We start from the raw sequence: 55145 nt of genomic DNA, 5'->3' as shown, positions 1-55145 counted from the left end.
TCCCGTCCTCCTGCGAGCTCAGCGTTGACTGCAGGCTCCTGCCCGGCTACGGGGAGGATTGGGTCCGAGGATACATAGCGGAGCTGCTGAGGGGCATCAGCTACGAGCTGAAGTTCATCCACACCGACGGCGCCACGGAGTCGCCCGTCGGGACACGCCTGTACAAGGCCATAGAAGAGGCTGTGGCGGCTGAGTCGCCGGGCTCTCGAATAGCGCCCTACATGTCGACAGGCGGCACAGACTCCAGGTTCTTTCGCAGCGCCTTCGGATCAAAGGCCTACGGCTTCGTCCCCCTCAGGTCCGACCTCCCTCTTAAAGAGCTCTTCAAGATGGTTCACGGCGTGGATGAGCGCGTGTCCCTCAGGAACGTGGAGTTCAGCTACAAGACGACCCGCAAGGTTCTCGAGGCTTTCTACTCGCAGTAGGAAGAGTTGCCCTTGATCGAACGGCCTCGTTGTATATCGCAGAGTGTTGCATGAGTTAAAAGGGACTAGATATCGCAAGCCGGAGCACCAGCTAATCCTCAGTTCAAGCTCCTTAACTCTTAAAGAGTGAATAATATAAACCTTGCTGTATAATCATATATAGAGTGTTATTGCACGAGAAGGTTGTATGAGCCAGCAACAAAAAAGCAAGCTGACGACGATAGCCGTCTACCTTGTAATCGGCCTAATCATAGGCGCAGTGGTCGGCTACGGATTTGCCGCCGCGACGATGGTGCCCTACTCCAAGTACGCCGAGCTGGAGAAGCAGCTGGAGCAGTACAAGGCAGGCGCCCCGGCAGGGGCTCCCGAGTACACCTTCTACTACGTCTCCCACGGCGGCCCCGCCGACCCGTGGTGGGCTCCTGTCATCAAGGGCTCTCAGCTAGCCGGGCAGCTTCTCAACGTTAAGGTCGTCTACAGCGGGCCTGAGAAGTTCAGCATCCAGGCCCTCGTCGACCTCCTCAACAGCGCGATAGCGGCTAAGCCCAACGGGATCATCCTTACGATAACGGACTACAAGGCCCTCGACGAGCCTGCGCGCAGGGCGATAAGCCAGGGTATCCCGATAATCGCGGTGAACGTTCCAGACCCTAGGCCCGAGAACCAGAGGATCCCCTACCTCAGCTACGTTGGTCAGAACGAGTATGATGCTGGCTACTACCTCGCGAAGTACCTGGTCGACAAGGGATACAAACCCAAGCGCGTCGTCATAGGCATACACGAGGTAGGGCACGTAGGCCTCGAAACCAGGGCTAAGGGCATCACGGACGCTATCACACAGGCGTACCCCGGAACCCCCGTTGAGAAGCTAGATATCACCACCGACCCGACCAAGGCGGCGCAGGCCTTCCGGGACTACCTCACAGCCCACCCCGACACAGACGTGATCTTCACCCTAGGGCCCCTCGGCGCACACCCCGCGCTGCAGGTTCTCAGGGAGATGAACCTCGTAGGCAAAGTCCACCTGCTCACAGTCGACATCGATGACACCATACTGAAGGCCATCGAGGCGGGAGAGCTCGACGCCGCCGTCAGCCAGCAGCCCTTCGCCCAGGGCTTCCTGCCGGTGGTCTTCATGTACCTCTACGTCAAGTACGGCATTATACCTCCAGCCCACGTGCCGACAGGGCCCACAGTCATCGACAAGGCTAAGCTAGACACCGTCAGGAAGCAGATCGCTACCACAGGTGGTGCCTGAAAATTACACCTTTTTTTTATTTTCTCGTGGGTGATCGCTGATGGGGTCAGGCTATAAAGGGAAGATGTCTTTGCCTGTTTTCCTCCTTCAGCACCCCGAGCTGGGCGTTGTAGCGAGCTTCTTCTCGATAGCCATAGCCTTCACCGCCCTCGCGCCTGACCGTTTCCCCACACTGACTACGCTTTATAGCATCCTCACCCTGGCGGGCGAGCTAGGCGTAGCCTCCATAGGCGTGGCTTTCCTCATGATCACGGGCGAGTTCAACCTGTCCGTCGGCTCGGTTTACGCGTTGGTCCCGATGGGAGTAGCCCTGATGGCCAACAGCGGTGTAGACCTCCTGCTGGCTAGCATAGTCATGCTCGCTTTGGCCTTCGCTCTAGGCGTTCTAACGGGCTACATCACAGTGAGGACGGGGATCCCGAGCTTCATAACGTCGCTGGGCATGATGATGTTCCTCAGGGGGATCCTCCTAGCGGTAACAGGGGGGTTCCCGGTTCGGCTCGAGGTCGCTCACTGGCTCACGGACGTGCTGAACGGCCCTATAGGGACGGAGGGCCTTCGCACGAGCGCGATGTGGCTCGTACTCCTGACGGTGCTGTACGCGGTGATCCTCGACTACACACCCTACGGCAACTGGACCTACGCTGTGGGCGCGAGCGCCGCGACTGCTAGAGAGCTTGGAGTGAGGGTCCAGAGGGTGAAGCTCGTAAACTTCGGCCTCTCCTCGCTAATGGCCGGGCTCGCGGGGCTGATGGCTTTCTCGCGCTTCAAGGTCGTCGACCCCACGCTGGGGCAGGGGCTCGAGCTCGAGACTATCACGAGCGCGGTGCTCGGCGGCTGCCTACTGACGGGGGGCTATGGGAGCATCGCGGGAACCTTCCTCGGAGCCCTCCTCGTAGCCATGACACGCGTCGGGCTCGTGCTGGCGAAAGCCCCGGCGTACTGGTACAGCGCCTTCATAGGAGTGATACTCATAGTCGCCACTGTGATAAACACCTTCATCGTCAAGAAGTTCGTGACAGCGGGGTGATCCGCCTATGGAGAGGCTCCTAGAGATGAGGAAGATCGTCAAGAGGTTCGGCCGCGTAGAGGCCCTCCGGGGCGTGGACTTCCACGTCGGGAGAGGCGAGGTAGTGGGGCTTGTGGGGGACAACGGCGCGGGTAAGAGCACGCTGGTGAAGATAATCGCTGGCGTCTACCAGCCGGACGAGGGTGAGATCTACTGGGAGGGGCAGCCGAGGATATTCCGCGACCCCGCGGAGGCCAGGGCGGCCGGCGTGGAGATAGTTTACCAGCACCTAGCCCTCATAGACCTCCTCAGCATCAGCAGGAACATCTTCCTGGGAAGGGAGCCGACCAAGAAGATAGGGCCGTTCACCTTCCTCGACAGGAGGGCGATGGACGAGCAGGCCTGGAGCATCATCCAGAGCATAGGCCTCAAGAGGCTCAGGAGCCCAAGCGAGAGGGTCGCGAAGCTCAGCGGAGGTGAGAGGCAGTCGGTGGCGATCGGGAGGGCTATGCACTTCAAGGCCAAGCTCCTGATCCTAGACGAGCCTACAGCGGCGCTGTCGGTGAGGGAGACCAGGAGGGTGCTAGACCACGTGCTCGAGGTTAAGAACCAGGGTGTGAGCGTCATCATAATCTCGCACAACATCTACCACGTCTACGAGGTCGCGGACAGGATCGTGGTCCTCGACCACGGCAGGAAGATAGCCGACACTCCAAAGGAGGAGGTGACCCCCGAGGAAGTCATCGAGATAATCAGGAAGGGCCAACCCCTCCAGGAGGCTTCCTAAGCATCATTCGCGCCTCTAGACGCATTTGCCCCGCTTATCGCGTATATGTGGCTCCAACCCAGCAACGGGAAGGCGTGAGCGCGATGCCTAATCGTTTTCCCCACCCCCTAAGGTTTCCGCTACAGCTCTTTCACATGACCACTTAGGTAGAGTAAGCCGGTAGAACTGGGATACTTTTCGGGAGAACAACTCCGCACGCCACGCTTGGGTTTAGCGGCGGCTGAGCCGGAAGAGGAGCGTTTTCACCTCGAAGGGTGAGAGGTTCACCTTGAAGGAGCTCGCGCCCGAGCCGAGCTCTTTAAGGTCAAGCTCTGGGATATCCGACTCGAGTAGCGACACCTCTCTCGGGAGCCTCACCTCGACGACCGCACCCTGGCCTGTGATGTCGTAGACCCTCGCGACGATGCCGCTCAGGTCCTCAGAGACCTTCAGGGACTCCAAAATGCCCCCGCGCACCTCCAGGAACGATCCCTCCGGCGGGAGGTCGCCCCCAGTCTGCGCCTTGGAGGCGGCCTTAAGGCCTGAGAACAGCGCGTAGGCGACCTTGTACACCTCACCCGTGACGTAGTCTCCGAGGTGGGGGTATAGGTAGAACTTCGTGGTCATGCTGCCGAGGTCGGACCAGGGGTTAGGCATCGAGGGGGACTTCAGGATGCTCAGGCCAACCCTGCCGCCGCTGAAGCTGTAGCCGTGCCTGTCCGTCGCTATCAGGCTCAGACCTCGCGTGCCGTCGCTGAGGTCCACCCAGTGGAGCGCTGGGACCTCGAACATGGCCTCAGACCTCCTGTCCGAAGGCCTCGTGGGACGCCTCACGACCCCGAAGGGCACGTGGCAGTACGCGTGGTCGACGTCGAGCGCGGTGTCCACCCAGGCTTTCAGGAGGCGGGACTTCTCGCTCCACTCAAGCCCCACTTCAACCTCAACGAGGTCCAGGCCAGAGTAGACGCTGACCCGGAGCTTCACCGTGGAGCCGCGGTACCTGTACACCACCTCGGCCCTAGCAGCGCAAGGCCCGCCGGAGACCACCCTCGGACCCTCAGAGGCCACGAGGAGCTCGGAGGGGAGCTGCAGCGCCGACCTGTCGATATCCCAGGCGTCGAAGTTCCCAGGCTTGTCCACGTGAACTCTGAACTCCACCTGCTTGACTGCCTCGAACCCATGCCTCTTGCTGAAAACGGAGGAGATCCTCCCATCCTTCTCGATGACAACGCGCACCCCCTCGTTCTCGAGAACAACCCTCCCTTCTTCCTCGTAGGCTCTAGCCTCCCCCGCCACCCTCGGCTCATCAGCTGGCTCGAGTGCCGTGTAGCCGAGCGCCGGCACCGAAACTACGGCCACAGCCCCCTCGCCCTCCTCCTGGCAGGCGTGGATCGAGCGTGAAGCGTATCGGCAAGAGGGCAGCGTAACGGGGAGCTTCACGGGCCACGAGAGCCTGTTAAACAGGATTATGCTCCCCTTAGGAGACGAGATCCTCTCGGCGACGCTCCTGAGCATCTCGCCAGAGGCAGTGCCCAGCGACCGCAGAACCTCCTCCAGCTCCCTGTACGACTCGAGGTAGGCCTCGTAGCAGGAGGAGCCGGGGAGGACGTCGTGGAACTGGTTCCTGAGTATGGTCTTCCACTCCTCGCTGAAAGTCCTCGGCCCGCTGATTCCGTGTAGTAGCGAAACGGCCGCCAGGAAGTCAGCCCACATCGCCTCGCTCTCAGCCTTCGCCATAAGCTGCTTGACTCTCAGGTTGGTGGTGTACACTCCCCGGTGGAACTCGTTGTAAATCTCCCCGGCCCAGACGGGCAACTTGTCCCTGCTGGCCCGGAGCTGAGCCAGGTACTCCTCCTCGCTCGGGGCCTCGACCAGCCGGGGGGTGATGGATAGTTCCTTCAGGAGCTTTAGGCGCTCGAGCATCGTTATAGTTGGCCCCCCGCCGCCGTCGCCGAAGCCGTACGCGTGGACGGCCACCGGGAACACGTCCTTCTGCTTGTACCTCTCCCACAGGGACCGGAGCTCCTCGGCCGTGAGGACGCCGTTGTACGTCTGGACCAGGATGTGGGACACCACCTCCGAGCCGTCGAGCCCCCTCCACACGAAGGCGTGGTACGGGAACTCGTTCGTGTCGTTCCACATGACCTTGTGCGTCACGAACACCTCAAGCCCGGACTTCCTCAGGAGCTGGGGTAGCTGGGCCGAGAAGCCGAAGCTGTCGGGGAGCCAGCCGATCCTGCACCTCCTGCCGAGCTTCTCCGCGAAGTACCTCTGGCCGTAGAGGAACTGCCTCGCAAGGGACTCACCCGTGACGAGCTGGGTGTCCGACTCCACCCACATCCCACCAACCGGCAGCCACAAGCCCCTCGCGAGGAGCCCCTTCAGCTTCTCGAAGAGGCGTGGGTCCAGCTCCTCAAGCCAAGCGTAGTTCTGCGCCCCGCTCTGCGCGTAGGTGAACCTGTAGCCCAGCTCCGCGAGTCTCACAACCGTACTGAATGTCCTCCTGACCTTGCGCTTCGTCTCGCTGAATGGCCAGAGCCACGCCGTGTCTATGTGCGCGTGGCCGAAGAGGTAGATCTCGCCGCCGGGCCTCTCACCCCCCAGAAGCCGACGCACCTCCACAACGGCCTCCTCCACCTCCCTCTTGACCTCCTCGGGGCTGGGCCGCGGTGTGTCGGCGATGAGCCCTCTCGCCACAGCTGACCCGTACACGGACGAGTTGTACGCGTAGTCCCACCTTAGTCCGCGGAACTCCGGGCTCCTGTCCTGGAGCGTGAAGCCGTAGAGCAGGACGGTGGCCGCGTAGACCTGCAGCTGGGAGGGTGTCACCGTGATCTTCGACGCGGCGCCTGCGAGAGCCTCCCTAACTCGCGCGTCGGACCTAGCTAGCGGAACGAGGTCCATGAGCGAGAGAGCCTTCACGAACTCGTCCCACAGCACCGAGGCGGCTCCCGCACCGAGGAAGCCAAAAACCCAGGGGCTCTCGCCGAACAGCCTCCTGGGGGTGGCCGACAAGCGCAGCGCGTGGGAGCCAGGCTGGAGCACGGCCACTCTGTGGTACTCGTCCAGCGCCTGGTAGAGCTCCCCGTCAACGTACAGCTCACCGTTTCCCGTGATGTCGAGCCTGAGGAGCCACGAGCCCGCATCCGCGGGCAGGCTGACCTCTCGCTCGAGCGTAATCTCCTCGTCGGCCCTAGCCTTGCGCATGAAGGGTAGCTCCACCTCCCGGTCTCCGAGCCTCCACTCGTTGAGCTCGGAGAAGCCGAGCACCGTCGATGCGAGAAGGTCGAACAGCCTTCTCTCGATCTCGGAGAGGCTTAGGCTTGACACGTGTTCTACGGCATTCGCAGGGATTAAAACCATAACGTGTAATTTCTTCGATCACCTCCTACTTGCGTTCCTGCTGAACGAGCCGCAAGCTTGAGCGTTATCCGCTTGCATGTAGTGTATAAGGCTTATTAGCGCCATAGACATACAGCGTAGTTGTCATGATGCTGGGTGAGCGCTATTCGCCTGTTTTGAGCAAGGCCAGGGAGGTCCTGCTTGGGAACGTGAAGGTGTTTAACGGCTACAGGGTGGTTGTGCCTCACCTTAAGGCGTACCCCGTCCCGTACTGCTGGGACACGGCATTTCACGTGCTTGGGTTGGTCCACGTTGATCCCGCGCTGGCGAAAGAAAACATCGAATCGCTTTTACTGCTGATGAGGGATGACGGGCTTATCCCGAACGCGCCGCTGAGCGCTGGCAACCAGGATCTGAGAAGCCAGCCCCCGATCATACACTTCGCGGTCGAGTACTACTTGCGCCGCACAGGCGACAGGGAGAGCGTTAGGAGGTGGTTCCCGAGGCTGAAGCAGTACTACCGCTGGTGGAGCCGGAACGGTAACCTGCACGGCAGAGCGAAGAGGACTCTAAGCCCGTTCACGGGCGCCCGCGAGGGGGACCCCGAGAAGGAGTTTAAGCTCGCGTACTGGGCTGTCTGCTCGACTGGGATGGACAACCACCCCACCTACGACGTCGCCGAGGGCAGGACCGTGAAGGTCGGGGACTACTACTTCATAGAGGTGCTTGACCCCTTCCTCACGGCCTCTTTAGCCGCGAGCGCCCGGTCGATGTCAATAGTAGCCGAGGAGCTCGGCCTGGGGGATGAAAAGAGCTTCTTCGAGTCTGAGCACGAGGAGCTATCTAACGTGATCAACGAGCTGTTCTGGGATAGCGAAGACGGCTTCTACTACCCGCTAACGTGGTCTCTCCAGCCCGTCAGGGTGAAGTCGGTTCAGGCCTTCACAATGCTCTATGCTGAAGCCGCCGATAAAGGCCAGGCCGCGAAGCTGGTAAGCCACTTGACATCCGAGAAGGAGTTCTGGGGCCAGCACGGCGTCCCGACCGTGGCCTTCGATGACCCTAAGTACATGTCTGAGGAGCCGGACTGGCTGTACTCGTTTGACCCATGTTACTGGAGGGGCCCCATATGGCCGCCCACTACTGCTCTAGTGGTGATAGGTCTTACCAACTACTCTTACCGCGACCTAGCCATCAGTGTTGCGCGAAAGTGGCTCGACCTAATGGCGAGCTCGCTTAACTTCGCTGAATACTACTACGCAGACGGTAAACCTGGCATCACGAACCGCTTCAACTTCGGGTGGACTGCAGCAGTCACAGTTTTCCTAGGACACTTCTTAGCGGAGTAGCTCCCAGCGCTCACGTGAGTAGAAAGATGCCTTCTTCCAAGGGAACGTAAAAATCTAAAAGGCTGAAATAGAAATTCTTAGGCCCCTCGCTTCTCTAGCTTCTCAACCCTCTCTGCGAGCCTGCGCTCCTCCTCCGCTAGTTTGTCGAGTTCCTCCCGCAGCTTCCTGTACTCCTCTCCTCTCTCCATGCTCTTCTTGATCTGCTCGATCGCGTCCCTAGCGCGCCTCGCGACTGAGCCCGATACATCCCCTCTCAGCGCCTCGAGTATACCCAGATACCTCGGGCTGAGCGACCGCGTAGCAGCAACCACCACTGCTGTTCTGATGTGGGGGTGCTGGCTCCTGGAGGCCTGCTCGAGGACATCGAGCACGCGAGGGCTGGGAGCGAAGTAGCCAAGCGCCCTCAGAGCCGCCGTGCGTAGCTGCAGTGGTTTCTCAGGCTCGGTGTAGGGGAGGATTACCTCGAGCGCCTCCTCGGTGCCGAGTAGCCCTAGGCCCTCGAGGGCGCTTGCTGCTATAACGTGGTTGTGGGAAGGGTACTCTAAGGCCTTTTTGAGCTCCTCGAACGCCTGGGAGTAGCGGGTTTTCGCGACCGCGATCGCGGCCTCCGCGCGCACGTAGTAGCTTTCTTCGGGGTTCCTGAGCACCTCGGCTAGGGCTTTCCCGAAGCGGTCCCCCCTGAAGCCCGAGAGGGCCCTCACGACGGCTCTCCGGACGCGAGGGTGCTTGACTGTGGCGAGAGAGTCCAGGAGGAGCCTCGCGGCGCTGTCCCCGCCTATCCGCCTGAGCGCGTCCGCGGCCTCGGCTCTCAGGCCCCAGAACTCGGCCTCATCGAGGAGCACTTTGCCCAGTTCGTCGACGTGCCTTGCCCCGCCCTTCTTCCCGAGCTCGCGGACGGCGACGACGCGCGGGTAGAGCTTCCCGCAGTTCCTGATTATATTGACGAGCTCCTCCGGGCCGACGTCTAGGCTAAGGGCTTTGAAGAGCTTGAAGTCAGGGTCGACGCAGACCGCCTTGGGCTGCGAGGGGAGCTTCACCGGGAAGTAGTGGCTCTTCTCCGAGATCTCGAAGGCCCTGCGGATCTTCCACCCGTCCCCGACGAACTCGACCTCCAGCGTCAGCATGTACCTTGGTAGCGAGTCCTCTCCCTGGCTCTGCGAGACGCGGAGCTCGAGGAGCCCCTCCTTTTCGCTCCACTTCCAGGAGACGGTCAGAGACGGGTGACCGGAGTTCTGGACGAACTGCTCGAAGAACCAGTCGAGCCTCCTCCCCGAAGCCTCCTCCATGGCCTTGCGGAGGTCGTCTGTGTCCGCGTTATCCTCCCTGCGCCTCGTGAGGTACAGGTTCACCCCTCTGCGGAAGACCTGCTCCCCCACGAGGTTCATGAGGGTCCAGAGGACGAGCGCCCCCTTCGGGTAGCTGTGGGCGTCGAAGAGCTCCTCCGCGTACCTGTAGGTGCGGGTGACGATGGGTCGGGAGTACCTCTCGTACTCGCCTAAGTACGAGTCGAGCATCCCGATGAGGTCGTAGACGAACTCGTCTTCCCCGAGCTCCCTCCTCCTCCACAGCGCCTCCATCAGGGTGGCGAAGCTCTCGTTCAGCCAGAGGTGCGACCAGTCCCTGCAGGTGACCAGGTCCCCGAACCACTGGTGAGCCAGCTCGTGGCTCACGAGGGGCTCGCTCCTGTAGTCCACGTGCGCCTTCTCGTCGTGCAGGGTTGCGCTGGTTAGTATGGTGACGGAGGCGTTCTCCATACCCCCTGCCACGAACTCGTCGACGCAGACCTGCGCGTACTTCGGGTAGGGGTACTTCACGCCGGTGAAGTCCTCGAAGAACCTGATCATCTCCTTGGTGTACCTGAAGCTCCTCTCGATGTCGGCTTCCCTCCCCCTCGGGACGACGTATTGTAGGAGAACTCCGTCGAAGCTCTCCTCCACGACGGTGAAGTCCCCCACAGCGAACGCTATAAGGTACGTCGGTATCCGGGAGTCTAGCCTGAACACCCACTCCGACAGCCCGCCTTCGACACGCTTAGAGGTTAGCGTTCCGTTTGCGACAACCTGGAGGCCGCTGGGTGCGATGACGGTTAGCTCGACGGTGGTCTTCCTGTTCGGGTAGTCGTAGGTCGGGAGCCAGAACCTCGTGTCCTCAGGCTGGCCCTGAGTGTAGGCGAGCCTCGCCGGGCCCTCAACATCAGTCGGCACGAACCAGACACCCGCCTTTGGCCTCACAGCCCTGTAGTCGACCTGGACCTCGAAGGCCTCACCCCTCTGGTACGATCTAGGGAGGTGCACCTCTAGCACGTCCCCGTCGTAGAAGTACTTCGCGACCGCGCCGTCCACCCTCACGCTCCTTATGTCCATGTCCCGCGCGTGCAGCTGTAGGACGTCGATGCCGTCAAGCGCTCGGAAAACGTTCACAGCAGACCCCTCGATGGACCTGTTCTCGAGGTCCACCTTCACTCTCGCTCTGACGCTTAGGAGCTCGAAAGGCGGCTCTGGGGGCCACTGCGGCTCGTAGTCGGGGTAGGCGAAGCCCCGACCCTGCTTGAAGTACGACATTCTTGGTCGGCTATTTCACTGGAGGCAGAATATATTTCTTGGCGTCTCAGGACTTCCTTTGCTCAGACCTCTTGACGAGCCACATCGAGAGGAAGTAGAGCGCCACGAAGGGTATGCCCATCGCGAGGTCGCTGAAGGGGGTCGGGTCCGGTGTTATGAGGGCGAGTATGGCGTAGCCGGCGAACACGATGTACCTCCAGTTCTTGTTCAGAGTCTCGTAGTTCACCACGCCGATCCTGTGGAGGGTCAGTATCGCAAGCGGGAACATGAAGAAGACCCCCGTGGCGATGCTCCCGATGAATATGTCGTTGTAGAACTCCTCGATGGAGAAGAGGAGGCTCGCCCCGCCGAGCGTGGAGAGCCAGACCGCCGTGGCGAAGATTATTGGCATGACGACGAAGTAGCCGTAGACCACCCCTGAGAGGAAGAGGCCTAGGGCCATGTACATGTACTTCTTCACGATCCTCTTCTCGTGGGAGTAGAGGCCCGGCTCAACGTACCGGTACACGAGCACGGTCGTAACGGGGCTGAGCACAGCGATGGTGATGAGCGCGGCGAGGTAGAGGGCTGCGGTGAGGCTGTCGAACCATCCGTGGGCTATGAGGGTGACTTTCGCGCCGCTCACACCGAAAAGCTTGGCGAACGGGTACGCGAAGATGTTGTGCTCGAAGTCGAGCATGTAGCCCTTCGTCAGGTTCATCGCGTAGAAGAGGATGGGGTCGTAGCTCCGCGGGAGCTCGTTGGGCGCCGGCGCAATGAGAAGCGCTAGGATGAAGGCTACGTGCAGCACGAGTATCTTCCTCAGCGTCTCGAGTAGCTCGTAGACGTGCTCTAGGAGAGGCTTCTCGGGTAGCTGCTCCTCGTCTCCCGTAAAACCACCCTACTCGACACAGTAATGGTACTTTTTTGTTTTTCCCTGTTTTCTCCCCGTGTTCGACTCGCGTCTTCCTTTGCTCTCAGCGGGCTTGAGGTGTTGTGGGAGTGTGTTCGAGCATAAGCAGGGGGCCATGTAGTCACGGTGGCTGTGAAGGGCTCCAAGGGCCTCGCTGCGGAGCTAGGCGCCCGAGGGGGTGAGGTACAAAAGAGGGGGAGAGAAAAAGAGGTTTGCTCTTTTCGGCCTAGGGGCTTGAGCCGCACGCGGTCCGGAAGGCTCAGGCCCCTCTCCCCCCGCCCCCTTTCTAAGCCTCTCCTTCTCGGCTGGCGTCACGCGCACGCAAATTATCTCCGTGCGCTCCGTCTGCTCCAGCACAATGTGGTAGTCCGTCACGTCTACGACCCTAGCGCCGCTCAGCGTCCTCAGGATCTTGATTACCACGTGCCTCCTGAACTCGTCTCTCAGCGCGTCCACCACCGCTTTCTTAGACAGCATGCTTTCCGGCACGCCGTCGATGTAGTCCTCGAACCCGACGCTCAGCTCGCCAGCGAACTCGAAGCACAGCACCGGCGAGCCCTCCACTCACCAGAAACTCGCTATTCTGCCCTCGACCGCCAGCCGCTCCAGCATCAACCGACCCCTGTCGTCCACGTTCACTAGGCAGGTCCGCGCCAAGTCCCCCGTCATGTCTCTCACCGCATTTTACGAAGCGTTTCACGCCAAGCTTTCGCTTAGGAGGACTGTGAGCACATCCTGTGTGAAGATATATAACCCCATCCTACACTTAGCCTTGGTGGTCGAGGTTAGCGGTGAGATGTGGGAGAGCGTCGCCAGGCGGCTCGAGCTGACCGGCCTCACTAAAACGCTGTGGCGCCTACGAGAGCCGAAGCCTCTCAGCAGGGCGTTCGGCACCCGCAACACGAGGCACACCGCCTCGGCCTTGGAGAGGCTCCGCTCGGCGGGCCTCGTCAGGGTGGCCGTCATTGGCGACGTGAGGTACGTCTACCTCACCGAGAGGGCCTGCGGCGAGTCAGCCTTGAGGCTCCTGAGAGGCTGAGCTGGGTGGCGTAAGGCTTAAAGCACTTCTTGCCACTGACTAAAGCGGTTTCCTGGTTGCGTCGCGCAGCCCTCATACCCGCCATATCGCTACTCCTCGCCGCCTTGGCGCTTCTCGCGCTCCACCTCACCCAACCCAGCCTCTTCGGCCCCAGAGAGGGGCTCGAGGTGCTCGGCGTCGCCGCCGAGCTGAGCGGCGTGGAGGCTACAAGTATAGGCAGGTCAAGTTCAACTTGAAGGTGGGGGAGTACGCTAGGCTTGAGAGCCTGGCCAGGGAGCTGGGGATGACCCCGGCAGCGCTGGCTAAGAAGATTGTGCTCGTGTACTTGGGGCTCGACAAGACCGTGGGCCCCGCAGGAGGTTCGTGAACTCGACGAGAAGTACGAGAGGATAGCCAGGAAGCTGAGAAGGATCGAGAAAGACTTCGCCTACGTTATGAGAACAGTCGGGGCCAGAAGGAGTTCCGGTTGAACGCGAGGGAGGCTAGGCGCCTTCTAGCCCCCTTCAACCCTTAGTGCATGACCCAGGGTGGAGGCGGAGAGACCCGCTGCTCCAGGCAGTCAAGATGTCTGTTCTCCGGAAGCCTCCGCGACTCTACTACCACATCAAACGGTACCTGCCCGAGCCGGGATACTACAGGATAGTGACGATTAGGGGGCCTAGGCTCCAGCTCCCTAACGCTCATGCCGAGGGTCGAGGTTTAGCGAGATCTTCAAAAGCTCTCCATGCTCCGCGCACTAGAACAGCCGGAGGGAGCAGGGAAGTGGTACAAAAAATTTATAGAGCTAGCTCATTTCGCTCCACGCTACGCGACCTCGCTGGGTGGCGGAATGGGGCTGTTGGAGAGGGTTAGCGGGGCCATCGACTACGTCACGGGTAAGTGGTGGTTCTACATAGCAATGTACGTTCTATGCTTCTGGGTGCTATGGCCATACGCGTCTAAAGGCTACTCGCTCGAGGAGGCAAGTAGCGTGGTATGGGTCGCGCTACGCCGCCCATTAATTTTCAGTCTAGTAGACCTCGTGTGGCCCTCCCTCCTACTACACGTAGCCCTGCTCCTAGTGCTGGCCGCGCTGGCTAGGTGGGGCGAGAGAGGCTCCTTGCTCTTCGACCTGTATGCCCTAGCCCAGTATGCACTACTCGTGGGGGAGAACTTCGCCTACACCGAGGAGTACGGATTCGTCGTGCTAACGGGCAACGTCCTCCTAACGTCCCTAGTAGCGGCGCTGTGGGCCTGGGAGTGCGTGGTTAGGCGCAATAGGGTTGGCGGGCCGATCCCGGATAGGCGTAGGCTATGGGTGGTGCCTCTAGCCGCCCTAGCCTTCTGGTACCCGGCTGAGCCGGTCCTAGACCCATACCTGCTGCTGAAGTGGCTCGTAGCCGGCTACTACCCGGTTGGCTACTGCCTAGTGACGCCCGTTATACTCTCGATTCTGATACTCTACTACCCGAGGGTGAACAAGGCGGTCATGAGGTTCACGGCCTTCCCAGGCTTAGTGTTCGGCACGAACATACTGCTATTCAGGGGGTTCAACTGGAACGCTTTCCTACACATACCGCTAGTCGCTACCAGCGCCTACGCGCTGTACCTTTCCACGAGGAAGGTGGAGCACGCTAATACCGGGGATAGGGTTTAGGGGTACTCTAGGAGTTTTCTCTGTCGCCTAATCAGCCTCAGGAGTTTAGCCTCCTAGCCTCCTTAACGGCTAGCTCCTAGGCTCAGCTGGAGGGGCCTGAACACGTCGCCCTCGTACAGGAAATCGCGGCCAGGCACGAGGAGGTCACGTGAAACTGGTACTTAAACCTCACCGGCGCACAGCCGAAGGCGCTGAGCCCATGAGTACTCCGAAGAGGGGGCCCCGGACAAGTGAAGGGGTGGATGAGCTAGGCGTGGCCTACTCGACGCAGAGGTCCTCGCGGCACCTTACTGCCTCGACGCTCTCACCCCTCAGCTCCTCCCCTCTGAGAAGCTCCATGAGCATGCCGAGCGCCTCGCGGCGCGTAGCGTAGATCTTTGACAGCTGGGCGAGGAGCTCCCTCGTCCCAGACACGTCCCCGGCGCTGGCCCTTTCAACCAGCCTGCGCGTAACCTTCTCGGCGCACTCGTCGCAGTGGACGATAGCCATAGACAGATGCTTCAGCGTGCACCAGAGGCTCTCGGCCGCGCTCCTCTCCTCTCCCCCACCCCCGTTGCCCCTTATGCCCGCTACCTCGAGCAGAACCTCGCCCAGCGCCTTCCTGCTCATCCTCAGCTTGTCTATGCGTTGGGCGAGCTTGGGCTCGCTGAGCTGGGAGTCTATCTCAAGCAGATGCTGCTCGGCGTGCGCGATGTGGGCTATGGCGTAGGCTAGCTCCTGCATGAGGGCCTCCTCGTAGACAGGTGACCTTTTTTCGCCCGCCATGAGCACCCCAGCGGTAGAGAACGGTGCGCGGTATTTTAAGGTTTAGTGCCTTGTTGTCGCTTACCCCTTTTAATAAAAAAGTTATATTTCCGCAAGGGGGGTTTGTACTGCGGTCGGTTGCATGGCGGGTAAAGCGGTGGAGATACGGGGCTTCACCAAGCGGTTCGGCGCGACCGTCGCGGTCGATGGCTTAAACCTCGACATCTACGAGGGCGAGATCTTCGGGCTCCTGGGCCCTAACGGCTCAGGAAAGTCCACCACGTTGCTCACGCTAGCCACGGTGTACAAGCCGACCAGCGGGGACATTTACGTGTTCGGGCATTCCGTCACGAGGGAGGGCGACGTCGTCAGGAAGTACGTCGGGATAGCCTTCCAAGAGCCGAAGGCTCTGTGGATAGACACCCCATACGAGCTCCTGCTCTGGCACGCGAGGGTCGTGGGCTACTCCTCGGGCGAGGCCAAGGAGGTCGTTAGAGACGTCATGGAGAAGCTCAACCTGTGGGAGCACAGGAAGAAGCAGTTCTACCAGCTGAGCGGGGGGACCAGGAAGAAGCTGGAGATAGCCAAGGTCCTCATCCAGCGCCCCAGGATAGCGATATTCGACGAGCCCACAGCCCAGGTCGACGTGATCACGAAGCACGCGCTGTGGGACATCATTAGGGAGCTGCGGGACGAGGGGTCGACGATAATTGTTGCCACGAACGACATGTTCGAGGCCGAGAGGATATGCGAGAGGATAGGCATCATATACAAGGGGAAGCTCCGGGCGCTCGGCCGCGTGGACGAGCTTAAAGACCAGATACCCGGGGGAGACGTGGTCGAGATCCACTACGAGGGCGACGAGGCCGCCGTCAAGAGGATCGTCGAGTCCCTCGCGGACGTGGGCAAGTACCAGATCAGCGACCACAGGGTCCGCATCTACCTCAACAAGGGGGAGGAGAGGGCCGCGGAGATCATCAACGCCTTCACGATGTCCAACCTCAAGGTTAAGCGGATAATGATACAGGAGCCCACGCTCGACGACGTCTTCTTCTACTTCACGGGCGCCGCCCTGAGGGAGTAACCCCCATGTCTCTCCGCGAGGACTTGAGGGGGCTCTGGCTCCTCGTCCTCTGGGACCTCAACAGGATGCAGCGCAGAACGCTGTTCGTGGTGATGCGTGTAACGTGGTTCGCCATCCAGGTCTCCATATTCGGCCTAGCCCTCTCGGCGATGGTCAGGTTCAGGGCTGTGGCCGGGGTGAACCTCGACTACTACCACTTCTACCTCTTCGGCGTGTACACCTCGATGCTATTCTCGATAAGCGTCTCGCGGGCTTACGACATCGCGGAGGAGTTCGAGGAGGGGACGATCGAGTACCTCCTCTCCCTCCCTATAACGAGGCGTGCGCTGGCCCTCGGGAGGGCGCTGGGCGGGGGGCTCGCGGCTTTCCTGTTCACACTGCCGATGTACGCCTTCATAATCTACCTGCTCGGCGACTACGACCCCGCGGCCATCGCAACGTCTCTGGCGGCGGCCCTGGCCTTCTCCGTCGGCGTAGTCGGCTTCGTCCTCTCGGTCGTCCTCAGCCTCAAGTCTAGTGACACGACGGACATAGTGTTCGGGCTGCTGGACGCCGTGCTCATACGGCTGAGCACGGTGTTCTACCCCGCGGTCGTGCTGAGCAAGATTGCGCCTTACTACTACTCAGCCCTGGTGAACCCCATATCCCACTTCGCCGACTTCCTGAGGACGGTTTTCTTCTTCGAGGAGTTCAAGGCCATCGCGGTCGCCAGTCCAGACCTAATGGCTTCGTACATCCTGGGTTTCGCGGTCGGGCTCTCAACGCTGGCCATCCTGGTCGTTGAGAAGGCAGTTGAGGGGGGTGGGTGGAAGTGAGTATCTACGGCGAGCTGCGAAGCGTAGCGCTGATCGTATACCGGGACCTCTCGAGGTTCTGGAAGTACAGGTTCTGGCTCGCTGGGCAAATCGGCATGAACCTGGCGGACATACTGATCTACGCGCTCGTGTTCAACAACATGGTGAACACCCAGCTCATACCCGACTACTTCAAGTTCTTCACGACAGGGGTGATAGCGATAGCGGCCTTCGCGTCCGCCTTCTCCATCGGGCGGGAGGTCGGCATCGAGATCAGGAGGGAGTACACGCACTACCTCCTGGGCCTCCCCTTCTCCCGAACCAGCCTCGTCGCGGGCCGCATCCTGGGCGGGATGCTTCGCGGCGTCGTGTACCAGTCGAGCTTCATCGTCCTCGCCGCGCTGCTGGTGGGTATGCCTAGCCCCTACGGCTGGCTCCTCGTCTTGTTTACCTCTCTGGCCCTCTCCGCCTCGATGTCGGGGCTGGCGATAGCGATCTCTTCCTCGACGAAGGACTTCAACCTCCAGGCGACGTTCAGGGCTCTCACGTACTACGTTTTCTTCTTCTTCTCCAACGTCTTCTACCCCAAGCAGGTCCTGGAGATGAGGTTCCCTAAACCAGTCGCCGAAGCCGTGGGCTACACGCCGGTCTCGCTGGCCGCGGACATCTACAGGTGGGCCTTCGGGTACAACACCGCCGTGGACGTCGCACAGAGGGTCTGGCTACTCTCCCTGTGGACCGGGGCTATGCTCCTCGCCGCCGCCTTGATCTACCTGTGGAACCTCACGAGGAAGTAGCCGTGGGGACGCTTACAGGCGCCGAAGCAACCTTTAATTCAAGGATCACAGTAACAGCCACGTGGCCACTGCAGTCGACTTCGCGGTGCTGGGTTGCGGCTGGGCCGGTGTGCTTCTCTCGCTCAAGCTCAAGGAGAGGTTTCCGTCGGCGAGCCTCATTTGCCTTGAAGCCTCAAGCAGTCCCGGCGGCCTCCTGAGGACCGAGGTTGTCGATGGCTTCACATTCGACATAGGGGGGAGCCACATAATCTTCTCTCGGGACGAGGGCCTCCTCAGGGAAATGCTTGGCTTCGCGGGCGAGGTCGTTCCTCACGATAGACTGAGCTTCATCCTCTACGACGACCACAGAGTCCCGTACCCCTTCGAGAACGGCATCTACGCCCTCCCGCCCGAGAGGAGGGCTGAGCTGCTCGTGGGTTTCGTGGAGGCCCTGCTCGAGAACGCGAAGTCCGAGAGGAAGCCCAGAAACCTCAAGGAGTGGGCCGAGTGGTTCTTCGGCCCCGGGATAGCTGGCGAGTACCTCATACCCTACAACGAGAAGATATGGAAGAGAGGCGCAGAGCAGATAGCGGCGGACTGGCTGTACACCCCCGGGCGGCTCCCCTGGCCTGACTGGAGGGACGTGGTCAGGAGCGGTGCAGGAGTCCCCACGACAGGTTACCGCGAGCAGGCCAGGTTCTACTACCCTCTCTCCGGGGGCATCCAGAGGCTGTTCGATGGTGCAGCTGCGGCGGCCGAGAGGCTCGGAGCGCGAGTGATTCGAGGCTTCAGAGTCGAGAGGCTGGAAAAGAGGGATAGGTGGCTCATAAACGGGGAGATCGAGGCGAAGAGGGTGTTCTCAACGCTGCCTTTGAGCTCCCTCCCCGGGATCCTGGAGCTCCCCAGCGACGTCGCGCGCGCGGCCTCCAGCCTCCAGTACAACAGGGTGGTTGTGGTCGGCGTTGCATTGAGGAAGGAAGCCCCGCGCGAGCACTGGGTGTACGTTCCGCAGAGGGACCACGTTTTCCACCGCTACGCCTGGGTCTCGAACTACAGCCCCCTGAACGCACCCAGGGGTTGCTCCTCGCTGATCGCGGAGGTGACCGTGGAGCCCTGGAGGAACCTGCGGGTAGAGGAGGTCGTCGAGGAGACGATGGACGGGCTAAAGCAGCTGGGCGTGGTCAGCGAGTCGGAGGAGGAGGTTCTCTTCACTAGGGCCTGGGTCCACGAGCACGGCTACCCCGTCTACACGCACGGGCACGCCGAGGCCAGGGGCAAGGTCCTCAGCTACCTCGAAGAGCTCGGGGTCGCCAGCGTCGGGAGGTGGGGCTCCTGGCACTACTGGAACATGGACCGCGTCCTGGCGGAGGTCAACAGGCTCGCGTCGTCGCTCAGCCCAGGTTGAGCCTCCTGAGAACCTCGCCCACGTCGAAGCTCTCCCTGGCGCGTATCCAGGCCTCCTCCACGTAGAACCTGACTGCGAGCCTGAGGGCCTCGGGGTCTATTCCGAGCTCAGGCTCATCCCTGTTGAAGTACGAGGCGAGGCTCAGGGCTGAGGCGAGCTGGACCGCCCTCCGCTCCAGCCTCATGGAGAATGGGAGGGCTTTAACCTCGCCCATCGCCTCGAGGATCGCCTCCCTCGCCCTCGTAACCGCCTCGAGGTCCCGCTCCGTGAGGACCACTCTCTTGGGGGTGAAGTCCCTCACCAGGGGGTGCCCTGTCTGCACAGCGTGGACGAGTGTGAGGTGGTCCCGGATCCTCGGTGCCATTTTCGCCATCTTCTCGGTCGTGATGCCGAGCATCAGCCTCCTCTGGCTCTCTGCTAGCTCGCGGTACTTCTCCTTCGTCAGCCTGTGCAGCCTGCACAGCATCCTGTCCTCGATCGCGTTGAAGTTGGGGTCGCTGACTGTCACCTCGTAGCCCCTCTCGAGCACCCGCGTGTTGTAGTTGACGCTGAAGAACGAGGAGAACCTGTAGGGGCCGACCCTGTAGGTCTTCGTCTCGTAGGCAATGACCCCGCCCTCCAGCGCGAGCTTGAGGGGCTCCACCATCCCCCTGTGCTTGAACCAGTCGTTGAACTCCGTCACGATGAAGTTGAACCTCCTTCCCGCGTAGGCCTCGCCGATCGCTATGAACATCGCGGGCGTCATCCCGCCGCAGTACCTGTTCAGCCCCGGCAGGCCGTGTGGCGGCACGCCGAGCGACTCGTTGCCCAAGATGAAGTCCTTCGTGGCGAAGGTCTTACCCGTCCCCGGCTCCCCGAAGAGCGCTAGGTTGAAGCCCGTGGACATGGCCTTGTGGCCGGACTCCGTGACGACCGGCGTGTCCGCTATCGAGTACTGCTGCGCCAGGGTGAGTAGCTCGTCGAAGAAGATCACGCTCCCGAACAGGTCCACAAGGTACTCCACTAGCTTCGCGACAGTGAAGCTTCTGCCGAAGCTCAGCGCTTCGTCCAGCCTCTCCCTGACGAGCCCCTCGAGGTAGGAGTTGTACGCGGCTTCCATCTCCAGCACTTGGACGAACTCGTCCTCGGCCTGCCTCGTGCTCAGCCTGGGTATGGGCTTCGACTCCACAGCCTTCACGAACTCCTCCACCACGGGCCTTATCTCCTCCGGTATCGTCCAGCCCTTTTCGCGGGCCGACCCCGACTCCCACACCAGCTCCCACCTGTCCCTCAGCTGGGCCAGGAGGCGCGCGGCGTTGAGCCTCGACCCAAGTATCTCGCTGGCCCTCGCCTCCACGGACGCGTAGGGTGCCTCCCCGAGCTCGAGCAGGGCCTTCAGCACCGCGTAGGTCTTGATGCCGTTGAGCCTGAAGGCCTCCCAGACGGCCTCCCTCACCTGCCCCCATGAGCCCTCGAGGATGAGCTCGCCGCCCCTGACGGTGTAGTAGCGGCCGCGGAAGGAGTAGTACTCCCTGTAAGGGGATAGCCTGAAGACCTCGACCAGCTGGGAGTCGCTGATAATCCCGGCGAGCTCCTCTAGGCTCCTAGGCCAGCCCTGCCTGAGCCCGAGTACCTCGCCGTAGACCCTAGCCCTCAGCTCCCAGCCTGACGGCTGCTCAAGCTGTGGTAGAAAGCGCTTGAGCAGTATCACGCGCTCAGCGATCTTGTCGTACGCCACCCCGACATCAATCCAAAGTAGGAGGAGCGCCGCTGGAAGTTATAAGCTTTGCACCGCCGCCACCACAGCCGGTGTGACAAACCCCTCGATGAGCGCGGCTACGAGAAACAGGGCGACGATGACAACCAGGTCTCTTGGAAGCCTGCGCAACACACCGTTTAGCTCCCGCGAGCCCCTCAGGATCCTGAGCCACAGGGCTAAGCCGAGCTCCAGGGAAACGCTCACCGTGTAGACAAGCGCCGCGACCTCGACGACACCGTGGGGGAGCACCGAGGCGAGGATCAGGAGCGGGGGCCTCCCCATCGAGACCTCCATAGCGCACACCAGGCCAAGAAGCGCCCCGTTGCCCAAAACCACCAAGATGGGCATCGCCATAGTGAAACCGAGGAGGAGCGTCATCAGGGCGACCCGGATGTTGTTCGTGAAGATCAGCATCGACAAGCCTAGCCCCGGCTTGAGGCTACCACCCACCCTCCCGAGTACAGCCTCCCGTAGAAGGTCGTACACCATCCTGGCGGTCTCGGGCGAGAGTGACGGTAGCGTGTAGCCTGCAAGGAGTCCCACGAGGAACAGGGAGGTAGATAGGACAGCTAACTTCAGCCTCACGCGCTGTTCACCGACCCGGCCTCAAATAAGTTTTCGCATGGTGAAGGCATTTTACCACTCAAAGCGAAACACTGACCGTGGAGAGGTTGCTCGAGAAGTGGAAAGCAGAGGACGCGGAGGCCAGAGAAGTCAGGAAGAGGTTCGCCGACTGGGCTTTCATCGAGTCCCAGCCTGAGCCCATACGCTCGGAGCTGAAGTGCTTCGTAGAGCTAGGGGACATGCGCCTAGCCGCCAAGATAGCCGGGCTCTCTATAGACGAGTTTAACCAGCTGAGAACCAAGGCCAAAATACCGGTAGTCGTTTAGCGTATGCTTCGCTCGCGGAAGAGAATGCCGAGTAAACCCCGCTTGCATCTAGGGTTACCAATTGTAACAAGCACTTCGTTAAAAATCTTTAAACCCTGGTCAAGAAAGTTATATAAGCAGAGTAGAGTTCCTTAAAGTGTTATGTCGTATTTTTCACTGGGTAGTGAAGGTTTAAGGACGCTGAGCACTGTTCTCGGGATATTTCTGGTAATCCTAGTGTTCGCGGTCGCGCTGCAGTTCTTCTACTCCTACCAGAGGCCCCAGCTGGGAGCGGACCTCCAGTCCTCGATAGCGGGGCTGGCGTCCGAGGCCGTCTACCTCCTCGGGAAGGTAGCCTTCCTCGGCGTAGCCCTGCTCGCCGCGGCGCAGCTGCTGAAGTACGGTCTAGCGAGAGGCAGCCGGGAGGGTGAGCGGGAAGCTTGAGTTTCCCCCTTAAGCTAGCAGCCTACGCGGTGTCGACCCTCCTCCTGCTGGCCTGCGTAGCACCGCTCCTCAGCTTCGCCGGAGACGCCGCGAGCCTCGGCTCAGGGCTCTTCAGCTTGGAGCCCGCTTTCACCGTCGAAGAGGGGGGCCGCGCCAGCTTAAAGCTGACCCTAACCTACAGGGGCAACACCCCCGTTACCGCATTCACCCTGAGGGCTAGAGCGCTCTGCGGGAACACCGTCTGCGCGGAGGCGTCAAGCACGCCCGCCACGCTCGCGCGCGGAGCTTCCATCACGCTGGAGTTAAAGGTGCCCTTGACGGCGGACACACTAGAGCTCGAGGCCGAGGGCCTCCTGGGCGGGGTGTACAGGTTCCGTGCCGTGCAGGAGGTGAGCTTAGGTGGCATTCGAGGCTGAGGGGAGGCGAGGCTTGTTGTGGACGCTCGCGAGGGCCCTTGCCTCAGCCTTCATCACCGCCGTCGCCGCCCTGCTGCTACTCCTGGCTGGGAGGCTCCTTGCATCGTCTCTGGGGATGGCCTACGGCCTCGAGGGTCCGATCGCCCTCCTAGTCGTCTTCATGGCCTCCGCTTTCTCGTTTACGCGGGTGCTTCTCGAGCGCTCCCCGGTTAGCCTACTCCTCTCCCTTGCCTCGAGGCTTGTCCAGGCTTACGCTTTCCTGATAGGGCTGGGCGGGACGACCGCTTCTCTTGCGGTTGCGCAGGGGCTTAGGATGGAGCTGGACCTGAGCCCGCTGGCCTTCATCGTCCTGGTTGGCGCGCTCATCCTATCGCTGTCGGATGCATATGACTGGGTTTCGAGGTCAGCCTAAACGTTTATTACCCTCAGGGCTCTCTGAGCACCGGTGTCGAGGACGAGGATACTAGTCGTGGGGCTCGGCGAGGTTGGAGGGGCGCTATTCGAGGTGGCCCGAGACTCCGGCCGCTTCGAGGTTTACGGCTACGACGCAGACCCGGCGAAAACCGTTCACAGGCTCGAGGAGGTTCCGAGGCCCGTGGACGTGTTGCACGTGGCGATACCCTACAGCGCCAGCTTCGTGGACCACGTCAGCCGGTACGCGCGGGAGTTCAGGCCGAGGTTCGTTATAGTGCACTCCACGGTCGCCCCTGGCACAACGAGGAGGTTGCACGGCCAGCTTGGCCTCCCGGTGGCGTTCTCGCCGGTGAGGGGGAAGCACCCGAAGATCAAGGAGCACCTCTACTTCTGGCCCAAGTGGGTCTCAGCGCTCCCCAGGGAGTCCGCGGAGGAGGCGAGGAGGCACCTGGAGGAGATGGGCCTCAAGGTCAGGGTCTCCGAGGAGGAGCCTGAGGCGCTCGAGCTAGCAAAGCTCTGGGAGACGGTCTACAGGGCTGTGATGATCGCCGCCTGGCAGGAGGTCGACCGCATAGCCAGGCGCCACGGCGTGGGCTTGAGGACGGTGGCGGAGTTCGTCGCCGAGGTCCACAGCGTGCTACACGACAGGCCGGTCTACTACCCCGACTACATCGGCGGCCACTGCCTCATACCCAACACCCGCATCCTCAACGAGGCCAGCCCGTCCAAGCTCCTGGAGTTCGTCTTGGAGTCCAACGAGCAGAGGCTACGCGAGCTCCAGGACCCCCAGGTGAGGAGAGAAGTCGAGGAGCTGCGCGAGCTCTTCCTCAGCCTGACGAAGAGGGACTACTACCTCTAGATTTTTAACGTTAATTTTATAAAATTGGCATGCAGTTGTACCTACCGATGAGGCGGCAAGCAGTATCGCCGGTTATCGCGACACTCCTGCTCATCGTCATAGCCGTCGCAGCCGCCGTGCTAGCATACATCTGGATCATCGGCTACCAGGGCACACTCACCCAGCAAGCCAGCGCCCAGCAGCTCCAAGAGAGGATAAAGATCGAGGCTGTAAACTACAGCAACGGCAACCTCGATGTGTACGTCAGGAACATTGGAGATGTTGCTGTGGACATTTCAGCCGTGTACCTTATTGACGCCAGCAGCGGCACCGTCATCGCTAATCAATCAGTCACTGACGTAACCCTCACTCCAGGCGGTGTGAATCGCGTTCAAATCCTCGCCAGTAACATGCCGTCTGCTGGCCTGCAGTCTGGTAAGACGTACACCGTGAAGGTTGTGACAACTAAGGGCACGGAGGCAACCTACACCTGGACGTACAGGACTTAAAGCGTCTAAAAATTTGCACTAAATATTTTTTCTTTTTCCTGTGGGTATGGAGAGGGGAGTATCGCCGGTCTTAGCGTCCCTGCTCCTCGTACTGGTCGCGGTGGCAGCGGGGGTTCTAGCCTACCTGTTCATCTCGGGCTTCAGGCCCTCCGTTAGTGGTGCGCGCCCCCTCCTTAAGGTGGAGGGTGTCGGCTTCGAGGGCGGGCTAGTGCTCTACGTCAGGAACATCGGCGAAACGAGGGAGGTTTTGGACGCGGTCTACGTCTACGACAGCTCAGGCAGGCTCGTATGGCACGCAGGCGGCCTCAACCTCACCGCGCAGCCCGGGCAGCTCGTGCTCGTGCGACTAGATTTGGCAAGCCTCAAGCCTGGCGAGAGGTACACTGTAACGGTCGCCGGGGCCAGCGGGGTGGTGTCCCCGGGGTTCAGCTTCATGTACACCGGCGCCGGCGGCATAGCTTACGCAACCCTACTGGTATACGTGTACCCGCCTGGCTCTGGCTCCACGGATCCTGCTCCCGGCAGGTACGTGTACCCTGCTGGTAGCAGGGTGCGTGTCTCCGCTTCGCCGGCTGCCGGCTACGCTTTCTCCGGGTGGCTTCTGAACGGCTCGGCCCTCTCCACTAGCCCCGTGGTGGAGGTGGTGGTTGCGGGGGTGGTTAACCTGACCGCTGTGTTCCAGCCCCTCCAGCCGCCCCGCTTCTCGATCCTCAGCTACAACTCAAGCATCAGCGGCGCGGTGGGCTCGAGGCAGTTTCTGGTGGTTAAGGTGAACAACACCGGCCAGCAGGCGGGCGTGGCGGTGGTGGAGGTCTACGACCACAACAGCAACCTCGTCAACGCGACCCAGCTCTCAGTACCCCCCGCCGCGCCCCAGACCGCCAGCCTCGCCGTCACGCTCCCCGCGGCGAGGGGCACATACACCTGGACACTCAAGGTCAAGAACCCAGCCACAGGCAGCTACGACGACTCCAAGGCAATCGCCGTCACAGCCCTTCAGCCGGCGCGCTTCGCGATAGCGAGCAGCACTGGCAGCGTCTCAGGCCCACCGGGCTCGAAGGCCCTCGTCAGCGTCACTGTCGCGAACACCGGGGACCTGCAGGGCGACGCTAGGGTGGAGGTGCGGGACAGCAGCGGAGGCCTAGTGAACTCCACAGCACTAACCATACCACCCGGCTCGCAGGCACAGGCACAGCTACAGGTAACACTCCCCACAACCCCCAGCACCTACACCTGGACAATAGCCGTGCTCAACCTAGCCACGAACAGCTACGACGACAGCCGGAGCATGATAGTCACCGTCACGCAACCCCTGCTCGCGGGCCCAAGAAGGGCGGCCGTGTACTACGACACCTTCGACGCCGACCCCATCAACTCAAATCTCACACCCCTCTCCTGCAGCTGGCAGCACGACAGCACAGACAAGCTCCTCTACGTCACCGCGAGCAGCAACCCCAGCAGCTACGATGGAGAGTGCCTGCTAACTTACACCTCCCAGCAGCTGACGGGGAAGGTGTACGTGGCGGCCCTGGTGAGCTTCACCGGAGGCTCCGGCCGGGCAGGAGTAGTGTACGGAGAGAGCGACTACAAGAAGTTCTACGAGTGGTCCCTCGACTCCTCAGGCTACTACAGCATATACCGCTTCGTCGGAAACTGGCACCCCATAAGCAGCGAGCACGGCTCCTTCCAGAGCGGGGTCTGGTACGACCTGGTAGGCTTCTACGACAGCGATAGCGACGCCATCGAGCTCTGGAGCAACGGCTCGCGCAAGGTGTCAGACGGAGACAAGAGCGTTCATCCCGTGTACCCAGGGCTGGGCGCCTACTGGGTCAGCGGGGCGCTCACCGTCAGGTTCGACAACCTTGTCGTCTCGGTGGACGCTAGGCCCTGGTTCGTGAACGTGACGGGCCTACCGGACGGCTGGACGGCGAGGGTGAGGGTGGGCTCCACTGTGGTCTCGAGCGCCAAAGCGGCGGGCGGCGTGGCATCGATACCGCTGTGGCTCTCAGAGGTCCCCTCGAAGGACTACGCCTTCATAGTCAGGAACGCAATCCTCGAGGTCCTCGACCCCAGCGGCACCACCGCAGCCACCCTGGGGCCAGCAGACATCGTCGGCGGAGACGTCTACACCTACGGCTAGCCCCCGAGCGTCAACCTTATATTCTGAGTGTTTATTCCTGTGGCTGTGAGTTTGGAGGAGGCTTTGAGGGAGGCTGTGGAGGAGTTCAACAGGTACCACGGGGCTGAGGGCAGGGCAAGGGTCCTCTGGGTTGAGGAGGGTAGGTTCGCGGTTGAGTTTAGGGGGAGCTTCTGCGTGACGTGCGGCTTCTACGACTACTTCGAGGACTTCGCCTACCTGCTTGCCGGGAGGGGCTTCAGGGCCGGCATCGTCTCGGTGGAGGAGCTGGAGGACGGTGCGGTGGTCGAGTACAGGCTGCTGCGCGAGGGCGAGGAGTGGCGCTTCGCGCCGGAGCGAGTCGTCCTGATACTTGAGTGAACTGACTAAGTCTTCTAGGAGTACTGTAGCGTCTGATGCTACAGAAAGCTTAATGGTCTGCCAAAAGCGCAGCATAAGCGTGGCAATAGTGGTTGAAGTCGACAGCGAGGGTCGGGTCTACCTTCCAGCCAGTGTGCGCCGTGCGGTACCCTTTAAGCGCTTCATAGTCAGGGTTGAGGGTGAGCGGATTGTGCTCGTGCCCGTAAAGGTTGGAGAACACTACGGGGCCGCTAAACCAGCCGCCTACGACACGGCTGAGCAGATAGATGAAGCGGTGGTTCGTGAGACGGAGAGAGTGCTCGAAGAAGATGTTCATTGATGCGAGCGTGCTCCGCTACTTCCTAGAGGCCTGGGCTCTGGTCGTCGCTCTAGGGGCGGTGGGCCTTCTTGAGAAGGGTTTTCATTTTTCACGGATGAGATAACAATGCTTAAAGTCTTCGCGTAGGTTATCGGATTGTGGACTGCAAGGATCTGTTAAACAGGGTTCGTAGGGCCGTCGCGGGGCTGGACGGCGAGCTGACGCGCAAGCTCGTAGAGGAGGCTCTGAGAGCAGGCTGTAGCCCGCTTGCAGTGGTCGAGGAGGGCTTGAGGCCCGGCATGTGGGAGGTTGGGGAGAGGTTCGAGCGGGGCGAGTACTTTCTGCCCGAGCTCATAGCTGCCGCGGACATCTTCAACGGCGTGATGGGGGAGTTGCTTCTGCCGCTTCTCGAGGCCTCGAGGCAGTCCTCCGGCAGGGGGAGGGTCGTGATAGGCACGGTCCGCGGGGACATACACGACATCGGGAAGAACCTGGTGGCGGTGATGCTGAGGGTGAACGGGTTCGAGGTGGTGGACCTGGGGGTCGACGTGCCGCCTGAGAAGTTCGTCGAGGCCGTGAGGGCCTACAGGCCAGACATCCTGGGGATGAGCGCGCTGCTCACGACGACGATGCTGGAGATGAGGAACGTCATCGACGCGCTGAGGGCGGCGGGCTTGAGGGACAAGGTGAAGGTGATCGTCGGCGGCGCCCCGGTGACAGAGGAGTTCGCCAGGGAGATCGGGGCCGACGCCTACGCCAGGGACGCAGTCGAGGCGGTAGAGAAGTGCAAGAAGCTGCTGGGCAGGGATTGAGCGAGAGGTGCGTCGCATGCTGACCCCCCTGCAGGTCGAGGGGAGGGCGAGGCTCGGCGAGTACGTCGAGCAGAGGAGGTTCGACCTCGAGCTGGTCTCCAGGAGGGTCGCCGAGCTGGAGAGGGAGCACGGCGTAGCCTACGACCCCTCCTGCCCCGTGCCCGGCGACGCGGGCCTCGGGAGGTCGGTGTTCGAGGCGGGCTTCGAGCTCGCCCTTGAGGTTGGGCTCTACGTGGTGGAGGAGAGCAGGGTCGCGAGGTTCGCCGAGGAGGAGCTGCGGGAGGCCCTAGCCAGCGCGCGCCGCGAGCTGGTGCTGGGCAGGGGGCTGGACGCTAGGCTGCTGTGGGCGAGGGTCCCGGGCGACAGGAGGAGGCCCTTCGTGTTCGGCGGCCTAGCTGGGACGCCGGTGCCCGAGGAGTACTTCTACGCCACGGCACTCTCCTACACGAGGCAGCCGCTCGTGGACGCTCTGGACCACGGGAGCATACAGGAGGTGTCGGGGGTCAGGGTCAAGGCTGGCGCGCCGAGCGAGGCCGTGGCTGGTGTCAGGGAGCTGCTGCACCTGCGCCGCGCGCTCAGGGACTCCGGGAGGCCCGGGATGCACCTCCTCGCCGGCGAGAGCAGCATCTCGTCCGTCGCCAGCCTCGCGGCGATGTCCGCTGGCCTCCTGCTCGAGGGGGACGCGCAGCTCCTGCCCGTGCTGAACGAGCTGAAGACGGACTACTCCCAGCTGACCAAGGCGCAGGTCGGCCTCGAGAAGGGGGTGATCGGCGCGGCGCTGGTCGACCCGATCGTCGGGGGCTTCGCAAGAGGCCCCGCGGGTTCCGCGATAGTCTCCGTGGCTGAGACGATCCTGGCGCTCGCGGCCTACAGGGCTGGCTACGTGCTGATCCACCCCACGCACATCGTCAAGAAGGCCACCTCGTCGGCGGAGTGCATCTGGGTGCAGGTTGCGGTTGGCCTGGCGAACGAGCACATGAAGCTACCACTGGTGGCCGACGTGTGGCCGGCCTTCGGGCTGGGCACGAGGGAGTACCTCTACGAGGTGGCCGCCAACACCGTGGCCGCAGCCGCGGCAGGCCTACACCTCCTGGGCCCGGTTCCCGCGAACGGAACAGCCCCCAACGGCGGGGGGCTGGAAGCGCAGCTCATGGCGGAGCTCGGCGCCGCGGTGGCGTCCCAGGGCCTTGGCCTGAGCGATGCCTGCGCCGTCGTGCAGGAGCTCTATAAGAGGTACGGTGAGAAGCTGCGGAGCCCCTCCTACGGTAAGCCCTTCTGGGAGGTCTACAACCCCGCCTCAGGCGCACCCAGTACAGGGTGGGTCGAGGTCATCCGCTCCGTTAAGGCGGAGCTGGCGGAGATCGGTCTGGGCCTCTAGCCCGCCTGCTCGGGCTCCACCTCCACGGCTGTGCCCGTAGCCGTCACGATGATGAAGCCCTCAAGGACCTCGGAGGTCTCGAAGTCTAGGCCCACGACGGCGTTCGCCCCCATCTGCCTGGCAGAGTTAATGAGGTCGCTGAGCGCCTCATCTCTCGCCTTCTTCAGCTCGGTCACGTAAGCGCTCGAGGCTCCCCCGACAATCGCCTCTATCCCCGCCGCCATCCTGCCCAGAAAGCCCCTCGTTCTAACGCTCATGCCAGTCACGACCCCCAACACCCACTTGATCCTGTAGCCCGGGATGCTGGGGGTTGTGGTTACTATCATCGATGAGCACTTGATTGTCCGGTTAAAAGCCTTTACTGCCCGCTATAGGGTGGATAAGCATAATTACCTGAGCCGCGCCAGATGATTAGGCAAGCTTCATGCCTCCCGACAAGGTGACTCGGCCTGTTCTAGCGAAGCACCTCGCCATGTGCGGGGCCGGGGTCTTCGGGGCAAGGTACATTGCCCTCGAAAGCCTCAGGACGCCGGGAGGGGTTGAGGTCGACCTGGTTGCCGTCTCGATCTCCCCAGCCCTGGCCGTGCACGCGGTGTTCGTCGGTGCCACTTACAGCGAGGCAAGGCAGGCGCTGGAGAGGCTGACCCGAGCTGTTCAGGAGGGGGTGGCTAACATCCACTGGCTAGCGGTCCCCTTCGAGGCTTACGTGGCGCTGGGGAGGCCCGAGGAGCTCAGGAGGAGCGGAGCGGGGCTCATCGTCGTGAAGGCGGAGTCCACCTTCGGCCTTGGGAGCGCCGAGACTCTGGTCGAGCTCGAGCCCAAGCCGGTGAAGAGACGAGTTCCCTGGCCGCAGCTCGATGAGGCTCTCAGAGCTAAGAGTAAGCAGGACGTAGTGAAGGAGCTCGCAGAGACCCTCGGAAGGAAGCCGAAGCTCTAGCCGATCACCGCTGGCACGGGGAGCGCGTAGAGAACCGCGTAAAGCCACAGCGCGTGCCCCAGCCCCGAGGCGGCGACACCGGCCTTCTCAGCGACAAAGCCCAGCACAAGCCCCACGGGTACGGCTGCGAGGACCAGCAGGGGCATCCCCGAGACGAGGTGAACCAGGGAGTAGGGCACCACGGACAGCCACCACCTCTTCCCCAGCACCCTCACTACAACGTAGCCTTGGACGTAGCCTCTCCAGTAGACCTCCTCCGCCACGCCCAGCACGAGCAGCCCGAGCAGCTGGAGTAGGCCGGGCTTCACCGAGCTGTACACGGCTTCTACCTGCCACCACATGCCCGTCGCTTTGGCGAACAGCCCCCCAGCCAGGAATGCAGCGTACAGCGCCGCGGCTCCCCCGAGCGTGTAGGCGGGCCACAGGCTACCCTTGAGGTCGACCCTCACTCTCCCGGTAGCGAGGACGCACGCCGCCAGCAGAGCCGCGACGACGGACATGGCTTCCACCATTTGGCCGCGCAGGAGCTGGAAAGGGACGGTGAAGAGCAGCCAGGGCAGGGCCAAGAGGAGCGTGTCAAGCCGGGTGAGCTTCTCCACAACGCGGTAACCGCCCCGTCAAAAAATATTTTTTACTCGAGCTCCAGCTTGGCCAGCTCCTCCTCAACCCTCCTGAGCCTCGCCTCGATGTCGAGGATCGCGAGCAGCAGCAGGGAGCCCAGGAGGTAGGGGTTCGACAGCGACTCGGCGACGTGTGACCTGCTGATCCACATGGATTCAAGCCTCTCGAGCGCTCCCCGCTCATCCTCGCCCAAGAGCTCCCAGAGCTCCCGCCTGATCCTTGAGACCTCTTCCCTGAGCCTGGAGGTGAAGCTGTAGTTAACCCTGCCCACTAGAACCACCCCTCTACGCTGCTCAGCCTGCCCGTGAAGGTCTTCGCCGCCTCGGGGCGCGCGGCGCTCTTGACCAGCCTGGCCTCCACGTAGGATCCGCGCCTACCCCTGAGCCACACCGCGCTCGACGCGAAGTGCAGGACGTAGGCCGGGGCGTCGGGCCAGCCCCTGCGAGCCGACTCATCAACCATCAGCACCAGGGGCACGCCCCTGGCCATCACAGCCTTGGCCCTCGAGAGGGCTTTCAGCAGGAGAGGGTGCGCGGCCTGCCTAAAGAGCCTTGAAAGCCTGTAGAGCACGACTAGGCCAGCCCCGGTCCTCTGCAGCAGTCGCTCGTAGTCCAGCTCCACGGCCTGCCTCCTGTTGTACACTGTGGCGAGGTAAACCATTTTCAGACCGGCGGCGGGGTCAAGCCCCTCGGCGAGCATGTACTCCGCGAGCGCGTAGGTGTCTATCAGCCGGGCCTCGTGGTAGTCCACGAAGGTCACGGCGAGCGTCCTGTCGCCCATGGAGGCCCAGCGAGCCGCGAGCCTGTACAGAGCAACCTCCAGCAGGCTGGGCTGCCCGTAGACGAGGAGCGAGGCCCCCGGGTGCACCCCGTCGACTAGGAACTCCGTGCCCTCGGCGGCGAGCTCCGACGCTCTGATGAATGCTCTCACGTGCGTTGAGGCGCCTCAGGGAGTCATAAGCGTTAGCGGCTGTGCTCTGGGGGGTGCTGCAGACGAAAATATATAGTTTTCGTTCAAAGCGATAAGTGCTCTCGCGGCCACCGACGGCTGGGGGCCGAGACAGTCAGCAGAGAGGACGTCTACAGTAGCGATGTGATGCTCTTCTTCTCGAACCCTGCTGAGGCTGTCAGCGGTGCGGCCATGATTTTCTTCCCGTTAAGCGTAGGGCAGTACAGGCAGATGCTTTTGCTGCACGACCTGGGCTTCTACCTAACCCTGATCTTCGTTTACTTACACCTGTTCGCCGTGCTTCACCCGGCGAACGCGCCCATACTCAGGGCGATGTTCAGGGACGGCATGCTCTCGCTGGAGGAAGCGAGGAAGCACATGCCGAAGTGGCTGCAGCGCAAGGGGCTTTAAGTACTTCGCTAAAATTTACTTTTTTTACCTCAATCCTCTTCTACTCCTGCACGCCGAGCACAGAATAATGATGCTTTACTCTACGTCGCCGGTATTAGCGCCGGGAAACCTGGCCATGGATTGCCTAAGATCTAAAAAATCTTTGAAAAAGTTTCATCGATAACTGGGATAAACTTAAATATAGCTCTTGAACTACGTCAAATTAATGAGCGACAAAGGACAAGTAGTGAGAATACCCGAGGAGCTGTACCTTGAGCTCGTACGCGTGGCTGAGCACATGGGCCGGGAACCGAGCGAGGTAGTGGTAGACTTAATCGGCGGCTTCGTTAAGACACATGCGACCCAGACAAACGTAGGGGACTTCCCCTACTCCGACTACGGGGAGTAAAAAAGAAAAAAGGCGTTTTTCTCAAATGGCTTTTCTCTACTCGAAACGATAAATGGTGGTGTTCGAGGGCCTTCAGCCCGAGTACGTTATGCTAGACGAGTTTGCCGTAGCGGTTGACAAGCACTACAGGCTCTAAGTAAACGGGACAGCTGTACCCGGGTTGAATACTATGGTGAGGTCACTCCTCTGTCTAATATACTGCGCAAGCGACTCGTAGTAAATCACGTCCTCCGCTCGGTCTGAAACCCGTCCACGAGGAAACCCCGCGCTTCCGGGTGAAGCTCAAGCCATTTGTCCATGTCTCTCTCCGCCTCGGTGAGCGGTCGCGAAGCCCAGCCGGTGTGAACGTAGCCTAAGACAAGCCCGTCTCCAGACGATACCCTCCTGATCCACCTCGTGTAATTCCGGTCCACTTCCGTCCCCGGCCCGTTACTGGGGTTGGCGATGACCATGATACTCCAGCGTGCGGACAGAAGAGCCAGCCTAGACCAGATCTCCTCGCTGTATAAGTAAGCTGGCACAAGTATCCACCTGTCAAAGCCTGCTTGAGCGTAACATCAGTTGCTTCGAGGGATCGCCTCGAGAGGCTCGGCAAGCAACCCCGAGAAGGCTAGAGCCAGCATCACAACGACTTTCGAAGCCGCGAATTTGTCCATGCGAAGACTCAAAACCCGGCAACGTTTTTAATTTTACGTGCTTTCCCAGCTTGTGTCCGAGGGCATTCTCGTCGAAAACCTCTACAAGAGCTACAGCAGGAGAGTCGTGCTGAGGGGCGTGTCCCTGAGGGTCAGGTACGGGGAAATATACGGGCTACTGGGCCCGAATGGGGCCGGCAAGACTACAACCCTCAAGTCCATAGTGGGGCTTGTCCAGCCCGATAGCGGGAGGATCGAGGTGTGCGGGTACGATGTGAGAAGCCAGAGGTTGCAGGCCTTGTCGTGCGTGGGCTATGTCCCCGAGCTCGCTGTGGGCTTCGACTACCTGACCGTTAAGGAGTTCCTCGAGTTCGTCGCCTCGCTGAGGGGTGTTCCCTGGGAGTCAGTCGAGGGCAACGTTCACCGCTTGTCGGAGAGGTTCAGGCTCGAGGAGCACATGGACGCGTTTATGGGGAGGCTTTCAAGGGGCACAGTCCAGAAGGTTCTGGTCGTCAGCGCGCTCATGTTCAAGCCTCGCGTGCTTGTTCTCGACGAGCCTACGTCGGGAATGGACCCGGAGAGCCAGCGGGTGTTCCGAGAGGAGGTGGCCTCGCTTGCCTCAAGCGGCGCAGCTGTGCTGATTTCTAGCCACCTGCTCGACACGGTGGAGAAGCTCTGCAGCCGCGTCGGAATCCTCCACAAAGGCTCGATAATCGCGGAGGGTACCCTTGAGGAGGTTAAGAGAACAGCCAGCGGTGGCGGAAACGCAACCCTAGAGGAGGTCTTCCTAACCCTCACACGGGGTGAGTAGCCTGCCCAAGCCACTCGTCGTAGCCTTCTACCTAGCTAAGAACAACCTCAACCCACTCCTCAGGAGGAGGCCGGGCCAGGCTGCGCTATACCTGCTGGCTCTCACTCTCCTAGCAATGATCCTGCTACCCCTGGCAGTCAAAGCCGCCGCCCCACAACCGCCTAGCTGGGTTTACGGGCTCGGTTTGAGCCGGGAGGGGCTGGTTAAGAGCACCAGCGCTCTGCTCACCGTCACTTTTCTCCTTACGCTCATCAGGGGCAGGAGGGAGGTCGCCGCGTCCGAGGAGGCTGAGCATGAGCTTCTGCTGGCGCTTCCCCTGAGGATGGGGGAGTACGTGATCGGGAAGACCGTTTACTTCGCCATCCAGACGCTTTTCTACTCGGCACCGGTGCTCTACATCGGCATACCCCTCGTGTATAGTCTCGCGGGTTTCAGCTCCGCTCGGGCGGTCCTCCTCGTCCTGGCCGTGGTCGCGTTGTCCGTGTACGCTGAAACGCTCGTAATGCTGGCTACGATCGCCAGAGTCCTCAGCGGTGAGAGGCCTATCGCCGATGTGATCGGCTACGCGTACCTCGCCGCGTCGCTGGTCCACTCGCTCCTCGTCCGAGACGTGTCCCCGCTCCTGGTCGCGCCGAGCCTCCCGGCTGTGAGGCCCCTTGTCGACGTCTTCTCGAGAAAAGTTGCGGTCTCTCAGCTCCTCGAGGAGTTCGCTATACTTGCACTCGTGTTAGCCTCTCTCTTGGTCGCGCTGTACCTTCTCTCGGAGCACGTGCACCCCGAGAACGTGCGCCCGCTCGCTGAGATTCTGCGGGAGATTGGGCTGGCGAGGAGGAAGCCTGTCTCGCTTGCTGGGCTCTCACCTCGGGAGGCGGTCTACAGGGTGACGCTGGGGCTCACCTTCCTCACCAAGCGCCACGCTATCTTTGTCACTGTTGGCTTGTCCTTGGCGGTGCTCTTGGCACTCGTGCTAAAGAAGCTAGGTATGGAGGTGGACCCGCTGACCTTGTCTGCCTTCGCTGTCGTTTTCATAGCCAGCGAAACCACCATAACCTCCGCTTTCACGGCCCAGAGAGACTTATCGCACCTCTGGCTCTACAGGACCGCGCCGTGGAGCCTGAAGCCGCTCTCCAGTGCTCTGCTCGCTAAAACTCTGCTGTACAGCCTGGAGGGGTTCACGCTGGTTGGGCTCTTCAGGGCCGTGTACAGCTGGAACGCGGCCTGGCTGCTACTGCCGATCGCGTCTCTGCCTTTCCTGTGCTTCACCGCAATCCTGATGCTGGGCTTCATGGTCTCTGTGTCTGCGAGGCGTAGGCTTGTACGCTACTCCTCGAGGGGGTTCTACATGGTCGAAGACCTGGTTGCAACTGCTCTCATGGGCTTCTCAACAGTGCTCGCCGTCGTGGCGCTGACGCTTTTCGAGCTGATGCTCGAGTACGCCAGCACCCTCGCGTGGCCCCTCTACCTCGCCGCTGTTTCCACAGCCGTGGCGTTGCTGCTGTTTAAGGTCGGTGAGGACACTTTGTACAGGAGGATGTGGGTCTCGGACGTCTCGTAGGGAGTTTAGAGCTAGGTTTAAATCCTGGGACGCTTGATTGTCTGTGGAAGCCCGGTGGTGTAGCGGTCAAGCATGGCGGGCTTTGGACCCGCAGATCCGGGGTTCGAATCCCCGCCGGGCTACTTTTTATCCTTAAACGGCAAAGCTTATATGCGCCTCTGTGGAGCTTATCCTCGAGAGGAATGGAGGTGAAGAAGCTTCTCAGAAGGGAACCCATCGTGGTGGAGCTCGGCACCTCTCTCAGGCAGGCCGCGCAGATTATGGTTCGCGAGGGGGTTGGGCTGCTGCCTATCGTTTCACCGGGGGACAGGAGGAGGGTGCTGGGGGTTATCTCCGAGAGGGATTTCGTGAAGGCTTTCGCTACTCAGCGCGGGCTTGATGACTTGAACGTCGAGGACGTTGGCACCATGGGTGATGTTGTTGCGATCAGGGAGGATGCAAGCGTCGGTGAGGCCGCGCGCCTAATGCTCGAGAGGGGGATCAGGCACCTCGTCGTGGTAGACACTGAGGGCAAGCTCGTGGGCGTGATCTCCATTCGAGACGTTGTTAAGATCGACGAGATGCTCAGGCTAGCGTCCCAGGTTTAACTCGGCTTATTCTCCAAAAGCTTATTTACCTAGCACCTGTGAGGTCAGTGTGTCGTCGCACGGAAGCGAACCCAGGCTTAGAAGGCAGCTCAGCCTCCTGGACGCTGTTTCAGTGGGGCTCGGAGCGATAATCGGCGCAGGAATATTCGTCGTCATAGGGCTCGCAGCAGGGCTCGCGGGTCCTGCGGTCATTCTCTCAGTCATCATCTCAGGAGTGAGCGCCACGTTTACCGCGCTGAGCTTCTGCGAGCTCGGCGCGTCCATACCGAGGGCCGGTGGGGTCTACGAGTACGGTCACACCTTGATCCACCCGCTCGTGGGCTTCGTGATGGGATGGATGTGGGTGAGCGGGAACATCATCCTGGGCGCCACCGCGAGCCTCAGCTTCGGCTTCTACCTTGCGAGCGCTTTCCCGTGGGTGGACCCCAAGCTCGGGGCAGTGCTCCTAATACTATCGGTTACCCTGGTCAACGTCCTGGGCGCGAAGCTCTCCGCTGGAGTCAACAACGTGATAGTGGCTGGGAAAGTCCTCGCATTAATGGTCTTCGTTCTAGTCGGGATTTTCGGAATCAACCCCAGCCACTTCCAGAACTTTATGCCCAGAGGCTTCTTGCCGGTTTTAACGGCGGCCGGGCTGTTCTACTTCGCCTACATCGGCTTTCCCCGCATAAGCACGATGGCTGAGGAAATCGTGAACCCTGAGGAGAACATCCCTAAGGCGATCCTCTTAGCCCTCTACATCTCGATGGCGCTCTACGTCTCTACCGCCGTGGTGGCGGTGGGGCTGGTCGGCTACGAGTCCCTTGCGAGCTCGACGGCACCGATAGCAACCGCCGCGGAGCGCCTCGGAGTCAAGCCGTTGGTTGAGGCTGGAGCGCTTCTAGCCACCTTCAGCGTGACCCTTACTTCCGTGATGGGGCAGTCGAGGGTTTTCTTCGCAATGGCTCGAAACAGGGAGGTCCCCTACAAGCTGGCGAGCGTCCCCGAGCGCCTCGGCACCCCAGTATACTCGATCCTCCTCTCGGGAGCCCTGATGCTCACGCTGGCCCTCAGCATGGACATATCCGGGCTGGCCTCGCTTACGAGCTTCAGCGTCCTCTTCACCCACGTGTTAACCAACATCGCCGCTATCAGGCTCCGCGCAGCCGGCAGGCCGAGGAAAAGCTACTCCCTGAGGGGGGTCCCGGTGCACGCCTACCTAGGGGCATTCCTGAGCCTGGTGCTCTCCCTGAGCCTGGGCCTCGCCACCGTTATGGCAGGGCTCCTGAACATGGCCTTAGCCGTAGCCTGGTACTACTCGTACAAGCTCCTAACCGGCTCCAGGCGGCACCACCTGGCAACTACGGAGCCCGCCTAACATCACTCACCGATTCTCAGAACCCACCCCTCAGCTTCCTTCCTGTAACCCGCACTCTTCAGCGCCGCAAGCCTCTCCCTGAAGCCCCTCAGGGAGATGCCCTCCTTGAGCACGACGCCCTCCTCCAGGGCATCTAGGATGATCGTCGAGGTCGGCATAGCGTTTAAGGCGTCTGCTAGGTTGAAGGCATGAACATCTGCAGGAATCCTGGCGCCCCTGAGCTCTCTCAGCAGCTCTTCAAGCTCAGCCGGGTCGTCGTAGATCACAAGTAAGTCGTAGTCGCTCGCAGGGGTCGACTTCCCTTTAGCTCTAGACCCAAAGAGGACTATAGTCATATTAAACCTGCTGGCAATCTCTCTGAGCTTCTCCCTCTCAATCACCCTTTTCAAGAACCCCCTTAACATATGAGACTGTAACCTCTGTGCAAGCTACCTCACCATTATTCCCATAGTATACTTTTCCATACGAAAAAGGCACTCTTCGACTAGGCTTAATTACCTTATTTTTTTCCCGTAATCTCTGCTTGATTAAGCCGTTCTTAGATCGAGAGAGGCTGTTTAAACCCGGCAAAGGAGAAAAGGTTCACCCTCTTTACGCTCAAATGCAAGTGCTATTCAATCCTTCTTCACGGGCAACTTCATGGAGCTTTTTGTCGGATGTCAGGAAGTGGTCTGCACCCACGTACTTCGCCGATGCCACCTGCAGAGCGTCAGCCTCGTATATTTGATACTTCTCCAGCACTCTCCAAGCGCTAACCACAATTTCGGCTTTAACCGGGACTATCTCCAACAGGTTGAGTTTCACTAGTCTTCGGGTCTCTAGAAGGAACTTCCGTCTAGCCTCGACGTACTCCTCCTTCCCTATCCTCCCAATCCTCTCGGCTTTTCCAAGCGCCCCCAGGACTTCTCCGATGTTCCAAAGGCTTAGGAACAGCTTCACCTCAGCGGAGTAAGCCCTCCTGTACAGCTCCCTGACAAGATCGCTTCCAGGCTCCTGCACATACCTCTTCAGAACGGCGCTGCTGTCAAGGTAGACTGTCTGCCCTCTCATCCCTCATCTCCCTGATCAGAGGACTGACCGGCTCCCGGGGTTTAACAGGGTCAAAGTCCAGCTGGTAGTCTTCCGGTCCCGCTAGCTCCTCCAAGGCTTTACTGACCTGGTCAGCCAGCTCCTCCTTGATGAGCTCCTCGAGAAGAGAGCTGGCCTCGACTCCCTTGGCAGACGCACGCACCTTAAACCTCTCCCAGAGCTCATCCTCTATGTAAATGCTTGTCTTCTTCTTCAGGCGCAACACCAGTCGGTATATACCACATTATACTCATAAGCTTTTCTGTAATTACTGCATCGCTTAATTTTGCTCCTCTCAGTTGCCACAAACGCTACGTCGAGAAACAAATTTGGCCTCAGTGAAGAGAATCCCCGGGAAGCAAGATACCGGTATTGCCTTGCTGGCTTTTCAAGCATAGGTGCGCTTTTCGCTCTTCGATATGCCTAGTTTCCCTATCTGTTCCTGTTCATTCCCAAGGTAGCCTGCACATCCGCTGTCGCTGTCTCTCCGCATTTCTCTCCTTGCCGCCGACATCAAGTATCACCATAAGCGTCAAGGGATGGGTTGCAAGCCCCCCCACACAGAACGCGGCGATCGCTGTGCGTAAAGACGTTATTCGAACACACCCCAAGTAGCGCAGTGGATCCGGGGCTTAGGAAAATCCGGGTCGAGCATGAAGTGAAGAGGATGACGCGAAGCAAAATTGCTCGGTTAGTGTTGAAGTTGCCGATTGCTGCAAGGCCCCTAACGTCCCCCGAGGTTGGGAAGGATTTTATCTCTACTTGAACCCCACTGGCAAAACCTAAAAGTTATAGCAGAGCCTTGTGTATGTACCCTAGCATGAGGTTCGATGAGGTTAGCACCCTCAGGAGGAGGTCTGAGGAATTCTTGCAGCAAGCTGAGGCTTCTCTGCGCAGCGGTGCATACGATGCCGCGGCGTTTTTAGCCGAAATCTCCCTGCAGCTTTACCTGAAGAGCGTCCTTCTTGAGGCCGTTGGAGATTACCCTAGGACCCATAGCATCAGGGTGCTGCTCTCGGAGATATCTAAGCACCTCGGGAGGAAAGATATAGAGGACTTCGTGAGGGCCAACAGGGCCAGGCTGATAGCTTTAGAGGACGCATACTTCACCGCTAGGTACTCAACCAGCCAATTCACCCAGGAGGACGCTGAGGATGCGATAAAGCTGGCTAAAGAGGTCTTAGAGCTGGTGAGGAAATGAGTGTCTCAGAGGTGATGGTTGAGAGGGCTAGAATGCTGAGGGACTGGACAAAGTACGCGGAGGCCATCGCGAGGGCTATTAGAGAGCTTTTGCCTGAGGCGAAAATATACGTTTTCGGTAGCGTCGTCTCAGGAAAAGCTGTCGGCTCCAGCGACGTGGATATACTCGTGGTAGCCCAAGAGCTCCCAAGATCGCACCTCGAAAGGGCAAGGATAAAGGCGCTAGTGGAGGAGAGATGCGGGTTGCCGCACTACCACCCCTTCGAGATACACTTGGTGACCCCAGACGAGGCCGAGCCGTTTTTAAGAAGGGGAAAAGTCATTGAACTATTGATTTGATCCTCTATCGCCTCCTCCAACTATCAGCTTCATTTCGTGCTCCTCACGCGGATCCTCGATCTCGCTTGAAGACTGCCTTGGTACGCTGAGGATTTCAAGGATGCTCCAAGTGGAAGGGGACTGCTAAGGGGGTGGAACAAGCTTCAAGACTATGTCTACGACTTTTCTGGATTCTAAGAGTGCCCTCTGCGCGTAGCTTCGCGTGTAAATCCTCTGAGGCGGTAGGCCTGTCTCCTCGTCGCCGTACATGCTTGGCTCCCTCTCCCTCCTGAGCCACCTTGAGGTGGAGGCTACTTCCTCTATCTCTGCCTGGAACCAGTCGGGGAACCGGTCTCTGTTCTCGATGAGGATCGGGCCCACGTCGTGCCACTTCGGTGGCTCTATCCCAACATACCTTAGGGCCGCCTTCAAGGATAGCTCGACGGCCTCTTGGCACTGCCTTATGCAGTAGGCGTAGCCGCCCTCCTCGAAGGCCCTCTCGGCGGTCTTGATCCTCCTGAGAGCCTCCTCCAGGTAAGCTCTGGCCATCTCAACATTATTCAATCTCTATCACCTCGCCGAAGCGGTACTCCTCCTTGAGCACCCAGTACCACATCTTCCCGATTCTCACCCTCCTAGCTTTCAGCTCCTCAAGCCTCCTCCTCAGGCGCGCCAGGATACCAGCGAAAAAGCCGTCCCTGTCGAAGAGGATGACGGCGTCTTCAACCATGTCCAGGTAGAGCGGTGTCATCTTCGATGCCTCCTCCCTCGACTTAATTATCGGGCTTATGAAGGCGCTGTACCCTTCCTTCCTGAGCTCACTCAGGATGCCCTCTACCTCCTTTTCGGCCTCCTCGAACATCCTGTACCTCAAGTACCTGTCCTCAGGAAGGTTGTCGGCCACGATGAGTATGTCGATGTCGCTGTCTTTCCTCGCCTCCCCTCTAGCAACGGAGCCGTAAACTACGACGCTCACCAAGTCGAAGCGCTTCCTTAGGCTCTCAAGGAGCACGTTGAGGACCTTCTCGTACGGCTGTTGCACGCGGCACACCCGGTAGTGCTTCCTAGGTTCTGAGGTTCGAAACTGTTTCAAAAACTTTGTGAAAAACGGTCAGTGTCCCGGCATCACTTGACACATTTGCTTCCCTTAATGTTGGGAACGCCCTGAAGAGGCTCAGGGGTCTAAGCCTTCCTTTTCTATGTAGTCCAGGAGCTTTCTCATGATCTCCTCCAGCTCCTCCACCCGCCACAGGAGTGAGTAGAGCCTCTCGTGATCCACCTGCGCGTAGACGTGGACAAGTATATTTCGCAGACCTGCCATGGAGGAAAGCCTTTTGCCCTCCTCGAGTGTGAGGACCCCCTGGTCAGCCAGCTCCCTACCGATCTCCTGGTACCTCGACGGCGTCGGCCACCCCTTCTTAGATATTATGAAGCTTCCCACGTCCAGCAGGGCCTCTATAGCCACTTGAAAGTTCCTTTCGGTGGCGTCGATAACCAGAGGGTTGCTGAGAAACTCTTCCTTGCTCATCTCCCTTACCTTAACCAACCGCAGCACAGCCCTCTTAAACCTCTCCACCCTGCCTACCAGGCCTGGGCTAGGCACGTTTGATCGCCTCCAACATCCCCCTAGCCATGGCATCGTAGTGGTACTTAAAGTCCAGGAACTCCATGATCGCCCTAGCCTTATCCTCCGCCAGTAGTGTCTCGTCCCGCACAATCACAACCACCCCCTCCTTGAAGATCTCGTAGCGAAGCGGTGGAGGGGCATCGTCAAGGTCGACTATGTGGACGGGAAACCCAACTTCGGACTCTAGCTCTGCGGAGAGCCTCCCCAGCTCCACCAAATCCGGCTTTATTCGAAACTTCACGGCGAGGTCAACGTCGCTGTCCTCCCGCATTTCCCCCCTCGCCGCGGACCCGAACAATACGGCGTAGATCACGTTACCCTCTCTGAGCAAAACCCTCTTTAGTCCCTCCTTAAGCTCGGCGAGCTCCACCACGAGACCTGTTCCAAAAACCTTAATATAACGGTATTGATACAAGGCGCAATTTCAGCAACCGGTAGGGCTCAAGGTAAGCGCTCCTAACTCTCCCTAAACTTGCACGAGCGCGCGAGAGGGCACTTCACGCACGCCGGGTGCAGGCAACGGGGACAGGAGCGTACCCTACCCTCTTCAGGTCGCGGAGTATTATGAGGAGGAGATCGACCTTTTCACGAGGCAGCCCCGTCTTCTCCCTCAGCGCATTAGCATCCAGGGGCGGTGGTCGCGTATCGCTCCAAGTACTCTTTCCAAGTCCTCCCCGAAGTTGGCTCCCATAATCAACAGTTCAATAACCAGGCTAAAAAAGCGTGTGTTTTCTAGAGGTGCTCTTCGAGCCACCTAGCTATGTCGTCCGCCACCGTACGCCACTGGGACTCGTTAAGGATCTCGTGCTTTAGGCCCTCGTACAACCTGAGGGTTTTGTCGGCGACTCGAAGCTTCTCGTAGAGCCTTTGAGACGCGCTTGGAGGCACAAGGCAGTCCTCCTTTCCGTGGAGCACGAGGGCAGGGCATTTGATGGATTCTACGCTCCTCCAAGCCTGGGACACGCCTCTCCCGAACTCCACCAGCAACCTCACAGTGGGGTCCTTAAAAACCAGGGGGTCGCTGAGGTAGCGCTTGACAACCTCCTCGTCGTGTGTAAGGCACTCGGTGCTCACTGGGAGCGGGAGCCTCTTCCTGGGCGAGAACATTCCTAGAACGCTGAGCAGCATCCTTTGGGTGAAAGTCGTCCTGACCTCTAGGGCGGCTCCGCTCGTAACGAGCCCCCTTAGCTCCTCAACAAGGGACCCGGCGACGTGGACTGCTATGAGCCCGCCCATGCTGTGCCCGAAGAGGAACACTCGGGGGATCCTAGCTTCCTCCTTCACGTAGCTGATGAAGGAGATCGTGTCGCGTACGAAGTCGTTGAAGGATTCGACGTACCCTCTCTCGCTCTTCGACAGGCCGTGGCCGCGGAGATCGTACATGTAGAGCGAGAACCCCTTTTCGGCGAGGTAAGCGCCGAAGTGCTCGTACCTCCCGCTGTGCTCCGCGAACCCGTGAACCCCAACGACAACGGCCTTCGAAGCCTCTCGTGGCCGCCAAGCCCGAACGACCGTTTCTAGCCCGCTGCTAAAGCGGACAGGCTTTTCGTCCGCCATCGCGCTTACAGCGTTAGGCTGAGAAATATTCTTTACCTTGCGAAAAGCCCCCACTCTAAAAGGGCTGAGTGGATCATCTCAGCGCTGATGGCCGCGCCTGGCTCATCCACCCCTTCACTGATCCGGGGCCCCCTCTTCGGGGTACTCATGGGCTCCGCGCCTTCGGACCGCCCCGCCAGCTTGCTTGGGCTGTGCGGCGGGGCTTTAGCCTCGGCGCCTCTCAGCCTCATCGCGCCGCGCGCGGCACCCGGCGGGCGGCCTGTAGGCCGTGCCGGGAACTGGGGCCGGGGCCTGGTGGCCTGCCTCTAGTGCACTGGCCTGTCTCTTGTGCCGTGGGTCGGGGCTCTGGGGTGCTGGCTGAGCCAGCTCTGCAACGCCTCGAGTTGCTCCTCCGCTTTGAGGATTTTTCCGAGAAGGAGCTTTGTGGCGTTGAACGCTGCGGCCCAGTCCCTGGTCCACTCCAAGCCACATTTAGGGCATCGGTAGTAGCGCTTCCTCACCTCCACGCCCCACGAGCCGCAGACGGGGCACCGCTTGCCACTGACATTGTTCTCCGGCTGGAACCACTTGGCGCCCTCGTACCAGGCCATGTTCTCCAGTCTGCTCGCCACTCTGAGCAGCGTCCTCTGTAGCTCTGAGCCCCTGAGGGACTCGGCCCGGGGCACGTCCGCTACGATGACGACGAGGTAGCCTTGGTCCCTGAGCTTTCTAACCAGGCTCCTAACCTCCCTGAGCACGCCTCTGACCCAATCGTCGTTGAGCTTCCTCACCTTCCTGAGGGCCTGACTAGCTATGCGCTCAGCCCTCTCGGGGGTCAGGTTCACCTTCGCCCTCAGCCTCTCAGCGAGCCGCAGCGCCTCCTCCACAGCGTAGCCCGTTCTCCGCAGCTCTTTTATGTCCCTCTCTTGCCTGAACCTCTCTACGGTCTCACTCCAGCTCTTAACCTCGGAGTAGCTAGTCATCAAGGCGGCGAGGAGCCTCAGCAACGTGGCGTTTGGCGGCTTGAAGACGCGCTGAGCCACCAGCCTGGCTTCGCTGTCGAAGGCGAAGGCCATCAGGTAGAGCCCGTGGCTCGAGTTCACGTCCAACGCTATGACGGCCAGCTTATTGTTGCCGTCCCACCACGCCCGCCTAACCTTGCGGTGCGCCACTAGCCTCAGCCTACCTCTCGCCGTTAGCTGCAAGGTCAGCTTAACGTCGCCAAACCTCTGTACGTCCTCTAGCACCGCTTTGACCAGCGATGGCCTCAGCCTTACGCTGAGGTTCACACTGGGAACGCGGAGCTCGCCTCTAGAGGCGTCAAGCACCACTACAGCAGCGGTGTTGCCGTGAAGCCTCTCGCCACTGTTAACCACCCTGACCAGTAGCGGCATCGGCGGAGGCATGAACCTGCTCCGCCTCTTAGACTTCCCCCTGGCCTCCGCGACCATGTTTCGCCACTCCGTGGCGTACCAGAAGAGGTTCTTTGGCAACCCCGCAATCTTTGAAGCCTCCCCGATCAGCTCTTCGCTGAACCTCTCAGGCTCCTCCCTGAAGGCCTCGCCGTGCCTCTCCTCGAGGCTCCTGCACGCCTCCCTGACCGCGCTCGACAGCCTCGCGTACAGCCGCTGAAGCCTCAGCCTCTCTTCATTGCTAGTCTTGATCCTCCACACCCTGTAGGCCTCGGCCAGTCCCTCGCCGCTCCCCTCACCATTCCCTCTGCTCACGCTCCCACCTCCAGGGAGCCTGGCGCACTGTGGCCCCGGGTCCTGTCCGCGCTTGAGCCCCGCACATAGATGCGCTACGCGGCCTTATATCCCTGCGCCGAAAATAAACGCCGAAAGTGAAAACACAGCAAACAGGAGCAGACTTTTACTTAGGCAACTAAGCTGGAGGACCACCTGAGTCTGCTGGACTACGGCTTCCTGAAAAGGGAAGCCGCACCCCGCCGGCGTCACCGTCTCGCTCGCTGAGAAGGCTCTGTGGGCGCTCTCGCCTGAGGAGAGTAAAGAGTAGTGAGAGCAAGCTCGCGAGGAGGCGAGGATGTGCTCGCATATCACCACGGTGATGCTCTACAGAAGGCAGATGAGGCTCCGCGTCGAATAAACCTTAAGGCAACCTCGCCGCAGGCCAGCCCCTCAGGGCTGTAGCCGAGCAACAAGAGGAGACCGCAGGTTCTCTCCGTCAGGTAGACGTAACTCACGTCGCCGACCACAGCCTCCTTGACGAAGCCCGCTGAGCGGAGCCTCTCGAGGGCGCTGGCTGTGTGCCTGATGTTCCTCGTGGCGAAGGTCCTGCTGACTGGCTTAGGCTCGCGCAGGCGCCAGAGCGTCCTAGCGAGGCCTGTCAGCTCAAGCCACCCCGCGGCACTCTCCCACACCTCGGCGCTGACCTCGACCATCACCGCTAGACGTGAGAAGGGAATTATAGGCGTTCACACAGGCTGTGGCTAATAGTAGCCGTGGAGGCGTGTAGGCGTTGCTCGAACACCTTCCCACAACCCCACTCCAAGCTCTCGGGAGCAAGGGAAGGCGAATCGAGCACGGGAGGAAACAAGGGAAAAGTTAAAAAATACAATTGCTCCCCCAAGACGGCGAAGACCGCCGTGAGAGCGGCGGCGTAAAGGCTTGCCCTCCGCACGGCTACAGCCTTCTCATCCTTGCCCCTATCACCCATCAGGCTCATAAAAGTCGGTATCACGCTGATCGGGTTTAGCACGGCGTAGAGCTGGAACCCCAGCAAAGCGACGTTTACAGTCACCTGCGCTAAGTCTGCCACGCTTCTTCCCTATGGTTCATTGAATAAATTTTTATCCACGTAGAGGTTCCCAAGGCTTTGGCGTTGATCAGCATGGCTCAGAGTTCAGCGGACCATCCCACAGACCCGTCTAAGTACCTCTGGACCGTCCTGTCGGTCACAACCCTAGGAGCATTCATGGCCGGCCTCGATACCCGCATAGTCGTGGTCGGCCTCGACGCGGTTGCCGGCGCGCTGCACGCTGACATAGAGCAAGCCCTCTGGTTCACACAGGCATACATGCTCGGCAGCACGCTCATGTTGCTCCTAGTCGGGAGGCTAGCGGACCTGTACGGGCGGGTAAGGCTGTACCTCGCCGGCTTCGCCGTTTTCACCGTCGGGTCGCTCCTGTCGGGCCTCTCACCGAACCCCTTACTCCTTATCGCTTCACGCTTCGTACAGGGGCTTGGAGGCGGCATCCTCAACACGGTCAGCGCGGCTATCGTCACCGACGCGGCCGCTTACGGGCCTCTAGCGTTCGCCTTGAGCGTGAACTCCCTCGCCTTCAGGCTTGGCTCGATACTCGGGTTGACGCTTGGAGGGCTGATAATAGGGCTCTTCGACTGGCGCCTCATATTCTGGATCAACGTCCCCGTAGGGGTCGCAGCCGTCATCTGGGGGAGGAGAACGCTCAGGGAAATCTACAAGCCCCGGGAGCAGAAGAGCATGGACTGGCTCGGCTTCGCGCTATTCACCGTTTTCACCTTCTCAATCCTGCTGGCGCTGACCTTCGAGGGCTACGGGCTATCCTACCGGAAGATCGCCAACGCCATGTACGCGCTGTCCATGGCGTCTCTAGCGGGCTTCACGCTGTGGGAGCTGAGGCAAAGCCACCCGCTACTGGACCTTAGGCTCTTCAAGGTCTGGAGCTTCACGGGCGGCGTAGTCGCGCAGTTCCTGAACGCAGTGGCCTTCGGCTCAGTGATGCTTCTCCTGACCCTATACTTCGAGGTCGCTAAGAGCATGTCTCCGTCAGAAACGGGCCTCCTCCTGATGCCATTCGAGCTCTCATTCCTAGCCTTCAGCCTCATCAGCGGCAAGCTCTCGGACAAGTACGGCTACGTGGGCTTCGCGATACTAGGCCTCTTTGTAGGAAGCCTTGCGCTCCTCGTGCTTTCAAGCATAAGCCTCTCCACCCCCTACTGGCAGGTGGCGCTTGGCTCCGCTTTGCTGGGAGCGGGCAACGGGCTCTTCATGTCGCCGAACACCAGCGCGATCATGTCGTCGGTCCCAGAGGAAAGGAGGGGCGTAGCCTCCGCCCTCAGAAACGTCCTCTTCAACCTGGGCATGACGCTCAGCCTCAACATCTCCGTGCTCCTCCTCTCCAGCAGGCTATCCTACGACCTCATAACGAAGCTACTGCTCGGCGCGGAGCTCGACGAGGCGCAGCTGGCCGCAGGTAGAAGCTCGCTCGCGCTGGCTTTGGGTGAGGCCTTCAGAGTCCTAGCCCTTGTTAACCTCAGCGCCGCGGTTTTCTCAGTTAGCAGGGTTCGGGGCAAACGGGTGTTAAATTTTAAAACGCCAGAATATGGCGGTCTCACATGTCCTGGATCATAAATCCACTATTCTCGCTTAGTATCGGCATTCATCATTTTAGCCATGGGAAAATGCAAGTCCCCAAGCATATCAAGCTACAACAGGTTACTCGAGAGGGATTATCTGTCTTTAAGGCGTAAAGTTTTAACCGTTATTTTCTCTAAGCAGAATCTCGTAGGTGTCCACTTTGCAGGCCGGGCGTGTCAAGCGTGTACTGATTTTCTCTTCAATTGGAAACGCGGCGGTCAGTCTGCTGAAGATCCTCGGGGGCCTTGTCTCAGGCAGCACCGCTCTCCTGGCTGACGGGAGCGACTCCGTGCTCAACGTTGCGAGCGCCGCCATCGCCTACCGCTACTACACCAGGAGCATGAAGCCCCCCGATGCGAAGCACCCCTACGGCCACACGCGCTTCGAGGCTTACGGCTCGATACTCGTGCTCATCCTCATGGCGGTGACCTTCAGCTTCGTCGGCTTCATGGCGGTGGACCGCTTCAGCCACGGAGAGCCTGAGCGAGTAGGCCCCATCGGCATAGCCTTCGCCCTCGTCTCGCTTGCGCTGAACCTCATGGTCTCGAGCCTCCTGAGGGCCTACGGTAAGGGGAGCCAGATAGCGGTGACCGAGTCTAGGCACACGAGCCTCGACGTGCTCGAGGGTGTTACCACGCTCACCGGCGTGACCCTCGGATCGACGCTCTCGGCGTACTACGACTTAGCCGCCACGTTCGTCATCCTTGGCATCGTCGCGTACTTCATTTACGAGACGCTAAGGGAACTGCAAGCACAGGTTGTTGACACCAGCCCTCCCCCGGAGGTCCTCAAGGCCATCGAGGAGGAGGCCCTCAGGGTTCGAGGCGTGAAGGGGGTTCACTCGCTCAGGGCTCGCGCAGTCGGTGGCAGGATATACGCTGACCTGCACCTGGAGGTGAGCCCCCAGCTCTCCGTCGACGAGGCCCACTCGCTGTGCGACCAGGTTGAGAGAAACGTCAGCAAGAGGCTCGGAGGCAACGTAGACTTAACCATCCACGTGGAGCCCTCCAGCGACTAACCCCTGCACCGCACCTCTACTTCTCGCCCCTAAAGGCGGCGATGAGCCGCCTTATGCAGGCCTCGAGCCCCCTCGCGGCCAGAGCTGGCGGCATTGAAGGAACGTTGCCAGTTAAGGCCTGCTCAGGCAGGCTCGGGACGTGCACGAAGCCCACCATAACCTTCAAACCCCTCGTGGCTACATGGTGTAGTGCTGTGAACATCGCGGCGTTGCAGACGAACGTGCCCGCGCTGTTCGAGACCGCGGCCGGGACGGAGGCGCTCTTCATGGCTTCAACGGCCCTCTTCACGGGCACGGTGGCGAAGTACGCGGCGGGGGCTCCTTCCACGACCGGCTCGTCCTCAGGCTTGTAGCCGTCGTTGTCCTCGATCCTGGCGTCCATGACGTTTATCGCAACCCGCTCGACATGCAAGGAGCTGATGCCTGTAGCCTGCCCTGTGAGGAGCAGGAGCGATGGGCTGTGCTCCTCTATCAGGCTTGGGACTAGCTCCCTGACGCGCCTGAAGCTGACAGGGAGCTGCTGCTTCACCACGGGTGCTCCGCCTACCTCGTCCGGGAGGAGCTTCACGGCCTCCCAGGAAGAGTTGACCTTGTCTCCTCCGAACGGCTCAAAGCCGGTAACGAGGACTTTCATACAGAGTTGAGCAGGGGCTAGCTGATTTTAGGCGTTTCGCGGTGAGTAGTATAAAAAGGTGTTCGTCTATCGACTGCAAATTTTTCCAGTTAGAGTGCCCCGCCCCGGTGCTTCCCGTCAATCTTCTTCTATGTCCAAGCCGCTGAATGTTTTTCACTTTTTAATCGTAAAGCCTTAAAAAGGGTGGATTCCACACCCCTCAACGTTATGAAGCTAAAAACACCGCACATAATAGCATTAGCGGTGCTAGCGGTTATCATAGCCGGCGCTGTCGCGTACCTGCTCATGCCTAAGGCTCCGACAATCAAGGCCAAGGACGTCGTGGTCTGGCCCAAGGATGTCCTGGTCATCGGCACCACGGACTCGATACAAACCACCCTTGACCCAGCCGAGGCGTACGACTACCTCGGCGTCAACATAATCCAGAACATGGGCGAGGGGTTGTTCGCCTACGAGCCTGGCACGGCCAGGCTGGTCAACAAGCTCGCGGTGAGCTACACCATTAGCGCCGACCGCAGAGTGTGGGAGATAAAGATCAGGCGGGACGCAAAGTTCCAGGACGGGACCCCGCTGACCGCCCAGGCCGTCGTCTGGTCCTGGAACAGGACGATCACCCTGAACCAGGACCCCGCTTTCCTCATCGCCGACCTGATCGAGAAGGCCGAAGCGGTCTCCGACGACACGATCAGAGTCTACCTCAAGCAGCCCTTCGAGGAGACGTACGTGAAGTCGCTCCTCGCGACCTGGGTCGCGTTCCCCGTTAACCCTAAGACCTCGCCCATGGAGGTGGTGAAGCCGCCCAACACCCTCGACATGATCGGCCCCTACAAGCTCGGGGCCTGGAAACCCGGCGAGTACATCGAGCTCGTAGCTAACCCGAACTACTACGGGGACCCGCCTAAGACCCCAAGGATCATCATCAAGTTCTACAAGGACGCGCAGAGCCTGAGGCTCGCCGTGGAGAACGGCGAAGTCGACATTGCCTTCAGGACTCTCTCCCCCGCCGACGTGAAGGACATAATGGCTAAGGGCCAGCTCCAGGTGATCAGCGGCCCGGGCATCGCGCCGATAAGGTACCTTGTGTTCAACACTGCCAAAGAGCCCTTCAACGACAAGAGGGTGAGGCAAGCCATAGCGTACCTCATCGACAGGAACCAGATAGTCAACACCGTGTTCATGGGGCAGTTCGCGCAGCCGCTCTACAGCATGGTCCCAATAGGCTTCCTCGGCCACAAGGACTCGTTCAAAGAGAGGTACGGTGACAGGCCCAACATCGAGGCCGCTCGAAACCTCCTGTCGCAGGCGGGGTACAGCGAAGCCAACCCGCTCAGGATTGAGCTCTGGTACACCCCAGTCAGGTACACCCCCGCCGAGCCGGACATCGCCGCCATCATCAAGCAGAACCTCGAGGCCAGCGGGATGATTAAAGTCGACCTCAAGAGCGCTGACTGGGCTACGTACAGGAGCCTCTTCAAGGAGGAGAAGATCGCGTGCTGGCTCCTGGGCTGGTTCCCAGACTTCCTCGACTCCGACAACTACATCCGGCCCTTCTACCACTCCGGCGCGAACGGCTGGCTCCACGTCAACTACAAAAACCCGGTGATCGACCAGCTCATCGACCAGCAGGTCCTCCAGCCGACAGAGGAGCGCATAAAGACGCTCGCCCAGATTCAGGACATAGCCGCCGAGGACGCCCCGATAATACCGCTGTGGCAGGAGGGGCAGTTCGCGGTCGCGCAGAAGAACGTCGAGGGGATCGTCCTCGACTACTCGCAGATATTCCGCTACTGGCTTATCTACGCCGAGGTGCAGGGCTAGAGCTTCGGTGCAGCTAAATGGGCCTAAAAGAGTACGTTTTTTCCCGCCTACTACTTACGCCTGTTATGGTTCTCATCCTCCTCTCCATAGTCTTCGTGCTGATGCGCGTCCTCCCAGGAGACCCTGTCACGATGCTGGAGGGCAAGAACATACCTGAGGATGTGCTAGCGAGGCGTAGGGCGGAGCTGGGCTTGAACAAGCCCCTCTACCAGCAGTACGTCGACTACATCTACTCGGTTTTCGTTCGGTTTGACTTGGGCTACACGGCGCTCGAGCGGATACCCGTCTCGTACCTGATCGCGACCCGTTTCCCTGCGACAGTGGAGCTCGCAGTCGCCTCCACGGTTGTCGCCGTGGCGATCGGCGTTGCGCTAGGCGTGCTGACGGCAAGGTACCCCTCGGCGTCTGTGAAGACCCTCGTGAGAGTCTACTCGTCGATCGTGTACTCGATACCGGTCTTCTACATCGGCATGCTGCTCCAGCTCACAGCCTCTAAGGGCTTAGGGCTACCGACCACGGGGAGGCTCTCACCCATAAACCTTTTAGCCCTCGACTCCCTGCCCTACAGAACCGGTTTCGTCGTTGTGGACTCGATTCTGGCCGGCCGACCTGACATAATCCTCGACTTCCTGGCTCACTTGACGCTCCCCGCCTTGGCCCTCGGGCTGTACCTCTCCGGCGTCTTCACGCGAGTAACCTACCTGGCCGTCGAGGAGTCAATGTCCCAGGAGTACGTGCGGGCGGCCAGGTCTCGCGGAATAAGGGAGTGGGGTGTCGTGCTGAGGTACGGGTTGAGGAACGCGATGATACCCCTCCTCACCATGGGGGGCCTGCAGGTCGCCGCGTTGCTCGGTGGCGCGGTGCTCACCGAGACCACGTTCAACTGGGACGGTCTCGGCCTCCTCGTCTACGAGGGCATCCTGAAGAGAGACTACGCGATCGTGCAGGGCACGGTAACGATATACGCCGTGATAGTGGCCCTAGTGAGCCTGCTCGTTGACATAGCCTACGCCTACGTTGACCCGAGGGTGAGGTACTAGTGAGGCGGCCCAGAGGCTTCGGGGAGTGGAGCCTGCTAGTCGGAGGCCTGCTGACGTTGCTGTTCGTCTCCCCTGCTGTAGCGGGGTCGCTCGTGTCCTTCGGCAACGCGACCGAAAGCTTCGTGGTCGTGGACGGGAAGAGGGTGGAAGTACCGCCGCTAATGCCCCCTGGCTTCGTGCTCGAGGTTGAGGGGAGGAGGATCGTGTTCCCGATGGGGACGGATCAGCTGGGCAGGGACGTCTTCGCGCGGGTTGTCGGCGGCGTTAGGTTCGTTTTAACGATAGCCTTCCTGTCCACGGCGATCTCCGCTGCGATCGGCGTGCTGCTCGGTCTGCTCGCAGGCTATATAGGCGGGCTCTTCGACCGCGCCGTCAGCCTCGTCATGGACAGCATGTACGCTCTCCCGGGCCTTATCCTGGCAATCGCCATAGCGGCTCTGCTCGGAGTTGGCGTGCTGAACATCTCCGTCGCCATAGCAGTCGTGTACATTCCGAGCTACTATCGGATGGTCAGGGGCGTCGTCCTCTCGCTCAAGTCCTCGCCATTCGTCGAAGCGGCCAGAGTTGCCGGCGCGGGCCCCCTCGCCATCGTCACTAAGCACATACTCCCAAACACCCTGCCCGCCATAGTCTCCCTCCTGCCGATAAGCTTCGCAGACGCGATCATAACGGAGGCCGGCTTGACGTTCCTCGGATTAGGCGTGGAGCCGCCCACCCCCGACTGGGGCTTTGACCTCAACAAGGGGAGGCAGTTTTTCCTGGCAGGCTACTGGTGGATCGGCTTGTTCCCAGGCCTCATGATCATCCTAAGCGTACTAGGCTTCCTGATGCTGGGCGAAGGCCTTAACGAGATCCTGAACCCCAGGAGGGTGGAAGCATGAGCCTGCTGGAGGTTAAAGACCTAAAGGTCTCCTACAGGACCCGCAGGGGGAGACTGGAGGCTCTGAGCAGCGTGTCGCTGAGCGTCGAAGAGGGGGAGGTTATGGGGATCGTCGGGGAGAGCGGCTCGGGTAAGAGCACGCTGGGGCTGACGGTGATACGCCTGCTACCGGGGAACGCGGTGGTGGAGGGCGGCTCTGTGTACTTCAACGGGATAGACCTCCTGGGGATGAGGGAGGAGGAACTGAGGAGGATACGCGGGCGGGTGATAAGCATGGTTTTCCAGGACCCCTACGCCAGCCTGAACCCGGTGATGAGGATTGGTGAGCACTTCGTGGAGCTGTTCACGGAGCACGGTGCCGCGGGTAGCGAGGAAGAGGCCCTGCGCGCGGCCGGCGAGATACTCGAGAGGATGGGCGTCCCCAGGGAGAGGCTGAACGACTACCCCCACCAGCTGAGCGGTGGGCAGAGGCAGAGAGTTGCCATCGGCCTTGCTCTAGCCTTGAAGCCTCGGCTGGTCATAGCCGACGAGATAACAACCGCGCTAGACGCCCTCGTGGAGGCGCAGATCGTGGAGCTTCTGAAGGAGATTAAATCCTCCTTCAAGACCTCAATGCTCTTCATAACGCACAACATGGGCCTCGTCGCCGAGCTGGCTGACCGCGTCGCGGTGATGTACGCTGGCAAGGTTGTGGAGTCCGGCAGGGTCGATGAGGTGGTGAGGGAGCCACTACACCCCTACACGAGGGCCCTCCTTAGCTCTGTGCCGAGAGTGGGCGGCTCAAAGGACATCAAGCCCATACCCGGTGAGCCGCCGGACATGCACCGCCCTCCCCCAGGTTGCCGCTTCCACCCGAGGTGTCCCTTCGCCTCCGAGAGGTGCCGGAGGGAGGAGCCGGCTGTGAAAAGCTTGGGTGATAGGTATGTCGCGTGCCACCTCTGGTAAGGAGCTACTGAGGGTTGAGGACCTGAAGGTCTACTACCCCCTGAGGAGGACGCTCGGCGAGATGCTCTCGGGGAAGAGGAAGTACCTGAGAGCAGTCGACGGCGTTAGCTTCTCGGTGATGGACGGCGAGGCTCTGGCTCTCGTCGGTGAGAGCGGCTCAGGCAAGACGACTGTGGCAAGAGCCATATTGGGGCTCGTAGAGCCCACGGCCGGGAGGGTCGTCTACAACGGCTATGACGTGACCACGCTTAGAGGCAAGGAACTCTCACACTTCAGGCGCAGCGTGCAGATGGTTTTCCAGGATCCGAGCGTCAGCCTCAACCCCAGGATGAAGGTGGGGGATCAGGTGAAATTCCCGCTGGACGTGAACAGGATCGGAAGCAGGGATGAGCGGAGGAATCTGGTCCTCGAGGCCCTGAGGCGGGTGGGCCTCGTGCCCCCCGAGGACTTCTACGACAGGTACCCCCACCAGCTTAGCGGAGGCCAGAGGCAGAGAGTTGCCATCGCGAGGGCCCTAGTGCTGAGGCCGAAGCTCCTCATCGCCGACGAGCCTATATCCAACATCGACGTCTCCGCTAGGGCCCAGATCCTCTCCCTGCTGAGGGAGCTCCGCGGAGAGCTAGGGCTCTCGCTCATCTACATCACGCACGACCTCTCCTCCGCGTGGGCCATCGCAGACAAAGTTGCGGTCATGTACCTAGGTAAGATCGTGGAGTACGGGGGCGTCGAAGAGGTCTTCGGGAGGCCCTTGCACCCCTACACGAGGGCCCTTCTGAGCGCTGTCCCGCAGCTACTCCCTGAGCACAGGCTCCGGGAAAAGGTGACGCTGAGGGGGGAGGTTCCTAATGCCGTCAACATACCCAGCGGCTGCAGACTACACCCGCGCTGCCCGTTCGCGACGCAGAGGTGCAGGGTAGAGGAGCCCCCGTTCGCCGATGCAGGCGGAGGGCACCTGGTCGCCTGCCACCTTCACGGCTAGAACACGAAAATCGTCCCCACGCCCACGATCCGCGAGTACAGGACGAGGACTAGCGCCAGGTACCAAGGAGCAAGCGCCACCGCGAATGTTTTGAAGTCGTATAGCCCCTTGTAGGCGAGGTAGAGGACTATCGTTATTGAGGCTAGGAGCAGGTAGAAGAAGAGGTGGAACGTCAGCTTC

The 55145-nt window shown here is 60.5% G+C and carries 65 protein-coding genes, 1 tRNA gene and 1 pseudogene (1 of these 67 running past the window's edge); 41 read left to right on the top strand and 26 right to left on the bottom strand.

The features are described from left to right. The 4 genes from MOV14_RS01270 to MOV14_RS01255 form a co-directional block, all read left to right on the top strand. Nucleotides 1–425, top strand: the 3' portion of a protein-coding gene (locus tag MOV14_RS01270; RefSeq protein WP_318537422.1) for a M20/M25/M40 family metallo-hydrolase. It extends 898 nt beyond the left edge of the window; the window shows 425 of its 1323 coding nt (coding positions 899–1323); its start codon lies beyond the left edge, outside the window; its stop codon occupies nucleotides 423–425. Between the two features lie 187 nt (nucleotides 426–612). Continuing rightward, nucleotides 613–1683: a sugar ABC transporter substrate-binding protein gene (locus MOV14_RS01265; RefSeq protein ID WP_318537421.1), complete on the top strand. Its 1071-nt coding sequence runs from the start codon at nucleotides 613–615 to the stop codon at nucleotides 1681–1683. A 40-nt stretch (nucleotides 1684–1723) separates the two neighbouring features. Then, nucleotides 1724–2713, top strand: coding sequence for an ABC transporter permease (locus MOV14_RS01260; RefSeq protein ID WP_318537420.1), 990 nt, complete (start codon nucleotides 1724–1726; stop codon nucleotides 2711–2713). Between the two features lie 7 nt (nucleotides 2714–2720). Further along, nucleotides 2721–3479 carry an ATP-binding cassette domain-containing protein gene (locus MOV14_RS01255; RefSeq protein ID WP_318537419.1) on the top strand — a complete coding sequence of 253 codons (759 nt, stop codon included), beginning with the start codon at nucleotides 2721–2723 and terminating at the stop codon, nucleotides 3477–3479. 210 nt (nucleotides 3480–3689) lie between these two features. On the opposite strand, the gene MOV14_RS01250 is transcribed toward MOV14_RS01255, so the two are convergent. Then, nucleotides 3690–6788: an alpha-mannosidase gene (locus MOV14_RS01250; protein WP_318537418.1), complete on the bottom strand. Its 3099-nt coding sequence runs from the start codon at nucleotides 6786–6788 to the stop codon at nucleotides 3690–3692. Between the two features lie 158 nt (nucleotides 6789–6946). Between MOV14_RS01250 and MOV14_RS01245 the strand changes: the two genes are divergently transcribed. Further along, on the top strand, nucleotides 6947–8149 hold the full coding sequence (locus MOV14_RS01245) for an amylo-alpha-1,6-glucosidase (RefSeq protein ID WP_318537417.1): 1203 nt from the start codon (nucleotides 6947–6949) through the stop codon (nucleotides 8147–8149). A 77-nt stretch (nucleotides 8150–8226) separates the two neighbouring features. Here the strand turns inward: MOV14_RS01245 and MOV14_RS01240 are convergent, their stop codons facing one another. The 3 genes and pseudogenes from MOV14_RS01240 to MOV14_RS01230 form a co-directional block, all read right to left on the bottom strand. Then, nucleotides 8227–10710, bottom strand: coding sequence for a M1 family aminopeptidase (locus tag MOV14_RS01240; protein WP_318537416.1), 2484 nt, complete (start codon nucleotides 10708–10710; stop codon nucleotides 8227–8229). A 46-nt stretch (nucleotides 10711–10756) separates the two neighbouring features. After that, nucleotides 10757–11527: pseudogene (gene tatC / locus MOV14_RS01235) on the bottom strand (twin-arginine translocase subunit TatC); the annotation flags it as partial. A gap of 237 nt (nucleotides 11528–11764) precedes the next feature. After that, nucleotides 11765–12166 carry a hypothetical protein gene (locus MOV14_RS01230; RefSeq protein ID WP_318537414.1) on the bottom strand — a complete coding sequence of 134 codons (402 nt, stop codon included), beginning with the start codon at nucleotides 12164–12166 and terminating at the stop codon, nucleotides 11765–11767. Between the two features lie 211 nt (nucleotides 12167–12377). Here MOV14_RS01230 and MOV14_RS01225 point away from each other — a divergent pair, with 211 nt between their 5' ends. The 4 genes from MOV14_RS01225 to MOV14_RS01215 all read left to right on the top strand — a co-directional run bounded on the left by MOV14_RS01225 (nucleotide 12378) and on the right by MOV14_RS01215 (nucleotide 14277). Next, nucleotides 12378–12641: a hypothetical protein gene (locus MOV14_RS01225; RefSeq protein WP_318537413.1), complete on the top strand. Its 264-nt coding sequence runs from the start codon at nucleotides 12378–12380 to the stop codon at nucleotides 12639–12641. A 56-nt stretch (nucleotides 12642–12697) separates the two neighbouring features. Next, the gene (locus tag MOV14_RS01220; RefSeq protein WP_318537412.1) at nucleotides 12698–12877 is read left to right on the top strand and encodes a hypothetical protein; all 180 of its coding nucleotides are present in this window, start codon (nucleotides 12698–12700) and stop codon (nucleotides 12875–12877) included. After that, nucleotides 12874–13008, top strand: coding sequence for a hypothetical protein (locus MOV14_RS09920; protein WP_326403747.1), 135 nt, complete (start codon nucleotides 12874–12876; stop codon nucleotides 13006–13008). Before MOV14_RS01220 ends, MOV14_RS09920 begins: the two co-directional genes overlap by 4 nt. A gap of 462 nt (nucleotides 13009–13470) precedes the next feature. Next, entirely contained in the window at nucleotides 13471–14277 is an 807-nt protein-coding gene (locus MOV14_RS01215) for a hypothetical protein (protein WP_318537411.1), read from the top strand. Nucleotides 14278–14535: 258 nt separating this feature from the next. Here MOV14_RS01215 and MOV14_RS01210 read toward each other — a convergent pair whose 3' ends face one another. Next, a complete protein-coding gene (locus MOV14_RS01210) occupies nucleotides 14536–15042 on the bottom strand; it encodes a hypothetical protein (protein WP_318537410.1) in 507 nt (168 codons plus the stop codon). 121 nt (nucleotides 15043–15163) lie between these two features. Between MOV14_RS01210 and MOV14_RS01205 the strand changes: the two genes are divergently transcribed. From MOV14_RS01205 to MOV14_RS01190, 4 genes are all read left to right on the top strand, one after another. Further along, the gene (locus MOV14_RS01205; RefSeq protein ID WP_318537409.1) at nucleotides 15164–16105 is read left to right on the top strand and encodes an ABC transporter ATP-binding protein; all 942 of its coding nucleotides are present in this window, start codon (nucleotides 15164–15166) and stop codon (nucleotides 16103–16105) included. Nucleotides 16106–16110: 5 nt separating this feature from the next. Next, on the top strand, nucleotides 16111–16920 hold the full coding sequence (locus MOV14_RS01200; RefSeq protein WP_318537408.1) for an ABC transporter permease: 810 nt from the start codon (nucleotides 16111–16113) through the stop codon (nucleotides 16918–16920). Further along, complete coding sequence (locus tag MOV14_RS01195) at nucleotides 16917–17696, top strand: ABC transporter permease (RefSeq protein ID WP_318537407.1); 780 nt, start codon at nucleotides 16917–16919, stop codon at nucleotides 17694–17696. Before MOV14_RS01200 ends, MOV14_RS01195 begins: the two co-directional genes overlap by 4 nt. Before the next feature lie 61 nt (nucleotides 17697–17757). Beyond that, nucleotides 17758–19080 carry a protoporphyrinogen/coproporphyrinogen oxidase gene (locus MOV14_RS01190; RefSeq protein WP_318537406.1) on the top strand — a complete coding sequence of 441 codons (1323 nt, stop codon included), beginning with the start codon at nucleotides 17758–17760 and terminating at the stop codon, nucleotides 19078–19080. Here the strand turns inward: MOV14_RS01190 and MOV14_RS01185 are convergent. Both MOV14_RS01185 and MOV14_RS01180 read right to left on the bottom strand, forming a co-directional pair. Beyond that, nucleotides 19067–20797, bottom strand: a complete 1731-nt coding sequence (locus MOV14_RS01185) for a hypothetical protein (RefSeq protein ID WP_318537405.1) — start codon at nucleotides 20795–20797, stop codon at nucleotides 19067–19069. The genes MOV14_RS01190 and MOV14_RS01185 overlap by 14 nt on opposite strands. Before the next feature lie 39 nt (nucleotides 20798–20836). Further along, nucleotides 20837–21403, bottom strand: a complete 567-nt coding sequence (locus tag MOV14_RS01180; RefSeq protein ID WP_318537404.1) for a stage II sporulation protein M — start codon at nucleotides 21401–21403, stop codon at nucleotides 20837–20839. Between the two features lie 77 nt (nucleotides 21404–21480). Between MOV14_RS01180 and MOV14_RS01175 the strand changes: the two genes are divergently transcribed. The 11 genes from MOV14_RS01175 (at nucleotide 21481) to MOV14_RS01125 (ending at nucleotide 29293) form a co-directional block, all read left to right on the top strand. Then, complete coding sequence (locus MOV14_RS01175) at nucleotides 21481–21708, top strand: hypothetical protein (RefSeq protein ID WP_318537403.1); 228 nt, start codon at nucleotides 21481–21483, stop codon at nucleotides 21706–21708. A gap of 141 nt (nucleotides 21709–21849) precedes the next feature. Next, the gene (locus MOV14_RS01170) at nucleotides 21850–22131 is read left to right on the top strand and encodes a hypothetical protein (RefSeq protein ID WP_318537402.1); all 282 of its coding nucleotides are present in this window, start codon (nucleotides 21850–21852) and stop codon (nucleotides 22129–22131) included. After that, nucleotides 22128–22547, top strand: a complete 420-nt coding sequence (locus tag MOV14_RS01165) for a hypothetical protein (protein WP_318537401.1) — start codon at nucleotides 22128–22130, stop codon at nucleotides 22545–22547. Before MOV14_RS01170 ends, MOV14_RS01165 begins: the two co-directional genes overlap by 4 nt. Further along, the gene (locus MOV14_RS01160; protein ID WP_318537400.1) at nucleotides 22531–22959 is read left to right on the top strand and encodes a hypothetical protein; all 429 of its coding nucleotides are present in this window, start codon (nucleotides 22531–22533) and stop codon (nucleotides 22957–22959) included. Before MOV14_RS01165 ends, MOV14_RS01160 begins: the two co-directional genes overlap by 17 nt. Nucleotides 22960–22992: 33 nt before the next feature. Beyond that, a complete protein-coding gene (locus MOV14_RS01155; RefSeq protein ID WP_318537399.1) occupies nucleotides 22993–23820 on the top strand; it encodes a GDP-mannose dehydrogenase in 828 nt (275 codons plus the stop codon). Nucleotides 23821–23849: 29 nt separating this feature from the next. Beyond that, on the top strand, nucleotides 23850–24308 hold the full coding sequence (locus MOV14_RS01150; RefSeq protein WP_318537398.1) for an archaellin/type IV pilin N-terminal domain-containing protein: 459 nt from the start codon (nucleotides 23850–23852) through the stop codon (nucleotides 24306–24308). Between the two features lie 46 nt (nucleotides 24309–24354). Further along, nucleotides 24355–26448 carry a COG1470 family protein gene (locus MOV14_RS01145; RefSeq protein WP_318537397.1) on the top strand — a complete coding sequence of 698 codons (2094 nt, stop codon included), beginning with the start codon at nucleotides 24355–24357 and terminating at the stop codon, nucleotides 26446–26448. Between the two features lie 45 nt (nucleotides 26449–26493). Next, the gene (locus MOV14_RS01140; RefSeq protein WP_318537396.1) at nucleotides 26494–26805 is read left to right on the top strand and encodes a hypothetical protein; all 312 of its coding nucleotides are present in this window, start codon (nucleotides 26494–26496) and stop codon (nucleotides 26803–26805) included. Between the two features lie 79 nt (nucleotides 26806–26884). Beyond that, a complete protein-coding gene (locus MOV14_RS01135; RefSeq protein WP_318537395.1) occupies nucleotides 26885–27124 on the top strand; it encodes an AbrB/MazE/SpoVT family DNA-binding domain-containing protein in 240 nt (79 codons plus the stop codon). Between the two features lie 134 nt (nucleotides 27125–27258). Next, entirely contained in the window at nucleotides 27259–27915 is a 657-nt protein-coding gene (locus MOV14_RS01130) for a corrinoid protein (RefSeq protein ID WP_442786688.1), read from the top strand. A 16-nt stretch (nucleotides 27916–27931) separates the two neighbouring features. Continuing rightward, entirely contained in the window at nucleotides 27932–29293 is a 1362-nt protein-coding gene (locus tag MOV14_RS01125; protein WP_318537393.1) for a monomethylamine:corrinoid methyltransferase, read from the top strand. On the opposite strand, the gene MOV14_RS01120 is transcribed toward MOV14_RS01125, so the two are convergent. Beyond that, nucleotides 29290–29619 (bottom strand): YbjQ family protein, encoded by a 330-nt coding sequence (locus tag MOV14_RS01120; protein WP_318537392.1) that lies wholly within the window; start codon nucleotides 29617–29619, stop codon nucleotides 29290–29292. The genes MOV14_RS01125 and MOV14_RS01120 overlap by 4 nt on opposite strands. A 98-nt stretch (nucleotides 29620–29717) precedes the next feature. Between MOV14_RS01120 and MOV14_RS01115 the strand changes: the two genes are divergently transcribed. Continuing rightward, the gene (locus MOV14_RS01115; protein WP_318537391.1) at nucleotides 29718–30230 is read left to right on the top strand and encodes a hypothetical protein; all 513 of its coding nucleotides are present in this window, start codon (nucleotides 29718–29720) and stop codon (nucleotides 30228–30230) included. Here the strand turns inward: MOV14_RS01115 and MOV14_RS01110 are convergent. Genes MOV14_RS01110 through MOV14_RS01100 form a run of 3 tightly spaced genes read right to left on the bottom strand, consistent with a single transcriptional unit; the run spans nucleotide 30227 to nucleotide 31781 of the window. Further along, on the bottom strand, nucleotides 30227–30829 hold the full coding sequence (locus MOV14_RS01110; protein WP_318537390.1) for a CPBP family intramembrane glutamic endopeptidase: 603 nt from the start codon (nucleotides 30827–30829) through the stop codon (nucleotides 30227–30229). The genes MOV14_RS01115 and MOV14_RS01110 overlap by 4 nt on opposite strands. A 32-nt stretch (nucleotides 30830–30861) precedes the next feature. Further along, complete coding sequence (locus MOV14_RS01105) at nucleotides 30862–31122, bottom strand: hypothetical protein (protein WP_318537389.1); 261 nt, start codon at nucleotides 31120–31122, stop codon at nucleotides 30862–30864. Next, entirely contained in the window at nucleotides 31122–31781 is a 660-nt protein-coding gene (locus MOV14_RS01100) for a hypothetical protein (RefSeq protein WP_318537388.1), read from the bottom strand. The genes MOV14_RS01105 and MOV14_RS01100 overlap by 1 nt, the downstream gene beginning before the upstream one ends. A gap of 162 nt (nucleotides 31782–31943) precedes the next feature. Between MOV14_RS01100 and MOV14_RS01095 the strand changes: the two genes are divergently transcribed. Next, entirely contained in the window at nucleotides 31944–32210 is a 267-nt protein-coding gene (locus MOV14_RS01095) for a hypothetical protein (protein WP_318537387.1), read from the top strand. 205 nt (nucleotides 32211–32415) lie between these two features. After that, nucleotides 32416–32598: a hypothetical protein gene (locus MOV14_RS01090; protein ID WP_318537386.1), complete on the top strand. Its 183-nt coding sequence runs from the start codon at nucleotides 32416–32418 to the stop codon at nucleotides 32596–32598. A gap of 221 nt (nucleotides 32599–32819) precedes the next feature. Here MOV14_RS01090 and MOV14_RS01085 read toward each other — a convergent pair whose 3' ends face one another. Continuing rightward, complete coding sequence (locus MOV14_RS01085) at nucleotides 32820–33119, bottom strand: spherulation-specific family 4 protein (protein ID WP_318537385.1); 300 nt, start codon at nucleotides 33117–33119, stop codon at nucleotides 32820–32822. Nucleotides 33120–33306: 187 nt separating this feature from the next. On the opposite strand from MOV14_RS01085, the gene MOV14_RS01080 reads away from it, so the two are divergent. The 5 genes from MOV14_RS01080 (at nucleotide 33307) to MOV14_RS01060 (ending at nucleotide 37543) form a co-directional block, all read left to right on the top strand. Continuing rightward, nucleotides 33307–34044: an ABC transporter ATP-binding protein gene (locus tag MOV14_RS01080; protein ID WP_318537384.1), complete on the top strand. Its 738-nt coding sequence runs from the start codon at nucleotides 33307–33309 to the stop codon at nucleotides 34042–34044. Beyond that, on the top strand, nucleotides 34037–35599 hold the full coding sequence (locus tag MOV14_RS01075; protein ID WP_318537383.1) for a hypothetical protein: 1563 nt from the start codon (nucleotides 34037–34039) through the stop codon (nucleotides 35597–35599). Before MOV14_RS01080 ends, MOV14_RS01075 begins: the two co-directional genes overlap by 8 nt. Nucleotides 35600–35647: 48 nt before the next feature. Further along, a tRNA-Gln gene (locus MOV14_RS01070) sits at nucleotides 35648–35721 on the top strand. Nucleotides 35722–35781: 60 nt separating this feature from the next. Further along, nucleotides 35782–36186 carry a CBS domain-containing protein gene (locus tag MOV14_RS01065; protein ID WP_318537382.1) on the top strand — a complete coding sequence of 135 codons (405 nt, stop codon included), beginning with the start codon at nucleotides 35782–35784 and terminating at the stop codon, nucleotides 36184–36186. A 49-nt stretch (nucleotides 36187–36235) separates the two neighbouring features. Then, nucleotides 36236–37543 (top strand): APC family permease, encoded by a 1308-nt coding sequence (locus MOV14_RS01060; RefSeq protein WP_318537381.1) that lies wholly within the window; start codon nucleotides 36236–36238, stop codon nucleotides 37541–37543. 2 nt (nucleotides 37544–37545) lie between these two features. Here MOV14_RS01060 and MOV14_RS01055 read toward each other — a convergent pair whose 3' ends face one another. The 3 genes from MOV14_RS01055 to MOV14_RS01045 all read right to left on the bottom strand — a co-directional run bounded on the left by MOV14_RS01055 (nucleotide 37546) and on the right by MOV14_RS01045 (nucleotide 38834). Beyond that, a complete protein-coding gene (locus tag MOV14_RS01055) occupies nucleotides 37546–37947 on the bottom strand; it encodes a nucleotidyltransferase domain-containing protein (protein WP_318537380.1) in 402 nt (133 codons plus the stop codon). A 193-nt stretch (nucleotides 37948–38140) separates the two neighbouring features. Next, a complete protein-coding gene (locus tag MOV14_RS01050) occupies nucleotides 38141–38593 on the bottom strand; it encodes a type II toxin-antitoxin system VapC family toxin (protein ID WP_318537379.1) in 453 nt (150 codons plus the stop codon). Continuing rightward, nucleotides 38568–38834, bottom strand: a complete 267-nt coding sequence (locus tag MOV14_RS01045; protein ID WP_318537378.1) for a hypothetical protein — start codon at nucleotides 38832–38834, stop codon at nucleotides 38568–38570. Before MOV14_RS01045 ends, MOV14_RS01050 begins: the two co-directional genes overlap by 26 nt. 597 nt (nucleotides 38835–39431) lie before the next feature. On the opposite strand from MOV14_RS01045, the gene MOV14_RS01040 reads away from it, so the two are divergent. Both MOV14_RS01040 and MOV14_RS01035 read left to right on the top strand, forming a co-directional pair. Continuing rightward, nucleotides 39432–39812, top strand: coding sequence for a HEPN domain-containing protein (locus MOV14_RS01040; protein ID WP_318537377.1), 381 nt, complete (start codon nucleotides 39432–39434; stop codon nucleotides 39810–39812). Next, nucleotides 39809–40150 (top strand): nucleotidyltransferase domain-containing protein, encoded by a 342-nt coding sequence (locus MOV14_RS01035; protein ID WP_318537376.1) that lies wholly within the window; start codon nucleotides 39809–39811, stop codon nucleotides 40148–40150. The genes MOV14_RS01040 and MOV14_RS01035 overlap by 4 nt, the downstream gene beginning before the upstream one ends. Nucleotides 40151–40273: 123 nt before the next feature. Here the strand turns inward: MOV14_RS01035 and MOV14_RS01030 are convergent, their stop codons facing one another. From MOV14_RS01030 to MOV14_RS00990, 9 genes are all read right to left on the bottom strand, one after another. Then, nucleotides 40274–40693: a HEPN domain-containing protein gene (locus MOV14_RS01030; RefSeq protein WP_318537375.1), complete on the bottom strand. Its 420-nt coding sequence runs from the start codon at nucleotides 40691–40693 to the stop codon at nucleotides 40274–40276. Continuing rightward, nucleotides 40686–41171 carry a nucleotidyltransferase domain-containing protein gene (locus MOV14_RS01025; protein ID WP_318537374.1) on the bottom strand — a complete coding sequence of 162 codons (486 nt, stop codon included), beginning with the start codon at nucleotides 41169–41171 and terminating at the stop codon, nucleotides 40686–40688. The genes MOV14_RS01030 and MOV14_RS01025 overlap by 8 nt, the downstream gene beginning before the upstream one ends. Before the next feature lie 132 nt (nucleotides 41172–41303). Then, entirely contained in the window at nucleotides 41304–41732 is a 429-nt protein-coding gene (hepT, locus tag MOV14_RS01020; protein ID WP_318537373.1) for a type VII toxin-antitoxin system HepT family RNase toxin, read from the bottom strand. Further along, nucleotides 41725–42126 (bottom strand): type VII toxin-antitoxin system MntA family adenylyltransferase antitoxin, encoded by a 402-nt coding sequence (gene mntA / locus MOV14_RS01015; protein WP_318537372.1) that lies wholly within the window; start codon nucleotides 42124–42126, stop codon nucleotides 41725–41727. Before mntA ends, hepT begins: the two co-directional genes overlap by 8 nt. Nucleotides 42127–42488: 362 nt before the next feature. Beyond that, nucleotides 42489–43313 carry an alpha/beta hydrolase gene (locus tag MOV14_RS01010; protein WP_318537371.1) on the bottom strand — a complete coding sequence of 275 codons (825 nt, stop codon included), beginning with the start codon at nucleotides 43311–43313 and terminating at the stop codon, nucleotides 42489–42491. 32 nt (nucleotides 43314–43345) lie between these two features. Next, the gene (locus MOV14_RS01005) at nucleotides 43346–43543 is read right to left on the bottom strand and encodes a hypothetical protein (RefSeq protein ID WP_318537370.1); all 198 of its coding nucleotides are present in this window, start codon (nucleotides 43541–43543) and stop codon (nucleotides 43346–43348) included. Between the two features lie 75 nt (nucleotides 43544–43618). Beyond that, the gene (locus tag MOV14_RS01000) at nucleotides 43619–45019 is read right to left on the bottom strand and encodes a transposase (RefSeq protein WP_318537369.1); all 1401 of its coding nucleotides are present in this window, start codon (nucleotides 45017–45019) and stop codon (nucleotides 43619–43621) included. Between the two features lie 329 nt (nucleotides 45020–45348). Next, complete coding sequence (locus tag MOV14_RS00995; protein WP_318537368.1) at nucleotides 45349–45693, bottom strand: hypothetical protein; 345 nt, start codon at nucleotides 45691–45693, stop codon at nucleotides 45349–45351. Between the two features lie 23 nt (nucleotides 45694–45716). Then, entirely contained in the window at nucleotides 45717–46070 is a 354-nt protein-coding gene (locus tag MOV14_RS00990; protein WP_318537367.1) for a MarC family protein, read from the bottom strand. 57 nt (nucleotides 46071–46127) lie between these two features. On the opposite strand from MOV14_RS00990, the gene MOV14_RS00985 reads away from it, so the two are divergent. Both MOV14_RS00985 and MOV14_RS00980 read left to right on the top strand, forming a co-directional pair. Next, nucleotides 46128–47645 (top strand): MFS transporter, encoded by a 1518-nt coding sequence (locus tag MOV14_RS00985; RefSeq protein ID WP_318537366.1) that lies wholly within the window; start codon nucleotides 46128–46130, stop codon nucleotides 47643–47645. Nucleotides 47646–47802: 157 nt separating this feature from the next. Then, on the top strand, nucleotides 47803–48669 hold the full coding sequence (locus MOV14_RS00980; RefSeq protein WP_318537365.1) for a cation diffusion facilitator family transporter: 867 nt from the start codon (nucleotides 47803–47805) through the stop codon (nucleotides 48667–48669). A 16-nt stretch (nucleotides 48670–48685) separates the two neighbouring features. Here the strand turns inward: MOV14_RS00980 and pcp are convergent, their stop codons facing one another. After that, complete coding sequence (pcp, locus tag MOV14_RS00975) at nucleotides 48686–49303, bottom strand: pyroglutamyl-peptidase I (RefSeq protein ID WP_318537364.1); 618 nt, start codon at nucleotides 49301–49303, stop codon at nucleotides 48686–48688. A 207-nt stretch (nucleotides 49304–49510) separates the two neighbouring features. Between pcp and MOV14_RS00970 the strand changes: the two genes are divergently transcribed. From MOV14_RS00970 to MOV14_RS00950, 5 genes are read left to right on the top strand one after another with little or no spacing between them, the layout of a single operon-like run. Then, nucleotides 49511–51121 carry an ABC transporter substrate-binding protein gene (locus MOV14_RS00970; RefSeq protein WP_318537363.1) on the top strand — a complete coding sequence of 537 codons (1611 nt, stop codon included), beginning with the start codon at nucleotides 49511–49513 and terminating at the stop codon, nucleotides 51119–51121. A 17-nt stretch (nucleotides 51122–51138) separates the two neighbouring features. Further along, nucleotides 51139–52161 carry an ABC transporter permease gene (locus MOV14_RS00965; RefSeq protein WP_318537362.1) on the top strand — a complete coding sequence of 341 codons (1023 nt, stop codon included), beginning with the start codon at nucleotides 51139–51141 and terminating at the stop codon, nucleotides 52159–52161. Further along, nucleotides 52161–53042, top strand: a complete 882-nt coding sequence (locus MOV14_RS00960; protein ID WP_318537361.1) for an ABC transporter permease — start codon at nucleotides 52161–52163, stop codon at nucleotides 53040–53042. The genes MOV14_RS00965 and MOV14_RS00960 overlap by 1 nt, the downstream gene beginning before the upstream one ends. Beyond that, nucleotides 53039–53986 (top strand): ABC transporter ATP-binding protein, encoded by a 948-nt coding sequence (locus MOV14_RS00955; protein WP_318537360.1) that lies wholly within the window; start codon nucleotides 53039–53041, stop codon nucleotides 53984–53986. The genes MOV14_RS00960 and MOV14_RS00955 overlap by 4 nt, the downstream gene beginning before the upstream one ends. Beyond that, on the top strand, nucleotides 53964–54965 hold the full coding sequence (locus MOV14_RS00950) for an ABC transporter ATP-binding protein (RefSeq protein WP_318537359.1): 1002 nt from the start codon (nucleotides 53964–53966) through the stop codon (nucleotides 54963–54965). Before MOV14_RS00955 ends, MOV14_RS00950 begins: the two co-directional genes overlap by 23 nt. Here the strand turns inward: MOV14_RS00950 and MOV14_RS00945 are convergent. After that, the coding region (locus MOV14_RS00945; RefSeq protein ID WP_318537358.1) for a hypothetical protein at nucleotides 54962–55145 on the bottom strand (184 nt) is incomplete at its 5' end. The two genes, MOV14_RS00950 and MOV14_RS00945, sit on opposite strands and share 4 nt — an antisense overlap.

The organism is Infirmifilum sp. NZ (genome assembly GCF_022693705.1).
GTDB lineage: Archaea > Thermoproteota > Thermoprotei > Thermofilales > Thermofilaceae > Thermofilum.
This window is presented reverse-complemented; position numbering and strand designations above follow the sequence as displayed.

Coding starts and splice junctions, on each gene's coding strand:
- MOV14_RS01265 (WP_318537421.1), top strand. CDS start 613: ATGAGCCAGCAACAAAAAAGCAAGCTGACGACGATAGCCGTCTACCTT.
- MOV14_RS01260 (WP_318537420.1), top strand. CDS start 1,724: ATGGGGTCAGGCTATAAAGGGAAGATGTCTTTGCCTGTTTTCCTCCTT.
- MOV14_RS01255 (WP_318537419.1), top strand. CDS start 2,721: ATGGAGAGGCTCCTAGAGATGAGGAAGATCGTCAAGAGGTTCGGCCGC.
- MOV14_RS01245 (WP_318537417.1), top strand. CDS start 6,947: ATGATGCTGGGTGAGCGCTATTCGCCTGTTTTGAGCAAGGCCAGGGAG.
- MOV14_RS01240 (WP_318537416.1), bottom strand. CDS start 10,710: ATGTCGTACTTCAAGCAGGGTCGGGGCTTCGCCTACCCCGACTACGAG.
- MOV14_RS01215 (WP_318537411.1), top strand. CDS start 13,471: ATGGGGCTGTTGGAGAGGGTTAGCGGGGCCATCGACTACGTCACGGGT.
- MOV14_RS01210 (WP_318537410.1), bottom strand. CDS start 15,042: ATGGCGGGCGAAAAAAGGTCACCTGTCTACGAGGAGGCCCTCATGCAG.
- MOV14_RS01205 (WP_318537409.1), top strand. CDS start 15,164: ATGGCGGGTAAAGCGGTGGAGATACGGGGCTTCACCAAGCGGTTCGGC.
- MOV14_RS01200 (WP_318537408.1), top strand. CDS start 16,111: ATGTCTCTCCGCGAGGACTTGAGGGGGCTCTGGCTCCTCGTCCTCTGG.
- MOV14_RS01170 (WP_318537402.1), top strand. CDS start 21,850: ATGTCGTATTTTTCACTGGGTAGTGAAGGTTTAAGGACGCTGAGCACT.
- MOV14_RS01150 (WP_318537398.1), top strand. CDS start 23,850: ATGCAGTTGTACCTACCGATGAGGCGGCAAGCAGTATCGCCGGTTATC.
- MOV14_RS01145 (WP_318537397.1), top strand. CDS start 24,355: ATGGAGAGGGGAGTATCGCCGGTCTTAGCGTCCCTGCTCCTCGTACTG.
- MOV14_RS01125 (WP_318537393.1), top strand. CDS start 27,932: ATGCTGACCCCCCTGCAGGTCGAGGGGAGGGCGAGGCTCGGCGAGTAC.
- MOV14_RS01120 (WP_318537392.1), bottom strand. CDS start 29,619: ATGATAGTAACCACAACCCCCAGCATCCCGGGCTACAGGATCAAGTGG.
- MOV14_RS01115 (WP_318537391.1), top strand. CDS start 29,718: ATGCCTCCCGACAAGGTGACTCGGCCTGTTCTAGCGAAGCACCTCGCC.
- MOV14_RS01090 (WP_318537386.1), top strand. CDS start 32,416: ATGAGCGACAAAGGACAAGTAGTGAGAATACCCGAGGAGCTGTACCTT.
- MOV14_RS01065 (WP_318537382.1), top strand. CDS start 35,782: ATGGAGGTGAAGAAGCTTCTCAGAAGGGAACCCATCGTGGTGGAGCTC.
- MOV14_RS01055 (WP_318537380.1), bottom strand. CDS start 37,947: ATGTTAAGGGGGTTCTTGAAAAGGGTGATTGAGAGGGAGAAGCTCAGA.
- MOV14_RS01050 (WP_318537379.1), bottom strand. CDS start 38,593: ATGAGAGGGCAGACAGTCTACCTTGACAGCAGCGCCGTTCTGAAGAGG.
- MOV14_RS01040 (WP_318537377.1), top strand. CDS start 39,432: ATGAGGTTCGATGAGGTTAGCACCCTCAGGAGGAGGTCTGAGGAATTC.
- MOV14_RS01035 (WP_318537376.1), top strand. CDS start 39,809: ATGAGTGTCTCAGAGGTGATGGTTGAGAGGGCTAGAATGCTGAGGGAC.
- MOV14_RS01010 (WP_318537371.1), bottom strand. CDS start 43,313: ATGGCGGACGAAAAGCCTGTCCGCTTTAGCAGCGGGCTAGAAACGGTC.
- MOV14_RS01005 (WP_318537370.1), bottom strand. CDS start 43,543: ATGAGGCTGAGAGGCGCCGAGGCTAAAGCCCCGCCGCACAGCCCAAGC.
- MOV14_RS00995 (WP_318537368.1), bottom strand. CDS start 45,693: ATGGTCGAGGTCAGCGCCGAGGTGTGGGAGAGTGCCGCGGGGTGGCTT.
- pcp (WP_318537364.1), bottom strand. CDS start 49,303: ATGAAAGTCCTCGTTACCGGCTTTGAGCCGTTCGGAGGAGACAAGGTC.
- MOV14_RS00970 (WP_318537363.1), top strand. CDS start 49,511: ATGAAGCTAAAAACACCGCACATAATAGCATTAGCGGTGCTAGCGGTT.
- MOV14_RS00965 (WP_318537362.1), top strand. CDS start 51,139: ATGGGCCTAAAAGAGTACGTTTTTTCCCGCCTACTACTTACGCCTGTT.
- MOV14_RS00955 (WP_318537360.1), top strand. CDS start 53,039: ATGAGCCTGCTGGAGGTTAAAGACCTAAAGGTCTCCTACAGGACCCGC.
- MOV14_RS00950 (WP_318537359.1), top strand. CDS start 53,964: ATGTCGCGTGCCACCTCTGGTAAGGAGCTACTGAGGGTTGAGGACCTG.